General features: G+C 62.3%; 42 protein-coding genes and 1 tRNA gene (1 of these 43 running past the window's edge). 16 read left to right on the top strand and 27 right to left on the bottom strand.

The genetic code is table 11. The features are described 5' to 3' along the window. From QRN45_RS04410 to QRN45_RS04395, 4 genes are all read right to left on the bottom strand, one after another. Window positions 1-403: the start of an ABC transporter permease gene (locus tag QRN45_RS04410; protein ID WP_241708054.1), read on the bottom strand. 659 nt of this gene lie to the left of the window's left edge; 403 of the gene's 1,062 nt are visible here — the first part of the coding sequence; it begins with the start codon at window positions 401-403; its stop codon lies off the left edge, out of view. Further along, window positions 400-1,146, bottom strand: a complete 747-nt coding sequence (locus QRN45_RS04405; protein WP_264637439.1) for an ATP-binding cassette domain-containing protein — start codon at window positions 1,144-1,146, stop codon at window positions 400-402. The genes QRN45_RS04410 and QRN45_RS04405 overlap by 4 nt, the downstream gene beginning before the upstream one ends. A gap of 67 nt (window positions 1,147-1,213) precedes the next feature. Beyond that, the gene (locus QRN45_RS04400; RefSeq protein ID WP_241708052.1) at window positions 1,214-2,104 is read right to left on the bottom strand and encodes an ABC transporter ATP-binding protein; all 891 of its coding nucleotides are present in this window, start codon (window positions 2,102-2,104) and stop codon (window positions 1,214-1,216) included. Further along, entirely contained in the window at window positions 2,101-3,003 is a 903-nt protein-coding gene (locus QRN45_RS04395; protein WP_241708051.1) for an ABC transporter permease, read from the bottom strand. The genes QRN45_RS04400 and QRN45_RS04395 overlap by 4 nt, the downstream gene beginning before the upstream one ends. A gap of 273 nt (window positions 3,004-3,276) precedes the next feature. Here QRN45_RS04395 and QRN45_RS04390 point away from each other — a divergent pair, with 273 nt between their 5' ends. The 5 genes from QRN45_RS04390 to QRN45_RS04370 all read left to right on the top strand — a co-directional run bounded on the left by QRN45_RS04390 (window position 3,277) and on the right by QRN45_RS04370 (window position 8,602). Beyond that, window positions 3,277-4,254: a branched-chain amino acid transaminase gene (locus tag QRN45_RS04390; RefSeq protein WP_284762513.1), complete on the top strand. Its 978-nt coding sequence runs from the start codon at window positions 3,277-3,279 to the stop codon at window positions 4,252-4,254. Window positions 4,255-4,286: 32 nt separating this feature from the next. Continuing rightward, window positions 4,287-5,192 carry an acetamidase/formamidase family protein gene (locus QRN45_RS04385; RefSeq protein ID WP_241708049.1) on the top strand — a complete coding sequence of 302 codons (906 nt, stop codon included), beginning with the start codon at window positions 4,287-4,289 and terminating at the stop codon, window positions 5,190-5,192. Between the two features lie 33 nt (window positions 5,193-5,225). Beyond that, window positions 5,226-6,650 carry an amidohydrolase family protein gene (locus QRN45_RS04380; RefSeq protein ID WP_241708048.1) on the top strand — a complete coding sequence of 475 codons (1,425 nt, stop codon included), beginning with the start codon at window positions 5,226-5,228 and terminating at the stop codon, window positions 6,648-6,650. A 185-nt stretch (window positions 6,651-6,835) separates the two neighbouring features. Further along, a complete protein-coding gene (locus tag QRN45_RS04375) occupies window positions 6,836-7,834 on the top strand; it encodes an aldo/keto reductase (protein WP_241708047.1) in 999 nt (332 codons plus the stop codon). Window positions 7,835-7,987: 153 nt separating this feature from the next. Further along, window positions 7,988-8,602, top strand: coding sequence for a PepSY domain-containing protein (locus QRN45_RS04370; RefSeq protein ID WP_241708046.1), 615 nt, complete (start codon window positions 7,988-7,990; stop codon window positions 8,600-8,602). A 547-nt stretch (window positions 8,603-9,149) separates the two neighbouring features. Here the strand turns inward: QRN45_RS04370 and QRN45_RS04365 are convergent. Genes QRN45_RS04365 through QRN45_RS04355 form a run of 3 tightly spaced genes read right to left on the bottom strand, consistent with a single transcriptional unit; the run spans window position 9,150 to window position 11,535 of the window. Then, a complete protein-coding gene (locus tag QRN45_RS04365) occupies window positions 9,150-9,437 on the bottom strand; it encodes a YciI family protein (RefSeq protein ID WP_241708045.1) in 288 nt (95 codons plus the stop codon). Between the two features lie 8 nt (window positions 9,438-9,445). Then, window positions 9,446-9,910, bottom strand: coding sequence for an SRPBCC family protein (locus QRN45_RS04360; protein ID WP_241708044.1), 465 nt, complete (start codon window positions 9,908-9,910; stop codon window positions 9,446-9,448). Next, window positions 9,910-11,535, bottom strand: coding sequence for a putative bifunctional diguanylate cyclase/phosphodiesterase (locus QRN45_RS04355; RefSeq protein ID WP_241708043.1), 1,626 nt, complete (start codon window positions 11,533-11,535; stop codon window positions 9,910-9,912). The genes QRN45_RS04360 and QRN45_RS04355 overlap by 1 nt, the downstream gene beginning before the upstream one ends. Before the next feature lie 262 nt (window positions 11,536-11,797). On the opposite strand from QRN45_RS04355, the gene QRN45_RS04350 reads away from it, so the two are divergent. Then, window positions 11,798-12,421 (top strand): PadR family transcriptional regulator, encoded by a 624-nt coding sequence (locus QRN45_RS04350; RefSeq protein WP_241708042.1) that lies wholly within the window; start codon window positions 11,798-11,800, stop codon window positions 12,419-12,421. A gap of 57 nt (window positions 12,422-12,478) precedes the next feature. Here QRN45_RS04350 and QRN45_RS04345 read toward each other — a convergent pair whose 3' ends face one another. Genes QRN45_RS04345 through QRN45_RS04315 form a run of 7 tightly spaced genes read right to left on the bottom strand, consistent with a single transcriptional unit; the run spans window position 12,479 to window position 21,483 of the window. Continuing rightward, window positions 12,479-13,018: a hypothetical protein gene (locus QRN45_RS04345; protein WP_241708041.1), complete on the bottom strand. Its 540-nt coding sequence runs from the start codon at window positions 13,016-13,018 to the stop codon at window positions 12,479-12,481. Between the two features lie 28 nt (window positions 13,019-13,046). Then, window positions 13,047-14,927: a glycoside hydrolase family 3 protein gene (locus QRN45_RS04340; RefSeq protein ID WP_241708040.1), complete on the bottom strand. Its 1,881-nt coding sequence runs from the start codon at window positions 14,925-14,927 to the stop codon at window positions 13,047-13,049. A 31-nt stretch (window positions 14,928-14,958) separates the two neighbouring features. Further along, the gene (locus QRN45_RS04335; RefSeq protein WP_284762512.1) at window positions 14,959-16,875 is read right to left on the bottom strand and encodes an ABC transporter ATP-binding protein; all 1,917 of its coding nucleotides are present in this window, start codon (window positions 16,873-16,875) and stop codon (window positions 14,959-14,961) included. A 1-nt stretch (window position 16,876) separates the two neighbouring features. After that, on the bottom strand, window positions 16,877-17,782 hold the full coding sequence (locus QRN45_RS04330) for an ABC transporter permease (protein ID WP_241708038.1): 906 nt from the start codon (window positions 17,780-17,782) through the stop codon (window positions 16,877-16,879). Beyond that, window positions 17,782-18,774, bottom strand: a complete 993-nt coding sequence (locus QRN45_RS04325) for an ABC transporter permease (protein WP_241708037.1) — start codon at window positions 18,772-18,774, stop codon at window positions 17,782-17,784. Before QRN45_RS04325 ends, QRN45_RS04330 begins: the two co-directional genes overlap by 1 nt. 15 nt (window positions 18,775-18,789) lie before the next feature. Continuing rightward, window positions 18,790-20,448 (bottom strand): ABC transporter substrate-binding protein, encoded by a 1,659-nt coding sequence (locus tag QRN45_RS04320; protein WP_241708036.1) that lies wholly within the window; start codon window positions 20,446-20,448, stop codon window positions 18,790-18,792. A 36-nt stretch (window positions 20,449-20,484) separates the two neighbouring features. Continuing rightward, window positions 20,485-21,483 (bottom strand): LacI family DNA-binding transcriptional regulator, encoded by a 999-nt coding sequence (locus QRN45_RS04315; RefSeq protein WP_241708035.1) that lies wholly within the window; start codon window positions 21,481-21,483, stop codon window positions 20,485-20,487. A 118-nt stretch (window positions 21,484-21,601) separates the two neighbouring features. On the opposite strand from QRN45_RS04315, the gene QRN45_RS04310 reads away from it, so the two are divergent. The 3 genes from QRN45_RS04310 (at window position 21,602) to QRN45_RS04300 (ending at window position 26,500) form a co-directional block, all read left to right on the top strand. Next, on the top strand, window positions 21,602-24,094 hold the full coding sequence (locus QRN45_RS04310; RefSeq protein ID WP_241708034.1) for a beta-galactosidase: 2,493 nt from the start codon (window positions 21,602-21,604) through the stop codon (window positions 24,092-24,094). Window positions 24,095-24,097: 3 nt separating this feature from the next. Then, window positions 24,098-25,141 (top strand): L-glyceraldehyde 3-phosphate reductase, encoded by a 1,044-nt coding sequence (mgrA, locus tag QRN45_RS04305; protein ID WP_284762511.1) that lies wholly within the window; start codon window positions 24,098-24,100, stop codon window positions 25,139-25,141. Between the two features lie 135 nt (window positions 25,142-25,276). After that, the gene (locus tag QRN45_RS04300; RefSeq protein ID WP_241708033.1) at window positions 25,277-26,500 is read left to right on the top strand and encodes an amidohydrolase; all 1,224 of its coding nucleotides are present in this window, start codon (window positions 25,277-25,279) and stop codon (window positions 26,498-26,500) included. A gap of 384 nt (window positions 26,501-26,884) precedes the next feature. Here the strand turns inward: QRN45_RS04300 and QRN45_RS04295 are convergent, their stop codons facing one another. Further along, complete coding sequence (locus tag QRN45_RS04295; protein ID WP_241708032.1) at window positions 26,885-28,498, bottom strand: phospholipase D family protein; 1,614 nt, start codon at window positions 28,496-28,498, stop codon at window positions 26,885-26,887. Window positions 28,499-28,608: 110 nt separating this feature from the next. Between QRN45_RS04295 and QRN45_RS04290 the strand changes: the two genes are divergently transcribed. Next, the gene (locus QRN45_RS04290; RefSeq protein ID WP_284762510.1) at window positions 28,609-29,466 is read left to right on the top strand and encodes a phosphatase PAP2 family protein; all 858 of its coding nucleotides are present in this window, start codon (window positions 28,609-28,611) and stop codon (window positions 29,464-29,466) included. A gap of 36 nt (window positions 29,467-29,502) precedes the next feature. On the opposite strand, the gene QRN45_RS04285 is transcribed toward QRN45_RS04290, so the two are convergent. Further along, window positions 29,503-29,694: a hypothetical protein gene (locus QRN45_RS04285; protein WP_241708030.1), complete on the bottom strand. Its 192-nt coding sequence runs from the start codon at window positions 29,692-29,694 to the stop codon at window positions 29,503-29,505. 63 nt (window positions 29,695-29,757) lie between these two features. On the opposite strand from QRN45_RS04285, the gene QRN45_RS04280 reads away from it, so the two are divergent. Continuing rightward, entirely contained in the window at window positions 29,758-29,880 is a 123-nt protein-coding gene (locus QRN45_RS04280) for a hypothetical protein (RefSeq protein WP_264637437.1), read from the top strand. On the opposite strand, the gene QRN45_RS04275 is transcribed toward QRN45_RS04280, so the two are convergent. The 6 genes from QRN45_RS04275 to QRN45_RS04250 form a co-directional block, all read right to left on the bottom strand. Further along, window positions 29,877-30,854 carry an NAD-dependent epimerase/dehydratase family protein gene (locus QRN45_RS04275; protein WP_241708029.1) on the bottom strand — a complete coding sequence of 326 codons (978 nt, stop codon included), beginning with the start codon at window positions 30,852-30,854 and terminating at the stop codon, window positions 29,877-29,879. The genes QRN45_RS04280 and QRN45_RS04275 overlap by 4 nt on opposite strands. Then, a complete protein-coding gene (locus tag QRN45_RS04270) occupies window positions 30,851-33,547 on the bottom strand; it encodes an alpha/beta fold hydrolase (RefSeq protein ID WP_241708028.1) in 2,697 nt (898 codons plus the stop codon). The genes QRN45_RS04275 and QRN45_RS04270 overlap by 4 nt, the downstream gene beginning before the upstream one ends. Further along, window positions 33,541-34,593, bottom strand: coding sequence for a 3-oxoacyl-ACP synthase III (locus QRN45_RS04265; protein ID WP_241708135.1), 1,053 nt, complete (start codon window positions 34,591-34,593; stop codon window positions 33,541-33,543). The genes QRN45_RS04270 and QRN45_RS04265 overlap by 7 nt, the downstream gene beginning before the upstream one ends. An 85-nt stretch (window positions 34,594-34,678) precedes the next feature. Next, complete coding sequence (locus tag QRN45_RS04260) at window positions 34,679-35,971, bottom strand: MFS transporter (RefSeq protein WP_241708027.1); 1,293 nt, start codon at window positions 35,969-35,971, stop codon at window positions 34,679-34,681. After that, window positions 35,968-36,426: a MarR family winged helix-turn-helix transcriptional regulator gene (locus QRN45_RS04255; RefSeq protein ID WP_241708026.1), complete on the bottom strand. Its 459-nt coding sequence runs from the start codon at window positions 36,424-36,426 to the stop codon at window positions 35,968-35,970. Before QRN45_RS04255 ends, QRN45_RS04260 begins: the two co-directional genes overlap by 4 nt. Window positions 36,427-36,519: 93 nt before the next feature. Beyond that, on the bottom strand, window positions 36,520-37,404 hold the full coding sequence (locus tag QRN45_RS04250) for an SDR family oxidoreductase (protein ID WP_241708025.1): 885 nt from the start codon (window positions 37,402-37,404) through the stop codon (window positions 36,520-36,522). A gap of 84 nt (window positions 37,405-37,488) precedes the next feature. Between QRN45_RS04250 and QRN45_RS04245 the strand changes: the two genes are divergently transcribed. Continuing rightward, window positions 37,489-38,061, top strand: coding sequence for a TetR/AcrR family transcriptional regulator (locus tag QRN45_RS04245; protein WP_241708024.1), 573 nt, complete (start codon window positions 37,489-37,491; stop codon window positions 38,059-38,061). A 308-nt stretch (window positions 38,062-38,369) separates the two neighbouring features. After that, window positions 38,370-38,897 (top strand): hypothetical protein, encoded by a 528-nt coding sequence (locus QRN45_RS04240; RefSeq protein WP_241708023.1) that lies wholly within the window; start codon window positions 38,370-38,372, stop codon window positions 38,895-38,897. 80 nt (window positions 38,898-38,977) lie between these two features. Here the strand turns inward: QRN45_RS04240 and QRN45_RS04235 are convergent. Next, window positions 38,978-39,060 (bottom strand) — tRNA-OTHER (locus QRN45_RS04235). Between the two features lie 305 nt (window positions 39,061-39,365). Continuing rightward, a complete protein-coding gene (locus tag QRN45_RS04230) occupies window positions 39,366-40,049 on the bottom strand; it encodes a DUF6308 family protein (protein ID WP_284762509.1) in 684 nt (227 codons plus the stop codon). A 189-nt stretch (window positions 40,050-40,238) separates the two neighbouring features. Here QRN45_RS04230 and QRN45_RS04225 point away from each other — a divergent pair, with 189 nt between their 5' ends. Beyond that, window positions 40,239-43,244, top strand: coding sequence for a DEAD/DEAH box helicase (locus QRN45_RS04225; RefSeq protein ID WP_284762508.1), 3,006 nt, complete (start codon window positions 40,239-40,241; stop codon window positions 43,242-43,244). A 203-nt stretch (window positions 43,245-43,447) separates the two neighbouring features. After that, window positions 43,448-48,610, top strand: a complete 5,163-nt coding sequence (locus QRN45_RS04220; RefSeq protein ID WP_284762507.1) for a P-loop NTPase family protein — start codon at window positions 43,448-43,450, stop codon at window positions 48,608-48,610. Window positions 48,611-49,058: 448 nt separating this feature from the next. On the opposite strand, the gene QRN45_RS04215 is transcribed toward QRN45_RS04220, so the two are convergent. Then, window positions 49,059-51,881, bottom strand: coding sequence for an NACHT domain-containing protein (locus QRN45_RS04215; protein ID WP_284762506.1), 2,823 nt, complete (start codon window positions 51,879-51,881; stop codon window positions 49,059-49,061). Between the two features lie 691 nt (window positions 51,882-52,572). On the opposite strand from QRN45_RS04215, the gene QRN45_RS04210 reads away from it, so the two are divergent. Further along, window positions 52,573-53,154: a recombinase family protein gene (locus QRN45_RS04210; RefSeq protein WP_284762505.1), complete on the top strand. Its 582-nt coding sequence runs from the start codon at window positions 52,573-52,575 to the stop codon at window positions 53,152-53,154. A 95-nt stretch (window positions 53,155-53,249) separates the two neighbouring features. Here the strand turns inward: QRN45_RS04210 and QRN45_RS04205 are convergent, their stop codons facing one another. Continuing rightward, a complete protein-coding gene (locus tag QRN45_RS04205) occupies window positions 53,250-56,420 on the bottom strand; it encodes a toprim domain-containing protein (protein ID WP_284762504.1) in 3,171 nt (1,056 codons plus the stop codon). 1,012 nt (window positions 56,421-57,432) lie between these two features. After that, complete coding sequence (locus tag QRN45_RS04200; protein ID WP_284762503.1) at window positions 57,433-57,582, bottom strand: hypothetical protein; 150 nt, start codon at window positions 57,580-57,582, stop codon at window positions 57,433-57,435. Between the last annotated feature and the right edge of the window lie 89 nt (window positions 57,583-57,671).

The following is a 57,671-nucleotide window of genomic DNA, read 5'->3' as shown; positions in this document are numbered from 1 at the left end:
AGAAGGTGAAGGCCTTGTCGGCAAAGCGCCGGTAGCGATAGGCCGCGAACGTTCCACTCGCCATGCCGATGATCAGGGCCAGGACGAGTCCCGGGACCAAATAGACCAAGGTATTGGGGAGCCGGGTCAGGATTTCACTGGATACCGAACTGCCCGTGAAGAGGGAATGGCCAAGGTCGCCGCTCAGGGTCCTGGACATATAGCCGAGATAGCGGTCCCAGAAGGGCAGGTCCAGTCCAAGTTCCGCGTGGATGCGTGCGACGTCTGCCGGAGTTGCGTATTCACCCAAAAGGGCCACCGCCGGGTCTCCGGGAAGAAGGGATACGAGGCCAAAACTGAGGGTGATGAGGCCACACAGCAGTAAGGCCGCAAGCAGGAGCCTTGAAATGATGTAGCGGATCATGAAGTCTGTCCCTGGGAATTCGTAGTGCCAACGGCGGCGGAATAGGGAACCACAGGCAACGCGGCGGAAATGAGCGATTGCGTGTAGGGGTGCTGCGGGGCGATCAAGACGTCCCGGGTGGGGCCGACTTCGACGATTTTCCCGCGATGCATGACAGCCACCGTGGAACAGAAATGCCGCACGGTTTCGATGTCATGCGAAATGAATACATAGGTGAGGCCCCGGGAAGCCCTGAGTCGCGCGAGGGTACGCAGGATCGAGGCCCGGATGGTCAGGTCCAGCGAGGACGTTGGCTCGTCAAGGACCACCAGACTGGGATTCGTGACCAAGGCGCGTGCGATTCCTACGCGCTGTTGCTGCCCTCCGCTCAGGTTCGCCGGGCGCCGGTCCATGAAATCGGCCGAGAGTCCGACTTCTTCCAAGGTCGCCAGGACCCGCAAGCGCCGCTCGGCACGATCGCCCATCCGGGCGACAATGAGCGGCTCCTCGACGATTTGCCGGATCGTCAGGCGCGGATTCAATGAGGCGAAGGGTTCCTGGAAGACGATCTGCCAATGGCGCCGCTTCCGGCGGAGTTCGCCCCGGCCGAGGGCCAACACGTCCTGCCCCTCGATGACGACCGATCCGGAATCCGGTTCGGTCAGTCTCAGGATGAGTCGGCCAAGCGTCGACTTGCCGGAACCACTTTCGCCGATGATGCCGAGCGTCTCGCCGGCTTCCACGGACAGGGTAATTCCATCCACGGCACGGGCTTCTCCATGGGGAGTGCGGAAAATTTTCGTAAGTTCCACGAGTTCAAGGAGCGGCATCTCACGACCTCCGGGCTTCGGACAATTGGGCCTCCGAGGGGTCCGGCGTTTCCGGTTCGGCCGAGTCCGGGCCACCGGCGCTCTCCGGAACGTATTGCATCTCGTCTTCGGGGCGCACCACGGAGTTGAGCAGGGAGATCGTGTAAGGATGCTGCGGACGGACGAAAACGTCGTCAACGAGTCCTTGTTCCACGATGTTTCCTCGATACATGACAAGGACGCGGTTGCAGTAGGAGGCCACCACCCCGAGGTCATGGGTCACGATCAGCATCGAGCGGCCGCTCCCGACCGTCAGGCGGCGAAGGGTATCCAGGACCTGGCGCTGGACGGTGAGGTCGAGCGCCGTCGTCGGCTCGTCGGCGATCACGAGCTGCGGGTTGAGGTAGAGGGCCATGGCGATGACGACGCGCTGCGCCATGCCGCCGCTCAGTTCGTGCGCGTAGCCGCGCATGACGCGTTCCGGATCGCGGACGCCGGTCGATTCCAACAGCTGCAATGCGCGGCTGCGCTCGGAGGCATCCACCTTCACTCCGTGCGCCTTGGCGATATGGGCAAACTGCTTTTCGATGCGGGTCACCGGGTTGAGGGCGCTGAACGGATTCTGGGCGATGAATCCGATCTCCTTGCCCCTGATTCGACGCATTTCCCTTTCGGGCAGGTCCAGCAGGCTGCGTCCGGAGAAGTCAATGTTGCCCGCAGACACCTTGCCCGGCGGCATCAACAGCTTCGTGATGGAACGGACCACAGTCGATTTGCCAGAGCCGGATTCGCCGACGATCCCGACAATCTCGTTGTCCTGCACCTCAAAGGAAACGCCATGCAACGCCCGGACCACACCCCGGGGAGTATGGAACTCGGCTTCGAGTTCCCGGACTTGGAGGGTCTTGTTCATCGGGTGTGCTCCACTCGTTCCATCTTGTCCTCAATGGCACCGGCGATGATGTTGAGCGAGCCGATGACCAGGAGGAGGGCCAGCGCCGGAAAGGCGACTGCCCACCACTGACCCCGGATGAGCATGCTCACGCCGTCTTCGATCATCGCGCCCCAACTTGGCTGGGGCGGCTTGACCCCGACGCCGAGGAAGTTCAAGGCGGCAATCGTGCTCAGGGCGCCGGCCGTGGTCAGCGTGGCCTGCACGAGGATCACACCGTAGGCGTTCCTGAAGATGTGGTTGAAGGCAACGCGGATGGGCGAGCACCCGATGGCCACCGCTGCCTCTACGTACCGTGACGAGCGGAGCGAAATCGCCGCAGCGCGGGACAAGCGGACAAAGCGCGGAGCCGCAACAAGGGCGATGGCGAGGATGACGTCGGTGGCTCCGCCGCCCATGAGCTGGATGGACACCACGGCAATCACGATGATGGGGAGGGCTGCGAAGGCGTCGACTACGCGCATTATCGCCTCGCCCGCCACGCCGGTAGTAGCGAAGAGGCCCAATGGAACGCCGATGACAAGGGCAATGGCCGTCGCCGCCAGCGAAATGGGAAGGTCGAGCCTCGCCGATTCAATCGTCCGGGAGAACACATCCATGCCGTTGCCGTCCGTGCCGAACCAATGAACGGAGTTGGGAGCCAGGGCCATGGATTCCACGTCCGGTTGCAGCGGGTTTTGGGGAAGGTGGAGAAAAATCGCCGCAAGCGGGAGCGCCACAATGATCCCCGCGGCGACGACGGCGAGGACCATCCCTGATCGCTTGTACGCCCAGGCCCTGCCTTGCTTGGCCCAGCTCGACGCACGTCCGCCCAGGGACGTCACCGGAGTCCGGGACTCGGCTGTCGTAGTTTCACTCAATTGGCACTCGATCCGGTTGACGGGTGTAGGTGAAGGCCTTCTTTTGACTGGCGCATCCAGGGCTCCAGCCACTCGACATCATGCCGAGAATTTGCATATCGAAGTTTCATCACTTTATTGAAGTCTTTGATTGTGTGTCAATGGTCACTGTTGACAGGATCATCAAGCGTCTTCATTATGGTGACAACGCCAACAGTAAGATGAAGACGGATGGCAAACTTGGTGTGAAGCCGAGCCACTGATCTGTTTTCCGAACACGTTTTGGAGACAACAATGACCAATCTGAGCGAATCCGCAACTGTGACCGACACCAAGGAACCCGCCTTCGAGCCCAGCGTTCGCTACCTGCTCCGTGACGGCGAACTGGTGGAATACGCAGATGCCAAGCTCCATGTCCTGAGCACCACGTTGAAGTACGGCGTCGGCGTCTTCGAAGGGTTCCGCGCCTATTGGAGTGATGAGGACCAGCAGCTCTACGCCTTCCGGGTGGCCGACCACATGCGCCGCTTGATTGACTCGATGCGGGTAGTGGAAATCGACGGGCCGCGCGACATTGGCGTCTTGAGTGAACAATTGCTCGGTCTGGTGCGTGCGAACGGGCTGCGCGGGAACCTCCACATGCGCGCACAAGTATTCGTCGACTCGAGCGATGGCAAGCCGGAGGACACCGGTCCCGTTAGCGTCTTCATGGCGGCCATCCCCATGGGCAACTATTTCGGGGCCAGCGGACTGGATGTTCAGATCAGCAGTTGGGCCCGTTTGTCCGATCGCTCCATGCCGCCCCGGGTCAAATCGATCGCCAATTACCAAAACGGACGCCTTGCCATGCTGGAGGCCCGGCGCAACGGGTACGACGCAGCCCTTCTGTTGACCGAGGACGGCCACGTTGCCGAAGGTGCCGGCTACAACGTGTTCATGGTCCGCCAAGGCCGGTTGTGCACTCCCCCGGCAACGGACAGCATCCTGGAGGGGATCACCCGGGACAGCGTCCTGCATCTGGCACGCAACGTCCTCGGCGTCGAGGTCGACATCCGGGCGATCGACCGGACGGAACTCTACTCGGCCGACGAAATCTTCGTGTGCGGCAGCGCCGCCGAAATCAACCATGTCTCGTCCGTGGACCGCACGCCGATCGGCGACGGTAGTGCCGGCGAACTCACCCGGAAACTGCAGCACGCCTACCGGCAGGCCGTCGTCGGACGCGCAGCCGCCGATCAAAAGTGGGCACAGCCCGTCTACCCCACCGCATAGCTTCATCCACCGCCTCAAACGAAAGGGGCACCATGCTGAACATGCTCCACGCAAGCCATGAATCGGCGGCGGGATCCTTTGACCGCGACGCCGCCCCCGTGATTGAAGTCGGCCAGGGCGAGCAGTTCTCCCTCGGGGCCAGGAGCCTGCTGACCGGCGGCCTTTTCGAGAGCACCGGGGAGTACGAGAAATTGTCCATCCCCGTGACCGGGCCGGTCGCGGTGCGAGGCGTCAACCCCGGGGACACGCTCCGCATTGACGTCCACGAGATCCGGATAGCGGACCGGGGTGCCATGGTCACGCTTCCCGGGCGCGGCGGTTTCACCGGCGGACTGGGGCGGTCCGGCCGGGTTGTCGACATTGCGGACGGGAGTGTCCGGTTCGACGACGACATCCGGATTCCCATCCGCCCGATGATCGGCAAGATCGGTGTTGCACCTGCGGAGGATAATCCCAACTCCAGCACCGTCGGATCGCACGGCGGCAACATGGACTGCAAGGACGTCACCGCCGGTTCCGCCGTGATCCTGCCCGTGCAGAGCGCCAACGCTTTGCTCTATGCCGGCGACCTTCATGCGGTACAGGGCGACGGCGAGTGCTCCCTTACCGCCGTCGAGGTCGAGGGCAGCGTTGTCCTCTCCTGCCACGTCTTGCCCGGGGTCGCCGTCAAACGGCCGGTGGTCTTGTCCGGGGGTTCCGTCATCACGATCGGCGACGGGGAGACGCTCGACGACGCCGCGCGGCTGGCGCTCGACGACATGCTCGAACTCCTGCAGGCGGACCGGAAGTGGACGCGTGAGAAGACAGCGATGCTGATGAGCGCAGCCGCAGATGTTTCCGTGTCCCAGCTCGTCAATGCACGCGCCTCGGTCAAAGTCTCCCTCGCCGCCAGCTACTTCACGTCCGCTCCGTTTTCCCTGAACGCTCACCACTCCTGAACCGTTACCAACTTTGAAAGGCGCGACCCCCTGATGCTTGATCTCGTTCTCTCCAACGGCCTGGTCGTTACCCCGTCCGGCGCCAAAACCCTGGACATCGGCATTGCGGGGGGAAAGATTGTGTCCCTCCGCGAGACCGGCCTCGGCCCCACCGAGGTAGGAATACGTACAGTCGATCTCCGGGGCCAATTGGTTGTCCCCGGCGGCGTGGATCCGCATGTCCACACCAACTCCGTCCTCCCGACGGCGGCCGAAAGTGGAATCAAGTGTTTTGGCCCCGACCGGGTGAGCGAAGGTGCCATCTACGGCGGCACCACCACCCTGGTGGACTTCGCGCACTGGCAGCCCGGCGATGAGCTCTCGGAGTCCTTCGCCCGCAAATCGGCGGAGTGGGCCGGGTCGAGCTACACCGATTACGCCCTGCACGGCACGTTCAAGGAGCCGGAAATTCCGTTCGAAGTACTTGAACAGATTCCCGACGCCGTCGCGGCCGGCCATGGAAGCTACAAGGTCTGGATGACCAACACCACCCCGACGCGCCCCAAGCAGAAGACGGACCTCGGCAATATGTGGGGGCTCATGCAACAAACCGCCCAGGCCGGGGCGATGCTGGCGGTGCACGCCGAGGACGACGACATCGTCATGTACGCCTACAAGCAATTGCAGCGCGAAGGCAGGATCGGGCTGGAGAACATGCACCACGCCCATAACAACCTCTCGGAAAAGTTGTCCTTCCAGCGGGTCATCACGCTCGCCGAGCACGTCGGAGCGCCCATCTACCTCATGCACGTCAGCGCCCGCGAGGGCGTGGACGCCATCCGCGAGGCACGCGGCCGGGGTCAGGCGGTCTACGGCGAGATCCTCCCGCACTACGCGTACTTCACGGCCGAGGACTACAAACAGAAGAACGGCGCGATCTATCACACCTACCCGTCGTTGAAATCGGAGACCGACCGCGATTCCATGTGGGAATCGCTGCTCGAGGGCTCGCTCAGCACCCTGGCGACAGACGGAGTGTGCACCGACCTCGAAGTGAAGACCCGCGGCAAGACCATTCTTGACGCCACCGGCGGCCATGCCGGCGTCGAGATGCGCATGGCTGTCGCGTACACCGAAGGGGTGGCCAAACGCGGGCTTGATCTGAACCGCTTTGTTGACATCACCTCCGCCAACGCGGCGAAGATCCTCGGACTGTACCCGCAGAAGGGCGTGATCGCGGTGGGCAGTGATGCCGACTTGGCGGTCCTGGACACCACAGTGAAGCGGGCCATCCACGCCGAAGACCTGCACGAGGCCGACTACACGCCGTGGGACGGTTACGAAGTGGCGGCTTGGCCCAGCATGACGGTCCTCCGAGGGCAGGTCATGGTTGAAAACCGGGAACTGAAGGCGGAAGCCGGCGGCTCGCTGCTCAAGCAGCATGTCTCGAGCGACGTCCGGAACCGGCCGGCCTGCTGACATCCAGCGCCCGACGGCGGCAGCTCACCCGAGCGCCCGACGGCGGCGGCCCGCCGTCGTCGGGAACTCACCTCCGAGAGAGGTACTGGCAGGGACTCCCTGCCGTGCCGAGCTATCCCTAGTGTTGACGGCAAAGCTGGATCTTGTTTCACGACGCAGGGATTCACAACTCGGAGGGACGAACGATGGAAAAGCGCACCTTGGGCACCCATGGCTTGGAGGTCTCCGCCGTCGGGCTGGGCTGCATGAGCATGACCGGTGGGTACAGCGACAAGCCGGACCGGCAGGAAATGATCTCGCTGATCCGCGCCGCAGTGGATCGGGGCGTGACCTTCTTCGACACTGCCGAAATTTATGGCCCGTACGCCAACGAAGAGCTCGTCGGCGAAGCCCTCGCCCCGTACAAGGGCCAAGTAGTTATCGCTACCAAGTTCGGTTGGGACATCGATGCCGCCGAACGCAAGCCGAGCGGGCGCGTGAGCAGCCGCCCCGAGGTCATCAAGGACGTCGTGGACGGTTCATTGCGCCGTCTCGGCGTCGACGCGATCGACCTTTACTACCAGCACCGGGTGGATCCCGACGTTCCCATCGAAGACGTCGCGGGTGCGGTCAAGGAGCTGATCGAGGCCGGCAAGGTGAAGCACTTCGGTATGTCCGAAGCGTCTGCGGGAACAATCCGACGGGCGCATGCCGTCCAGCCCGTCAGCGCCGTCCAAAGCGAATACTCCCTCTGGTGGCGCCGGCCCGAGGAGGAAGTGCTGGCCGCGTGCGAGGAACTGGGCATTGGTTTTGTCCCCTATAGCCCTCTCGGCAAGGGCTTCCTGACCGGAACCATTACTGCGGACACCAGCTTCGATGCGGGCAACGACATCCGCAGCACCATCCCCCGGTTCGCGCCGGAAGCGCTGCAGCACAATGCCGCCGTCGTCGAACTGCTTGCGAACATCGCGGAACGCAAGGGGGCCACGCCCGGCCAGATCGCCTTGGCCTGGCTCCTGGCCCAGAAGCCCTGGATCGTCCCGATTCCCGGCACCCGAAAACTGCACCGCCTGGAGGAAAACATCGGTGCCGCCGCCGTCGAACTGTCCGCTGCGGAACTGGGCGAGATCGAGGACGCTGCCTCCAAGATCCAGGTGCAGGGCGGCCGCTACAGCGACGCGGCAGAACGGATGACCAACCTTTAGGTGTTCGCGCGGTGCCACGCTCCCGGATCCTGTGAGCCAGGCGGAATTGTCACAGTTCAGGCACAGCACAGGTAAAGAGGCGCCAAAGTGTGGGGTTCGAGGATGGGATACAGCTTCGAACCCCTCGGAGTTGAACCTCTAAGGAGCAACATCGTGAACAAAGTCCGGAAAATCGCAGTGGGCGCCGCACTCATTGGCGCGGTCGCAGGCGGCGGAGCCCTCACCGCCATGGCCCTGCCCGCGAACGCAGCAACCACCGACACGTCGACCGCCAGCCCGTCTGCGCCCGCCACGAACGGCGGCAACCACGGAAACGAAACGGACCTGACGGGTGACACCGCCACCAAGGTGAAGGCCGCTGTCCTGGCCGCCAACTCCGGCGCCACGGTGGAGAACATGACCACCGAAGACGACGGCAGCGCCGCCTACGAAGCCCACATCACCAAGTCCGACGGCACGCACGCCACCGTCAAACTCGACGCCAGCTTCAAGGTCACCGCAACCGAAACCGGCGGCCCGGGCGGCGGGAAGGGCGGCCACGGCAACCACGGAAACGAAACCGACCTCACGGGTGACACCGCCACCAAGGTGAAGACCGCTGTCCTGGCCGCCAACTCCGGCGCCACGGTGGAGAACATGACCACCGAAGACGACGGCAGCGCCGCCTACGAAGCCCACATCACCAAGTCCGACGGCACGCATGCCACCGTCAAACTCGACGCCAGCTTCAAGGTCACCGCCACCGAAACCGGCGGCCCCGGCCACTAACCCCAAACCGACCGAGGACTGTGGGCGGATACGGTACCCTGCCGCATCCGCCCACTTGTTCGTTCCCGCTCCGGCCGCGCAGCCCGGGTCCGCTCGCCGGCGTCGATCTCCGACTGAGCGCGGTGAGGGTAGGACCGCCAGTCCTAGGAAAAGCAGGGAGCGGCTCAGCTGCTGACATCGTCTTCCGGAGCGTTTAGCGTCTTTAACAGAACCTTGAACGACGGCGGTTCCGCCTTTGAGTATTCGGGTTTCTTCCAGCCGCTAACTGATTCACCAGTTCAGGGCTCCGCGCTTAGATGAGAAGAAGATGACAATGGAATTTTCGTTGATGATGGCTTGCGCAGTCATCAGCATCGTGAACAACGACAGCCGCAGTGCTTTGCCTGGGGCGCCTGTTGTGCCGGCACGCCCGGCCGGACGCCTGAGGCTGACCCGGCTGCGGGGTTGGATCGCGACCGCTTTACACCGTGCCGCATGGTGCATCGAGCCCCGGGTGCAGCCTGTCTTGGAGACGTGCCGGTGAGGTGCGCGGAAGGGTGTCCGAATGTCAGGCAGAGTCCTGCGGTCCGAACGTTAGCGCGTTCCACTCCCGGATCTCGCTGGGAACCGCAAGTCCTTCAAGAACGAAGGGATCGCCTGCAATGAACTCCTCCGCCCTTTCCCTGCTGGTGAAGATGCCCATCGAACCGTTCACGGCGGGATTGTCGAAGGTCCCGATACCGATCAGGCCGCCCTCAGCGGCGAAGGCCTGAAAGTATGCGGCGTGACGGGGGTAGACGGCTTGGAGCCCCGGAAACGCCGAAGGATCCGAGCTGTAGAAAACGACGAATTGCATTGTTTGCCTTAGCTGTTGGATTCGGTGCTGTCGAGTTCGGCGAGGGTCTGGCCCAGGCGCGGGAGCACGTGGTTGCGCCATCCGCCGCTCATGATGCGGTGCGATGCCACGTGCGTCGGTTCGCTGGGATCGAAGCCGTCGTGGACGAGGGACAGGCGAGTGCCCGTGTCCTCAGCGGCAATTGACCAGGTCACTGTGCTGTCGAGGTTGTTTCCGGAGTGTGCGTCCCGCCATGAAATCCGCAGCACCTTCTCCGTTTCCACGTCAAGGACTTCGCTGGCCACCAAGCCGCTGAAACCCACTGCCGGAACGGGAATCCCGCGCATGTGGAACTTGTGCCCCACGATCGCCTGGAAGTCATTTTCCATCAACCAGCGGGCGATCAGCTCCGGTTCCGTCAGGGCCCGCCAAATCGTGGCAGGCGCATGCGGCAGGAATTCTTCGACCTCGATGGTTGTCAGTTGTTCACTCATCAGTTGTCCTCTATCTTGTTCGTGACCATGCTAAATTCCGCGGGAGCCATCGGCCGGGCGATCAAATAACCCTGCGCAGTGTCGCAGCCCAGGTCCCGCAGAATGTTCAATTGCTCCTGGCGTTCCACTCCTTCGGCGGTGACCCGGACCCCCATGGCGTTGACCGTTTGAATCAGCCCTCGGACAATGATCGCAGTGTGCGGATCGCTATCTATGTCCCTGATGAACGCTTTGTCGATTTTCAGCGTAGTCAGCGGAAGGACCCGAAGCATGGCCAAGGACGAATAGGCGCTCCCGTAATCGTCCAAGGCGACGCCAAGGCCCATATCCATCAGTTCACGCAGCTGCGATGCCACCGAGGGGACGTCCACTATCGCTGTCCCCTCGGTGATCTCGATTTCCAGCATTCGGGCAGGAATTCCGTGCCGGTTCACGGCTGCCTGGATCTCGGACGGAAGCGTCCCGCCCGCGAACTGGACCGGGGAGACGTTCACGGCGATGTTCCGTGGTGTGCCCGCGTCAATCCAGGAGCGGGACTGGGCGCAGGCCTCGTCCAGTACCCAAGCCCCGATCCTATGGATATCCCCGGTGTGTTCTGCGAGCGGGATGAACTCATCCGGAGCGATCGGACCGATCTCCGGATCGTTCCAACGCAAGAGCGCTTCGACGCCGGCGTCCTCCCCGGTCGCAAGATCCAGGACTGGCTGGTAGTGGAGAGTCAGGGCCGAATCCTCAACGGCAGAGGAAAGCCGACGCCGGATGTGCGCCTGGCGCGCGAATGGAGCCGGTTCCTGGCACGGGCCGATGCGGCCGATGCGCCGCTTGCCCTCTTGCTTGGCCCGGAGCATCGCACCGTCGGCGTGCCGGAGCAGGACTTCGGGACCGGCGAGCATGTCCTCCGCGATGATGTCGACTCCGAGCGCCAGGCCGATGGTCGCACTGATATGCAGTTCGCACCCATCGAGCAGGAAAGACCCTTCGAGGCTGTCCAGGATGCGGGTCGCGACCGCAAAAGCGGCGTCCTCGTCGACGTCGGCGAGGAGGACAGCGAACTCGTCGCCGCCCAGGCGCATCAGGGATCCGCGGCTTCCGACGCTGCGTGCCAGGCGCCGGGCGAACTCGGTGAGCGCGGCGTCACCGGTGCGGTGGCCGTAGGTGTCGTTGACGGACTTGAAGTCGTCAAGGTCGATGAACAGCATGCCGACGCCGGGCAGTCCCGCGCTAGCACCGATGTCAGGGCAATGCTCTTCGAGCATCCTCCGGTTGGGCAACCCTGTCAGCGGGTCGTGAAGCGAGGCGTGGCGGAACTGCGCGGAAACGGCGGCGAAGATGTCCGATACCGTGACAATCCGGGGGCCCGTGGCGCTCAGAACCAACAGATCCTGGTACCGCTCGTACTCCGGCCGCTCCAGGACGGCTTGCGCGGCGGACTGCAGGTCAAGCTCGGCAGCCATGGACGAGCCCGCTGCAGGCAAGAGTTCCGAAGCCGTCCGTCTCGTATTCAGTGCCCGCCCGTAACCGAGCCGGCCGGTCAGCTTGAACTCCAGGTGGTCCCGGGTGAGCAGACCGAACGATTCTCCCTGTTCCACCACGACTGCCCTCAATCCGCGGTCATTCCGGAACATGGCGTCAATCTCCGTGGCCGACACGGTAGATGGCACAACGAGGGCCGCCACCCCCAGGTCCCCTAAACAGGACGGGAGCGGACGCAAGAGGGAAGGTACGGGGCTACCGCCTTTCGAACACACGATCTTCTTCTTACCACCCGGACATGAACCTGCTTGACGGACTCTTGTTTAACGACAGTCAGCGATATATCGTTAAGTATCGCAGAACAAACTGCGGCCCTCCGGGGCACCTGCACAACACCGAAAGGACGATGCCGTTATGAAAGGCATTCACGACAACAAGCACACAGATTGCGGTCCGGACATGGAACGCTTCGGACGCGGCCGGAGCCGTCGCGGACCCCACGGTCACGGAGGATTCGGACCCGGCCGCGGGTTTGGGCCGGGGCGCGGTTTCGGACCGGGATTCGGGCCGGGGATTGGACCAGGCTTTGGTCCCGGCGGCCCGCGCCGGGCCAATAAGGGCGACGTTCGTTTCGCGATCCTCTCCCTGCTGGCCGAAGCGCCATCCAATGGATATGGCCTCATCAAGACAATTGCCGAGAAGACATCCGGATCGTGGCGCCCCAGCCCGGGTTCGGTCTATCCGACGCTGCAGCAGCTCGTTGACGAGGAGCTCATTGCACCCGTCGGCGAAGGCCGGCGGACAGAGTTCACACTGACCGATGCCGGTAAGGCATATGTAGCGGAGCATTCCGAGGAGCTGGAAAATGCGTGGAACACCGATCCGGAGGGATCAGGACCCGCGTTTCACCAGAGCGTCGCAAAGCTCATGGGGGTCATCCACCAATTCCGCTTCGCCGCAACAGACGAGCAGCGCACGGCGGCCATGGAAAAGATCGACGAAGCCCGGCGAGCGCTCTACCACATCCTCGCCGACTAGCACCGATTGGGCTGCCAGGATGGCAGATCACGGCAGTGTCCGGACTGCGGACTGCCGTCAGATGCCCTCTCGGCGCCCAGCCGCGGTGGATGTGACGCCGTGCCGTGTCCAGGACCAGACCTGCGGGCCGGCAGTCAGGCTCCCGGAGAAGTATCCGATATTGAGGCAACTCGGACTGCTTCCCGCGGTCCACCGTTGAAAGATTGCCGTGTAGCGGGCCTCGCTTCCTTCGACGTGGATTTGAAGATTGTGAAAAACATGGACACTTCGAAGGTGGACAGGCGGCGCCAGAACCCGGTAGAGCTCCTTGAGGTCAGCTGGCGCATCGGACGGAAAGGCGCCGTTGAGCGAGGTTGGAGTCCCCCCGAGGAGCTCCAAAAATGCGTCCTCGTCTCCTCCATCGAGTGCGGCGCAGAACGACGCAAGGCAGTTCTCGACGTGGTGTCGGACCGTCGCTTCGTGATGTGCACCCAACTCCATGCCGTACATCCGGCCGCGCGCGGGAGGCGCGAAAATGCCGAGGTCCGTCGAAACGGGACTTGACTGGGCGGCCTTGCGGACCGGATGCGCCGACAGGCCGCTTACGCTCGTGTGCATCGTACGGCGAGACCCACGGGCCGGGCCATCATGCCTTCACCTGGAGGTCGCGAACCGGCAGGGCCAGTCCGTGGTCGAAGGCAAACAGCGGTACGCCGGTGTCTCCGGGAACGTCCGGTCGCGACGTCCTGACACCGTCCATGGAAGCGGGGATCTCGAAGGGAAGCCTCCCCCGGGCCGGGATGACGCCGGTGATTGCATCAACGAATGCCTTGTCCGAGACTCCGAAGGTGCCGGTCAGGGCGGCTGCGATGTCGACGAGGGGGGTCAGGATCGCGGGGCGGTCCAGCGCGACATCGATGATCAGGGGGACCTTTTGGGCGAGTGTGCGCAGGCGGTGGATGAGTCCTGGGGGAAATTCCAGCGATCCGGCATGGAACCACGCTTCGAGGAAAAGATCATCGCGATGATCCCAGGGAGCGTGGAGCCGGACGATGGCCACATCGGCTGATTCTGGATCAGTGACAGGGGTGGCGAATCCCTCCAGACTGGCAGGGTTCATCCCTTCCAGATAGATGTTCAGTCCCGGGCGCATGGGGAGGGACTGGCCGTTCCCGGTGGATTGATTGGTCAGGATTGTCACCGACTGGGCCTGTGCGTTGTGCCCTTCCTGCTGGAACCGCGGGTTCCCGACTGTTTCGGCGGCGGCATCCTCGTCCACGTAGGGGTTGTCGAAGAGTCCCAATCGGAACTTCACCAGCAAGAGCCTTCGGACCGACTCGTCGAGACGCCCTTCATCGACGAGCCCTTCCCGGACAAGATCGATGAGCAGCCCGGTGCATTCCTCCCCGCCGAACTGGTCGACGCCGGCGTTGAGGATCTTGAGCATGCGTTGCGGTGCCGTGAGGTGCTCCACGCCCCAGGCACGCGCGGGCAGTACCTGATCCCCCACGATGTTGTCGTTGACGAGTTCCCAGTCGCTGAGGACCACGCCGTCGTAGCCGAGCTTTTCCCTGAGGAGGCCCGTGATGATTTGCTTGTTGTATCCGAAGCCCACTTCTTCGACGGGTTCGCCGTCGATTTCGAGGCCCACCGGCATGCCGTAATAGGGCATGATCGCGCTGGTGTTGTGGGCGATCGCGGTCTTGAACGGTTCCAGGTGTTCCCCGAAACGGCCGCCGGTGTATGTCTGTTCGCGGCCGTAGGGGAAGTGAGCGTCCTCGCCGTCTTTCTGCGGTCCTCCGCCGGGAAAGTGCTTGGTGGTGCATGCAACAGAGTCCGCGGAAAGTTTTCCGCCTTGGAGCCCTTCGAGATAGGCCGTCGCGAAGTCCGAAGTCCGTTGCCAGTCCTGTCCAAAGGTTCCGGCCTGCCGCGCCCATCGCGGTTCCGTGGAGAGGTCGACGGTCGGGTGCAGCGCGGCCCGAATGCCGACGGCGGTGTATTCCTGCCGCGCTATGTCGGCGAAGCGCCGGATTAGCGCCCGGTCACCCGTGGCGGCCAGTCCGATTGGTTCGGGCCATTGCGAGAAATGGTTGGCTTTGAAGGACACGCCGGAGTTTTCGATGAAGGCGTGGCGGGGGTCCGTGGAGATGGTGACCGGGATACCGTGGGGGTTTCCTTCCGCGAGCTTCTGGAGAGCGTTGCTCCAGCGCGCGGCTTCCCTCGGAGTTCCGAGGGCATGAACGTTGAAGTGGTTCATTTTCTTGTCGAGGATCACGACGCTCGTGGCGGATTTGCTGATGTTGCCTGGCCGTTCAAGGAGTGTGCCTTCGGGGCCGGTCTCGATCACTGTGTGGAACATGAGGCCGGCCTTCTCTTCGAGGCTGAGCCTTGGTATCAGGTCCGCCACGCGCTCTTCAGCGCTGAGGTGCGGGTTCTCGAAGGGGTCCATGACCCCGTTGCCGTTCAGGTCCCGGAACTTTGTTCCGTCAGGGGCGGTGAGGGTCTGCAGGCCGGTGGTGGGAATCATAAGTTGATGGCTTTCTGTTGAATTTCAGGCGCTAGGCCCGGGCAGAAGTACTTGAGGCTGCGGGAATCGAAGGGACGTTTCGACGGGATTGCCAGGGATTCGGGATCGAGGACAGGAGCAATTTGGTGTAGTCATGGCGGGTCTGGGTGAGCACTTGGTTCGTGCTGCCCGTCTCGACGATCTTCCCTTCGTGGAGGACGAGTATTTCGTCCGCGATCAATCGTGCGCTGAGCAGGTCATGGGTGATGTAGAGCATGGCGATGCCGTTGGAACGTGTGAGTTCGTTGAGGACCTGGAGGATCTCGGCACGAATGGACACATCGAGCATGGAAATGGGTTCGTCGGCGACGATAATCTCAGGCTGCGCGGCCAGGGCTCGTGCGATGACCACCCGCTGTCTTTGGCCGCCGGAGAGCTCGTGGGGCAGCCGGTCACGATATTCGCTAGGCGGTGTCAGTCCGACTTGGCCCAGAATCCTGTCCACCTCCTCACGCACTTCGCTCCCCCGAAGTTTTCTGTGATTCACGAGGGGCCGGGAGATGGCGTAGCCAACGGAGGAAGCCGGGTTGAGCGCCTGGAACGGGTCCTGGAAAATCAGCTGGACTTTGCTCCGGTAGTTCCGGAGGGTCCGACGCTTCAGCGACCCGACATCCACGCCGGCAACGGTGACCGCTCCCGAACTGGGCTTTTCAACGCCAGTGAGAATCCGCCCGATAGTGGTCTTGCCCGATCCGCTTTGTCCAACAAGGGCCGTCACCGAGCCTTTCCTGAGCTCGAAACCGACGCCTATTACAGCGTGGTTCTCGGTGTGTTTCAGGCCCTTGCGCGTCGAGTAGGTCTTGTTCAGGTCCTCGACCCTGCAGACCACTTCGCCGGCGCCAAGAGCTGCGTGATGGACGTCGATCTGTTGGCCGACCTCGTCGAAGATCGTCGGTGCGGGCAATGGATCACTGGTTTCGGATCCGAAGAGCACGCATTTGATGGAGCGGTGTCCCGCCGGGGAGTCGATTTCCGCCGTCGGAATCTTTGGTTCCCGGCACTCCTGCGTGGCCAGGCCGCACCGGTCCGCAAAAGCACAACCGACCGGAACCGAGTCAAGGCTCGGCGGGCGGCCCGGTATGTATCGGATATTGATCTCCGCGTCGCGAGGGTCGGCGTAGGAACCGAGCAGCCCGATCGTGTAGGGATGGGCCACTCCGGACAACGCATCGGCTGCCGGGGAATTTTCGACAACCTCCCCGGCATACATGATCATCACCCGGTCGGCCATTTCCATAACCGTGCCCAGGTCGTGGCTGATGAAGAGCACAGCAAATTTCATGCTCTCCTGCAAGGTCTTCAGCCTGGACAAGATTGACTTCTGGACCACGACGTCCAGCCCCGTGGTGGGTTCGTCGAAGACGATAAGGTCCGGGGACAGGAGCACGGACATCGCCAAAGCGACGCGTTGCTTCATTCCGCCGGAGAGCTGGTGGGGATAGAAGTCGAGGTATTTGTGGTCGATGCTCACCAAGTCGAGGGATTTTTCAACCGTCATCTCCCGTTTCGCGCCAGAGGCACCACGGTGGGCGGCAAAGACGTCCTCCATCTGGGCACGCACAGTCATCACCGGGTTCAAAGACGCCATGGAGGACTGGAAGACGGTCGAGATTTCAGACCACCGCAGGATCCGCAGGTCTTCCGCCGGAATGGTGAAAAGGTTCCTGCCTCTGTACAGCAGCTCTCCGGAAGTAACCCTCGCTGTGGGAGTGAGGAGATTCAGAATGGCGTTGCCAAGGGTGGATTTGCCTGATCCGGATTCGCCAAGGAGACCAACGAATTCGCCAGGACGGATCTCGAACCCGACATTGCGGATGACCTGGCGGTCATCCCGGTACTTGGAGACAAAGGAAATATTCAGATCCTTGACGGTCAGGATCGGTTCATCAATGCTGTTCGCGGCGGGCATCTTATTCCTCACGCAATTGCGGGTTCGATAGCGCGTCAATGCCGAAGTTGATCAGCGTGAGCGCGGTGATGAGCAAGGACAGGGCAAGGCCGGGGGCAAGGAGCCAGGCCCATTGCCCGGTCAACATGGCCCCGTTCGAGTTTGCCCAGTAGGACATGCTCCCCCAGCTCACCGTGGACGGGTCGCCCAAGCCAAGGAAGGACAACCCCGCCTCGGCGCCAATCGCCCCGATGGCAGCGCCCATGAATCCAGCCACCACCAGCGAGACCATGTTGGGCACGAGTTCGCGGAAGACGATGCGCCACAGCCCGTCGCCGGAAAACCGTGCCGCTGTCACGAAGTCCTGGCTTCGCAACAGCAGGACCTGGGCGCGCTTCATCCGGGCGCCCCAGGCCCAACCTGTCAGGGCGATCACGAAGATGATCAGGGACAGGCCGTGAACCGGTGAATAGGCTGCGATGGTCACCATGAGCGGCAGGGCAGGGACCACGAGCGCCAGGTTGATGGAGAAGCTCAGGATCTCATCCACGACCCCTTGGAGCAGGCCTGCGACCAGGCCGATGACCAACGCGATCAGTGTGACCACGACGCCTGCCAACAACCCGACAATCAAGGAAACTTGGGCGCCGTACACCAGTTGGGAAAAGATGTCCTGGCCCAGGTTGGTGGTACCCAGGAGGTAGGCGCCACCTGGCTGCAAACCAGGGGGCAGAGTCGAGTCTTTAGGGTTGAACGGGGCTATCACGGGAGCACAGACGGCCACCGCCACGAACAGCGCCAGAATGACGATTCCGGTTCGCGCTTTGCCGTTTGACCAGACGACCTGCCAGCCGTTGCGGCGTTTGACGGTTTTCGCCGGCCGGTCGGGGGGAGTTTCCCTGGGGACCAGGGTTTCTACTTCGGTCATTATGAACTCTGCCTCCTAACGCGGGGGTCAAGGACACCGACGAGCACGTCAGCCAGGAAGTTGGCCAGCAGGACCGCCACTGTAGTGATGAGGAAAATCGCCTGAAGCAACGGGAAATCCCTGTTGCCTATGGCGTCGTACATGAGTTTTCCCATCCCGGGATAGGAGAAGATCTGCTCAACGATCAAGGTGCCGCCGAAGACGCCGCCGAGGGAAATGGCAAAGCCGGTGAAGTTGGGCAGCAGGGCGATCCTGGCCGCGTAGGTCCAGGCGACGCGCCGTTCCTTGAGGCCTTTCGCGACGGCGAGGCGGGTGTAGTCGCTTCCGAGCGATTGCACCATGTTGTTGCGCATACCCAGGATCCATCCGATGGAGCCGGTGATCAGCAGTGCAAGCGCCGGCAGTACCGCGTGGTAAGCAAGGTCGGCAACGAAGCCACTGGAGAATGCGGGGACGATTTCTCCGCTGTAGGCGCCGCCTTCGGGGAACCAGTGAAGCGTGTTCGCCAAGACGTAAATCAGCATCAGCGCGATCCAGAAGAACGGCAGGGTGCTCAGGAACGTGGACCCCAAGGAAATGAATGAGTCGATTTTGGTATTGCGCCGCCAGGCGGCCCAGGCCCCAAGGCCTGTGCCCGCAACGAACGCGATGATTTGGGTGACTCCCACCAGGGTCAAGGTATAGGGAAGCGCCTCGGCAATCATGTGTGTCACCGAGTATGGAAAGTATCCGTAGCTCAGGCCGAAATTTCCGTGCACCAGCGCGTTCAGATAGTCCCAGTATTGGTTCCAGAGCGAGGTGTCGGGCACGCCAAGCATGAGGCGGATGGCGCGGATCTGTTCCGGATCGACTTGTTGGGCCTGGCCGGCAAGTTTCTGGACGATTGCTTCGGCCGGATCTCCGGGCTGCAGGCGCGGAATCAGAAAATTCAGCGTCACTGCAGCCCAGAGGGTCAGCACAAACAATCCCGTCTTACGCAGGAAGTAAAGCATCTGGATCCGATACCGCTATTTGGCCGGCGTCAGGTGCGTCAGCCAGAGCAGCTGATCTCCTGGATAGGCGTAGGGATCATCCTTGCTGGGCCAGCCCACGGCGTTGGCCGTCCGGTACTCGAACCACACGGCGCCGTACCACAGCGGGATCATCGGAACCTGGTTAACCATGATCTGTTGGATCTGGCTGACGATCTTGTGCTGGCTATCGGCATCCGGGGCGGCGGCGAGCTCGCCGAGGAGCTTGTCGGTCTGCGGGTCCTGCCAGCGGGCAAAGTTGCTGGACGCCTTCTGTCCCACGGGTGCGCTGAAGCTGCTTCCCAGCGGGAAGGCGAAATTGCGGTACATGTTGCATTCCCCGCCCTGCACGCCGAACACCATGTCATAGTTGCCGGTGGCCCGGGCATCCTCAACCACTGATGGAGCCGGAGTCTGGACGTCCACCGAGATACCAAGGTTCTTCATGTCGTTCTGCAGCAATCCGGCCGCCTGGACCCAGTCGTTCCAGCCCTGCGGGACTTTGAAGGACATGGTCAACGGTTTCCCGTCCAGGCCGAGACGGGTTCCCGAGGAATCCTTGGTGTAGCCCGCAGCGGTGAGTGCCGCGTCGGCCTTGGAAGCGTCGAAAGCGACCATACCCTTGTCTGCGACCGAAGGATCAAGCCAAGAATCCTGGATTGGAAGCTTCAGCCCCGTTTGGCTGGCCTGGGTCACATATCCCAGCTCGGCCTTGTCAATCATGGCCTTGCGGTCGATCCCGCCCGAGATCGCCTTGCGGAAGTTCACGTCGTTGAACGGCTTCTTCGTCAGGTTCATGTCCAGGGTGATCGATGATCCGGCAGGGAACCAGTACTTGTTGTGGGCCGGATCTTTCTGTACGTAAGCCTGCTCGACCTGGGGAATGAACATCGCGTTCGTGTCGTAGCCGCCGTTGGCGAGCTTGAGCTGGTCGACCTGGCCGCCGCCGTCGGCCTTGGTGTACTGGATCTGTTCGACCTTGATCTTGTCCGCCTGCCAGTAGTCGGCGTTGCGCTTCATGGTCAGCTGGCGCGGGTTGAATGTGCCCAGAACGTACGGGCCGGTTCCGATAGCGGTCCCGTTGACAAAGGTCTTCGGATCGCCGGCGGTTTCGAATATATGCTGCGGAACGATCATCTGTTCGGTGATCTGCTGCTGGAAGGGGATGCCTGAAGTGTTGAAGCTCATCACGAGGGTGTTCCCAGTGGCTTTGACGTCGGTGAGGACTTTCCAGAGCCCGAAGCTGTCGATGGCCGGGTATTTCTTCATGAGGTTGAACGTGAAGGCGGCGTCGTCCGCGGTGAAAGCCTTGCCGTCGCTCCATTTGACGTTGTCGCGGATGTCGAAAGTGAGTGTCTTGGAGTCCTGGGACCAGGTCATTTTGGTTGCCAGATCCGGTACGCTGTCGCAGTTTGCGTGGTTTGTGGTCATCAGCGATTCGAAGATGAGGTTGGTGCCGGAGAGTTTGTTGGGAGAAAAGGGATTGAAGTTGACCTGAGGGTTGGAGCCTCCCCCGAAGTCACCGAAATTCAACTGGGATATCATCCCGGCGTTGCCCGACGACGTCCCGCTGTTCACGGTCTGGGTGGGGCTGCACCCCGTCAGAACCATGGCAAAACCCGTGCACATCAGGACAATCTTGGTGGTTTTTTTCATATTCTTCCTTGAATAGTCTGGCCGAACCCGTGGACGTCAACATCCACAGCTTTGGCGAATGATCAGTTCCGTAGGGAGGCACATGGATTCCATGCCGGTGCCCTGCAGGGCCGGCCGGGCGCGCTCCAACAGGATTTCCGCCGACCGCGCGCCGATGTCATGGAAAGGCTGCCGGGCCGTGGTGAGTGAAGGGGTGATCAGTGAAGCAAGCTCGATGTCATCGAACCCTGTCATCTTGAGGTCGCCAGGCACCGAGATGCCTGCAGCCGAGCAGGCCAGAAGGGCTCCGAGGGCAACTTCATCCGTGGCGCAGACGAGGCCTTCGGGGCGCCCGCCGCGATCCAGAATTGCCCGCATGGCCTTGAAGCCGCCCGCCTCGGTGAGACTGCACGGTTCAGCGGGGCGCCGAACCTCCACCTGGGCCTCGGCAAGGGCATCCTGGAACCCTTGGAGTCGCTGTTGGACATCCGGCGATTGGGCCGCTTCGCCCAGGAAGAGCAGGTCACGCAGGCCGTGCTCCCCGAGCAGATGCCTCGTCAGGCCCCGGGCTGCTTCGAAGTTGGTGACGTTGACGCTGTGAGTGGCTGCGTCGGGGTTTCCGGCAACGCGAACAATCGGCATCCGGTCCGCGATGGTCGACACGATGCCATCTCCGGCGAATGAGCCGAAGACGCACATGCCATCCACCCTTGTTGACAGATCCTTCAGCTGCGTCTGGAAGCGGTCTGGGTCCTGGGCGACGAGGACGTGGAACGTTATCCCGGTCCCAGCAAGTGTGGCTTCGAAGCCCTTGAGCAGGCCGGCGAACAAGGCGCCGCCCAGGCCCGGAAGCACCAGCGCGAAGGCGTTGTGACGCTTCAGCGCCAAGGCCTGGCCCAGCCGGCTGGGCTCGTAGCCCAAGCTCGTCAGGGCGGCGTTGACCCGGTTGAGTGTGTCCTCGGAAACCTTGGCATTTCCGGAAGTTACCCGTGACACTGTGGCCACTGACACCCCGGCCCTGCGTGCTACGTCACGGATCGTGATCGACGGCGTCATGACAACCCCCTTTCAAAATGTGATCTGCGTCTCTAGTATGTAACCGGTTACATGACTATAAAGCGAACTTGGCATCCTGCCAAGGGGCAATCCGGCAACGTGAGGAACCAGTGATTTGATGACTGTTGAATTTGTTCGCCAACAGGTGGTGATCGACGGCAGGCCCACGCTGGTCATCGCCGGGGAAGTCCACTACTTCCGGCTGGAGCGGAGTGAATGGCGTAGACGGCTGGAGCAGCTGGCGGCAGCCGGCGCCAACGCGGTCGCCACGTACATTCCCTGGCTTGTCCATGAACTTCCCGATGGAACCATCGATGTCGAAGGCACTTCGGCGGAGTGGCGAGATGTCGGGGCTTTCCTGGACACGGCCCGGGAAGTGGGTTTGTATGCCATTCCCCGGCCCGGCCCGTTCATCATGGCAGAGCTGAAAAACGAAGGCATTCCCTACAGGCTCTACGGCATCGAGGGAACCCGTGCCCGCAGCTGGGGAGGGGCGGAAAATCCGACCCGGACCCTGGACTATTCCTCGCCGGAATTCCTGGCCGAAGTGGAGGGCTGGTTCGCTGCCATCGTCCCGGTACTGTCCGCAAGGCATATCGACCGGGGCGGCAATGTCATCGCCGTCCAGCTGGACAACGAAATCGGCATGCTCAGCTGGGTGTCCAACTCCCCGGATCTTTCCCCCGCCGTGGCACGCGAATTCGCGGCATGGCTGGCATCGCAATACGGGACCGCCGAGTTGGCCGAACGGTACCCCCTGCTTCCCTTGGACCCTGCTGCCGCCGCAGCACATCTGCAGAGAGGCGGGGGCGGGGCAGGAGGCGCCTCGGACCCGGCCTCGGAGCATCGGCTGGCGCTTGACCTGGCGCGGTTTTCGCGGCATCGCTTTCGAGCCTACTCCCGGGTTCTCGTCGGCCTCGCGGAGAAGCACGGCTGCACCGGCTTGCCCTTCCTGATCAACATCCACGGCACATCAGCGGGCCGTGGCCGCACCTACCCCATCGGTATTTCCCAGCTCCTGGGGACCTGGGCCGGCGAGGAGTCCATCCTGGCGGGCTCGGACATGTACCTGGGTGAGCTGACCACGGGAAACCTTCCGGACTTCGTCACCGGAAACCTCTTTGCGCACGCCACCCAGCCCGCCAACCAGCCCTTGGCGGCGCTTGAATTCGAAACCGGGAGCAGCGACTACGGAGAGGACCTGGCCAACCAGACCTCCCCGAACGCCACCGATCTCAAGACCCGTCTTGCTGTGGCCCTCGGCAACCGGATGCTGAACTACTACTTGTTCGCGGGCGGCCGCAACAAGCCTCTGGAAGCGCCGGTCGGTGACGGCAACAACCGGGTCGCCTTCACCGGAGAACGGCACGGCTTCGCCGCGCCCCTCACGCCTGAAGGCGAAACGACGCCCCACTACTTCGCCATCCAGGATGCCGCGCGGACGCTCCGGGCCTACGAGCGCTGGATCTGCACCAGCCGACCCAGGCGCACAGGGCTAAGCCTGGGATTCATTCCAGACCAGTACCTCACCGAATATCTTGTCCCAGGAGACGACTACGGCAAGAAGATCCGGGAGGACCACGAACGCTACCGGGGCATGGGGCCTCGGGACATCCTCGCCCGTGCCATGTCGCTGTCCTCACTGGATTTCAATGCGGTGAACCTCTCGTCGCTTTCCGAACTCGGCGCGGCGAATCCTGCAGGCGAAATACCGGAATCGACCACCACCCTGATGGTCGCGAGCGGTCACTATATGGCCGCCGATGTCCAGTCCAGGCTTGGAGAGTTTGTCCTTAGTGGAGGGAAATTGCTTGTCGCCGGGGTGCTGCCGACCCACGACCTGGACGGCGCCCCCTGCACTGCCCTCTCCGATGCCTTGGGCATCGGGATCAGCGGCGAGGTGGGGGCCCACCGGATCGATGGTTTCGGGATGACCACCGACTATTACCCGTCCGTCAAGATCGTCGACGGCACGGGACTGCCCTCCCGGGCGGAAGTCCGGGTGGGTTCGGCGCAGCTCTACGATGCCGAGGGGTCCACAACCCTATTGAGGGAGGTCCAGACCGGAGAACCTTGCGCCGTCGAGGTCGCCGTCGGACGGGGACGGGCAATTGTGTGGGGAGCGGACTATCCCTGCGACCTTGAGGTCCATCGGGAACTTTTCCGGCGCCTGGACGCCACGGCAAGGGTGCACTTTTCAGAGTCCGCCCCGGGCCTGATCGCCTACACACAGGTGTCGGACGCGGATCAGTCCGAATTGCTGAACATTTTCAACCTTGCAAGCTATCCGGTCACCACCACCGTGGCCGTGGACGAGCAGCCGGCGTTTGGCGGCGCGAAGATCCGCCTCCCTGCCCGGAGCGGCTTGCTCCTCGGCCGCAACCTGGACCTCGGCAACGGCCGCAGGCTTTTGTGGTCCAGCGCCGAGCTCGTCGGCACGTCCGCCGCTGAACTCACCTTCCGCCTGCACGACGGCGACAACCTTGCGTGCTTGGAACAAGACGGTGTCCGTTCGATCGTCGAACTCGACGCACAGGCGGGGTCGCGGCCGCTGGAGGACCGGAGCCGGTTCGCCACCATTCAACTCCCCGTGCAAGAAAGGAAACACTGACCCGTGTCGTACCAACCTTCCGAGAACCGATACCCATCAGCCGGACAGACTGCCATGCCCTATCGCAGGATCGGCCGCAGCGGATTGCGCCTGCCGGCCGTATCGTTGGGGCTTTGGCACAACTTCGGAGACGAAAAGCCCTTCGAAACGCAGCGGGCGATCCTGCGCCGTGCCTTCGATCTCGGGATAACCCACTTCGACCTCGCCAACAACTACGGAACGCCGGACGGTTCGGCCGAAACCAACTTCGGGCGGCACGTGAAAGAAGACTTCGCTCCCTTCCGGGATGAATTGATCATCTCCACGAAAGCCGGCTACCGCATGTGGCCCGGACCGTACGGGGATGGCGGTTCCCGCAAGTACCTGCTCTCAAGCCTGGATCAGTCGCTCAAACGGATGGGGCTGGAATACGTCGATATCTTCTACAGCCACCGATTCGATCCCGACACCCCGCTCGAGGAAACCATGGCTGCGCTGGACACCGCAGTGCGATCGGGACGTGCCCTCTATGCGGGTATTTCCAGCTACTCGGCGGAATACACTGTCAAAGCCGCCAGAATCCTCCGGGAACTCGGTACTCCCATGGTGATCCACCAGCCGAACTACAACATTGTTGACCGCTGGATCGAAAAGGGCGAACCAAGCCTTTTGGACGTCCTGGAAGACGAAGGCGCGGGGACAATCGCGTTCGCACCCCTTGCAGGGGGCCTGCTCACTGAGCGGTACACGCAAGGCATCCCCCAGGATTCCCGCGCAGCCACGGGGTTCTTTTCCGAAACGTCGTTCACCCAGCAGAAAAAGAAGCTCGTCCACGACCTCGCCGGCATCGCCGCCGGGCGCGGCCAGACGCTTGCACAGATGGCCATTGCCTGGGTATTGCGCGAGCAGCACAAGGGCGCGACTGTGGCGTCTGCCTTGGTCGGTGCCTCGAGCGTGAAGCAGCTGGAGGACAACGTGGGCGCCGTGGCCACGCTTGATTTCCAGGCAGAGGAATTGGCGGCCATCGACTCCCTCCTCACAGGAGACAGGGTCCCCGCTCACAGCTGACGGACGCCTCGCGACCCGGCAGAAACCTGTGGGGCCGAAGAGCACTCCCCTGCTTCGGTTTCCGGGTCTATGCTGGGTTTCCTGGTTGCGCCGCCTCGCCCAGGCGCTCCGAACTTCTACCGGGAGCGATGATCCATGAACAGCTGCGAAACAGTCCTGGCAGGCCTTGAAGCAGAATTAGGCTGGATCCGGGACACGTACATCGATCTTCATAGGCACCCCGAGCTGAGCCTTGAGGAGCAGGGGACTTCAAAGCTCGTCGAGGGCAAACTCGCGGCATTCGGCTATGACGTAACCCGCGTCGGGGGCACCGGCGTCGTCGGAATCCTTGCAAACGGGGACGGCCCAACAGTGCTTGCCCGCGCGGACACGGACGCGTTGCCCGTCGCCGAGGCGACCGGGCTGCCTTATGCCTCGGCCGTGGACGGGGTCATGCACGCGTGCGGGCACGACCTTCACGTCGCCGCACTGCTCGGCGCGGCCAAGCTCATGGCGGACGCCCGCACAGCCTGGTCCGGGACGTACATCGCGCTGTTCCAACCCGGGGAGGAGATCGGAGCCGGATCCCAAGCAATGCTCGACGACGGACTCGTCGCCAAAGTGCCGCGGCCCGACGTCGCCTTCGCCCAGCATGTGATGCCGCTCCCGGCGGGGATGGTCGCCACCACGGCCGGGCCTGTCCTCTCCGCCGCCGATTCGCTCAGGATCACCGTGTACGGGAAGGGCGCGCACGGCTCGATGCCGCATATGTCCGTTGACCCCGTGGTGCTGGCTTCCTCTATCGTGCTACGGCTGCAGTCCATCGTCTCGCGGGAGACCAAGCCGGGCGATTTCGCGGTTGTCACGGTGGGGGCGCTCAACGCCGGAGCGACGGCGAACATCATCCCCGACCGCGCCACCCTCCTGCTCAACATCCGCACGTACGATACCCAGGTCCGCGCGTCCGTGCTCGCGGCCATCGAGCGGATAGTCAAGGGCGAGTGCTCCGCCGCCGGATCGCCGCACGACCCCGATTTCGAGTACTACGACCAGTTCCCGCTCACCAGCAATGACCCTGCGGTAACGGAGAAGGTCCGGGCCGCATTCCTGGACCGCTTCGGGGCGGACTCCGTGCGCCAGGCCATACCGCAGACAGCGTCGGAGGACTTCAGCCGCATTCCCGACGCATTCGGCGTGCCATACACGTTCTGGCTCCTGGGCGGCGTGGACCCCGGAAGCTACCGGGCCGCCGTCGAACGCGGGACAGTGGCCCGGGACATACCGGCCAACCACTCGCCGCTCTTCGCACCGGTGATCGACCCGACCCTGTCCCTAGGCGTCCAAACCCAGGTGGCTGCAGCGCTGTCGTATCTGGCTTAGGAGTACCACTGCCACTCGGGAGGGGCCCAGCCCGCCGGAACCTGATGGCTGTCCTTCGTACCGCACCGTGCGCAGCTGTAGCTTGCCGACGGGGGCCGCAATCCGCTGCCATCGACGGCGTAGACCGCCGGAACATACTCATGGAATGTCAGGGGAAACCCCGGGCCGCACCGCCCGCATGCCGGCACCCTGGGGGGCGCGGCGGGGACACAGGCACGATGAGCGGCCATTCGATGTACAGCACGAGCAAGCGGCATGGTTCTCCCTCACCTCATCCAGCGGGTAGTGGGTCAAACCTTATGCCAGGATTCGCCGAAGGGCCATGGGCACGTCGAAAGAGATGGTTCGCAATCAGTTATGGTGTGGCGCTGTGGTGCTTCCTTGCTAGAACCGGGTAGTGCCGCGCAGCCGGCGGGGACGGCCGTCCGGGTCCACGACGAAGCGGCTGAGCGGATCCGCCCACAGACGTTGGAGGGACGGCACGGGTTCCGGGGTGTGGTGCCGCACGTTTCCGGTGGGGCGGGGCGAGCGGCGCCCGGATTCATGCCAGTGGTCCAGAATGTCGGCGGCGGCGTTCCATAGCTTGAGCCCGGCCGCCGGGTCGTGGAGCACGGGATCGTCCTGGTCCAAGCCCAGGTGTTCGGCCCAGAGCTGGCGCCGGAGCCCGCTGGCCAACGGGCGGGAAGCGTCGCGGCCGTTATCGGATCGAGGCAGTTCCCCCTCGTCGGTAGTCGTGTCGACTACGGCACAGGTGAGCTCGCTGTCAGTGGTCCAGGAACGGCGGTTGAAATTGTCTGAACCGCAGGTGAACCAGATGTCGTCGATGATGCAGATCTTGGCGTGGACGTAGATCGGCGTTCCGGAACTGTTCTCCAGGTCGAACACGCCGACCCTGTCTGGTGCCGTCCGACGCAACATCCTGAGGGCGCGAATTTGCCCGATCCGGCTCGCCGGCCCCATCAGCGAACCGTCGGAGTCGGGGTAGCGGGGCACGACGGCGATCACCCTCAGCTCGGGGTTCCGTTCGAGGGCCGCTGCGATTCCGGCCGCCACCTCTGCGGACCACAAATACTGGTCCTCGATGTAGATCAGCGAGCGGGCGCGGGCGAAGGCTTTCGCGTAGCCGCGGGCAATGCTGCGTTCCCCTTCGGGCGCGAACGGGAACGGCGGACGTTTCACCCCGTAGGTGCGCAGGAGCTGGACGGAATGGGGGCCGGCCGCCGGTGGCGGCGGTGCAGCCGCAGGGAGCGGCTCGGGGTGCCGGGGCATGCGGGCCAGGCACTGCAGCAGCATCCGGTACGGGGTGCGCCGGTCCAATGGATGGGGGTCGTTCCACCGTTCAGCGAACACTGCCAGCACATCCGCCACCACGGGTCCACGCAGTTCGAGCGCGGCATCATGCCACGGGGGACGTTTCCCGTACCACGGATCCATGGTCACCGCCTGCGGGTCCCCCGTATGGCCGGCGTCGTCCCGGCGGCTGTGCGAAAGGTCGAGACCGCCAATAAACGCGACGTCCCGCGACGGATCGTCACGACGCCGGATGACGAACATCTTCTGGTGGTGGGAGCCGAACAGGCGCACACGCTGATCCAACAGCACCTCTCCGCCGGCGTCGTTGATCTTGCGACTCAGGAGTTCGTTGGATCGCCCGCTCATCGGGGCCGATACCCGTTCTCCGTGGGATCTCCAGACAAGGCCCCGCACTTCCACCCCGGAGCGGGCCAGCCCGGCCAGCAAGTCACCGATCGTCGGCCCGTCTTCCAGAAGCCGCTCGTCCGCGTCGCCGCGCCAGTCGGTGAACCACACGCGGTCTCCCGCCCGCAAGGCAGTCAGCTCTTCATGCAATCGGGCAAAGTAGCTCGATCCGTGAATCAAGGGCCGCACGAGGTTGCCGTCGGACCACGATGGAGAACCCGCACCGCCTGAGTGCACCTCCGTGGCCAGATTCCCCCGCTCAGCGCGGCTCAGGAACCAGCTACCAGCGTCGTTGTCCACTCAGTGCTCCTTCCGGGGGCCCGGAGGCCAATCCTCGAATGTCCCGTCTGCAAACAGCATAGAAGGTAACCTTACTGATCAAGTCCATGCGCATTGGAAGGCGGAAGACGATGGGTGTTCACCCCGAAGGCACGTCGGACAACGAGTCAGCCGGAGGCACGGGCGAACTCACTGACGACCGGTTCGTCGGTGACGCCGACCTTGCCCGGTGGAAGACCCCTGCCGGCAGGTGGCTTGCCTCCCGCGCGCAACGCGTCAGCGCCCGGCTCGGCCCCTATGGCGTGCTGATCCTGATCCTGGCTGCCGGAGCCGTGGTCGCATCACTGCTGGCCTTCACGACAGGCCTTGTATATGAGGCGGTAACAGAAGCAGATGGCGTCGCCGCCCTGGACCACCCGGTCCTTGAAGCAGCGATGACCCTGCGCAGCCCCGCACTGGACGCGGCAGCCACTGCATACACCGATCTGGGTGGAGAAATCGGGATGCCGATCCTTGCGGTGATCGCGACGGCCGTTCTGGTTCTGCGGCGCCGTTCCTGGACCCCCGCGATCCTCATCGTGACAGCCGCGGCCGGTTCCCTGCTCATGACAGTCGCCGGCAAGCAGCTCATCGGCCGGGCCCGGCCGCCGCTCAGTGACGCTGTGCCGCCCTACGAGTATTCGCCGTCGTTTCCCAGCGGGCATTCGCTCAACTCGTTCGTGATCGCCGGAATTGTCGCCTATCTGATCATCCTGCGCTGCCGCTCCCGCCGGGCCCGCGCCTGGACGGTGACCGGGGCTGCCCTCTTCGCCCTGACCATTGGGCTGAGCCGCGTGTTCCTGGGTCATCACTGGCTCACGGATGTCCTGGCGGCGTGGACCCTTGGCGCCGCCTGGCTGGTCCTGGTCATCACCGCGCATCGCCTTTACCTCACCGCCCGAAAGACTGAGAAGCAGGGCCATTCCCTGGGCGGGACCGCAGGCGGTTGAAAGCCGGACCCGCTGCGGCCGGGCGACAGGAACACATCATGGGTGCTGTTGGTCCTTCATGGCAGGGTCCGCCTCGTCGAGGGCGGTGATCATCCGTTCCAGGCGGGCCACGCCGGCAAAGCCGCCGGCGTTGTCCGTGACCAGCAGCGGACTGAACCGGGTGTCCTGGGTCCGGGTCATGGAACGCGCCAGCGCCTCGCTGAGCGGTGTGTCGAGATTGACCTTCATTCCCGGAGTGGCGCCGGATCGCAGAAGCTCGCGCTCAACCCGGGCCAGGCCAAGACTGTTGTGATGCAGACTCAGGGCGGCTGGTACGACCTCAAGCTCACCGCTGCGGCGGATCCGAAGCTCCTTCGGATCCTGGCAGGACGGCTCGACGACGGCCGGGCGCTCACGTCCGACCCCCGGCTTTAGCCCCCGGCGCCCCGATAGTGCTCGGCCAGCCGTGCCAGTCCCTCATCAAGGGAGACCGCGGGCGTCCAGTCGAGGAGTTCCCGGGTCTCGCGCTGGTCGAACCAGTGGGCGGTGGAGAGCTGCTCGGCGAGGAATCTGGTCATCGGCGGCTCTTCTTGGCGCCCTGTCCAGGTCCAGAGCCTTTCCACCACGGCTCCCGCCGCCCGCGCCACAGCACCCGGCACGGTCCACGACGGCACGGCGACGCCCCCTGCTGCGCATATGCCTGCGAGCAGTTCGCCGACCGGGCGCGGCTCGCCGTTGCTCACGACGACGGATCGGCCATGGACATGTTCCATGCGGTGCAGCGCGGCGACGATGGCCGAGGCGGCGTTGTCCACGTAGGTGGTGTCGATGAGGGCCGCACCGGCGTCGAGCAGCGGGAGGCGGTTGCGGCTGGCCCGGGCCAGGACCCGTTCCACGAGCTGGGTGTCGCCGGGGCCCCAAACGATATGGGGGCGCACCGCGGCGACCCGGAAGTCCGGAGCGTCCGCTGCTAGCGCCAGCAACTCAGCTTCGGCCTTGGTGCGGGAGTAGTTGCCGTGCGCATGCTGCGGATCGGCTGGCTCCGCCCCCAGCCCGACGATCGAGGTGCCGGAGTTGGCCACCGACGGGGAGGAGACGAAGACTACGTCCCGTACCCCGGCCGCGCGGGCGGAATGGAGCACCTTGCGGGTCCCCTCGACATTCACCTCGTCGAACTCCGCTGCACGGCCCGTGAAGGATACTTTCGCGGCCAGGTGGATGATTCCCTCCGAGCCTTCGACTGCTCTCCGGAGTGCCGCAGCGTCCGTCAGGGAACCGCGGAAGTCCGTCGCGCCGTCGACTCCTGAGGGACGGCGCTGAAACGTGGCCACGACGTGGCCTTGGCGGACCAGTAGCCGGGCAACTTCCCGTCCGAGCAGCCCGCTCGCGCCGGTGACGAGGACCCTCACGGCTCTCCAGGCCGGCCGCCGGCCAACACCCGTGAAGCCCAGCGGGACAGCCGGGTCCTGTCGATCTTGGCGTTGTGTCGGATATCGGTGGGCTGCGCGGGGACCGCGAGCACAGCGGAGACCATGACGCCAGCCTCAAGGGCTGCCTCGCGGACACGTGCGGCGAGCGCCGGCGCAGCAAGGCCGGCTTTGCGGGAGGGAGGGACAGTCTCGACGACGGCGACGACGGCCTGGGTCCCCGCCGGTCCGACGCCGGTGATGGCGGCCAGCCGGACGCAGTTGAGGCTTTCGATCGCCCGTTCGGCACCCACGGGCGTCACCACCGCCCCGGGCGCCGTCACGACATGGGCGAGACGTCCTTCCACCCAGAGCCGTCCGGCGTCGTCGAAGTGGCCCACGTCGCCGGTGCGGTGCCATCCGGGCGGGCTGATGCTCCCCCGCTGGGTCAACCACAGCCTGTCGTAGGCTTCCTTGACGTGTGCGGCGCTGACGAGGATTTCCCCGGTCACGCCAGCTTCCGTCACTGCATGGGATCCAGGTGCGGTCCCATCCGCAGCCAGTGGGACGACGGCCACTCTGGCGCCATGCACGGGCTTCCCGACGCACACGCCGTTGCCTGCTCCCGCAACCGTACCGGCGGCGGCTTCGGCGTCGGCGGCCTGGATTTGTTCGAGGCTGATATCGGTGACAGGCAGCGCCTCGGTCATCCCGTACGGGGTATGCAGCGAAGCCCGGGGCAGCAGCTGCTGCACCTGCGCCAAGAGCCGTTCCGGGACGGGCGCGCCGGCAGAGAGAAGCAACCCGACACCTTCCAGGGCTGGATGCCCTGCCCCGCTCACGTCATCCCGGGTGGCAAGGACGTTGCGCAGCGCAGCCGGAGAAGCGAAGACGACGGTAGCGTCGATGGCCGCTGCTGCGTCCGCCAGCGCGCGGGCCGTCAAGGTGCGGGGCGCAGTAACGTCCATGTCTGGCGTCACCGAAACAGCTCCGAGCGCGGGCCCCAGCAGGGCGAACGGGGCGAAACCCGCCACGAGCCGGGCACCGGGACCGATCCCGAAAGTTTCGGCCAGCGTATCGCGCATCGCGGCCAGCTGCCTGTGCGTATAGAGCACGCCTTTCGCCGGACCGGTGGAGCCTGAGGTGAAGAGCACGGCGGCCGGCGCATCCGGGTCCACAATGTGCACGGGCAACCCTGAACCATGCTTGGCACCGAGCCCGGCCAGGGCGGTGAGAGAGGTTTCGACACCCAGGATCCGGCGGCGGGCAGCCGGTAGGTCCCGGACGCTGATCCGCCGTCCCGGCCAGCCGAGCACCGAGGCGGCTGCCAGCGCTTTGTCGATTCCGATGAGGAAATCGGCGGTGGCGCCCTTCAGCGCCCGGCTCAGGCCTCTGGTTCCCAATCCGGCGTCGGCCACGACCACTACCGCGCCGATCCGCAAGCACGCGTAGAGGGCTACGGTCAGGTCCACTCCGGGCGGAACCATCAGGCTCACCCTGCTGCCGTTCCCTACCCCGGCTTCCCGCAACCCCGACGCAAGGTCAAGGATGTTCCGGTCCAGCTGCTGCCAGCTGAGGGAACGGCCGACGCTGCCGTCCGGAGCCATTTCCGCAACGGCGATATCTTCATTCGCCGGTCCCGTCGCGAGCTCGCCGAGCGATTCCCAAAGCGCCCGGAAACCCGCCTGCGAGCGCTCGGCCGCACCGTTCCGCCCGTGACCGCCGCTCGTTGGCTCTTCGACTGTGTCAGGCTGGCTTGCACTCACACCCCCGTGCTCGGCAAGCCACTGGAAGACAGGTGTGGCAATGTCCCGGTCTTCCGCCACGAGGTGTCCCGCGCCTTCGAAGCGGTGCACGTCGGCGTGCGGAAGCCGCGTGATGAGGTCTTTGAGGTACCGGTCGGAAAAGATGGGATCCCGGGGGCCCCAGAGCATCAGGGCCGGGACCTTCAGCCCGCGCAACCCTTCCGCGACGCATGTGAGCGCAGGGAAGCTCGGATGGGAAGCATCCGCGGGAATATCCGCCACAAAGTTCCCTACCCCGGCCCGGCGGGAGGCTCCGCGGTAGGGGGCCATGTAGGCGTCTCGAATGTCGGCGGGCAGCGGCGGGTTCGCCAGCGAGTGTGTCACCCGCAGAAAGGCGTCCGACGTCGTCGTGCCCCACCGGTGAACGAGCGGGTGCAAGGCAAGCCGGAGGGCTGGCGGGATTGCCGAATCGGAGGGGTGATGCACGGCGGTGTTGGTCAGCACCACGCCCTTGACCTGCCGCGGGTGCGCCAGTGCCCAGCCCAGGCTGATGACGCCGCCCCAGTCGTGACCCACCGTCACCACCGGGCCGTCCAGGTCCAGTGCGTCCGTGAGGTCGCCCAGGTCGTTGATCCGGTCCGCCAGGCGCCGGAAGGTGCCGCTGCGCTCGGAGTAGCCCATGTCCAGTTGGTCTACCGCCACAACCCGCCACGGATGGGCCGCGTCCGATCCGGCGGCCAGCAGGGTCCGCCACAGATAAGACCATGTGGGGTTGCCGTGCACGCACAGCAGGGTGCCGGCGGGAGCCAGGCCGCGGCGGGAGAGCTGGGCGCCGTTGTCCAACACGTGCCAGCGGCGCACGGTGCCTGGCGCATCGACGGCGGAAGTGGACGGGACGCCGATTGTCCGGGACCACTCCGGATCGACCCCGGGCCAGAGGGTGGCTACCAAACGATTTCCACCATTCCCGCGTTCAGCCCTGAACCAACACCCATGCACAACACACGGTCTCCGGAGCTCAGCGACTGCGCCTCGGCTGCCAGGGTCATCGGGAGCGAGGCCGGGCCAACGTTGCCCCAGTGCGGGAACGTGATCGGAACCTTGTCCGCGTCCAGATCAATGGCATTGATGATCGCTTGGGTGTAGGCATTGCTGACTTGATGCGTGACGTAGCGGTCCATGGCGGCCCAGTCCCACTCCGGCTGGGCTTCCTGCCAGGCGTCGACGACCAGCTGGAGGCCGCCATCGAGCAGCCCTTTCGTGTCGGTGGTCATTCCGTCGATGCCTCCCACGCACAATTCGTGGTGTTCCGTGCCGGCACGCATCACGCCGCCAATAAGCCGATGCGCCCCGGGGTGCTCGTCCGCGGGGCCCAAGACTGCTGCGGCAGCTCCGGAACCGAGCGTGAGGGTGGCGAACTCCCGGCCGAAGTCTTCACGGGTGGTCTCAGGCCGCTGCAATCGGGCCAGTGTGGCTTCCTGGGTCACCTGGGCGTCCTCGCCGTTGACGATGACCGCGTACTTGATCTGTCCGGAGTCGATCATGTTGGCCGCCAGGATCAAGGCGTTCACGAATCCAAGGCAGGCGTTGGCCAGGTCGAAGTTCATGGCCGACGACGGCAGGCCGAGTTCGTGGTGGATCTTCACCGCCACGGATGGTTCGAGATTGCGCCGCGTGACCGAAGTATTGATCAGCAGGCCGATTTCGGACGCTTCGACGCCGGCCTCTGCCAAGGCCTTCGCGCCGGCTTCGACCGCTGCGTCATCGAATGATGTCCCGGCGGCCCACCAGCGGCGGTGCGTGATGCCGGCCACGCGCTCAAGCAGCCGCGGCGGGAACTTCAACCGCTGCAGCGTTGAAGCCAACCTGCGGTCGAAATCCGTGGAACTCACGATCCTCGGAGCCTCGATACAGCTCACCGAGAGGAGCGCGGTGTTACTGTGCCTGAAGGTTGCATTCCCTGCCAAGTCAAGCCCCTGTTCGTATCCGTGCTGCATCCATGCGGTGACTGTACCCATAAGTGCAAGCCCAAGAGCTTAACTATGCCCGTCCAACCGCGGATCCCGCGCATTTTGTGTGGAATTACGCAGCTTCCTTGGTTTCGGCGTCGTGAATATTTCGATCCCGGTGAGCCATTCGCACGAAGACGGTCCGGACTTGGCTGCGAAAGGTCAGGTCGTTTTTCCGGCTGACCACGATCACTGCGCAGAAGGCGGTCAACAGCACAACAGTACCGGCGACTGCCACCGCCCACCGCGGACCGAATTCAGTGCCGATCCACCCCATGAGTGGGGCGCCCAAGGCAGTCCCACCCTGCATGACAGCCATGTACAGCGCCAGCACGCGCCCCCGGAATTGTGGTTCCGCCGAGAGCTGGATACTCGTATTGCAACTGTTCAGGAAGGTCATGGATCCGATGCCGACCGGAATCAGCGACGCTGCGTAGAGCCAGAATGACGGAGAGATACTCCCGATGAGGGTGAAGATGCCCATGGTGATGGCCCCGAGCAGCAAAAAACGCATCCGCGGACCGGACCTCCTGGCCGCCATGAGCGCCCCGGCCAGCGTCCCCACCGCCATGATGGAACCCAGAAGGCCGAATTCCCCGGGCCCCATGCCGAACGCCGTCGTGGACATGAGCGCATTGGTAACGGGAAAATTCATGCCGAATGCCCCCAGGATCCCGACCATGACAAGAATGAGCACCAGGTCCGGGCGTCGGCTCACGTAGCCAAGGCCCTCCACCACCGGATGCTTCCCGTTGCCTGCCGGTGCCGAGGGGAACAGCGCGGAAGGCTGAATGCGCCACAATGACACGAGGACGGCGGCGAAACTGGCCGCGTTGAGCAGGAAGACGGGTCCCGTGCCGATCCAGGCGATCAGGACCCCGGCGATGGCCGGTCCAGTGAGCCGGGCGGTGTTGAAGGAAGCAGAGTTCAGTGCCACGGCATTTGCAACATGCTCTTGCCCCACGAGTTCGGAAACGAAGGCCTGGCGAGCCGGCCCGTCAATGGCGCTGGCCACTCCAAGGCAAAGCGCGGCCACATACAGTTGCCACAACTGCGCCGAGCCGGTCAGGACCAGAAGCCCGACAAGCAATCCACAAAGGCCCATGGCCGACTGTGTCCACCGCAAGATCCTCAGTTTGCGGTATCGGTCTGCAATCACGCCCCCGTAGGGACCAAGCAACAGCATGGGCAGGAACTGCAGCCCCGTGGTAATACCCACGGCTGTGCCGGAATGATTGGTCAGGACCGTCAGCACGAGCCAATCCTGCGCGACCCGCTGCATCCACGTGCCGATGTTGGACACCATGGCTCCCGAGGCCCATAACCGGTAGTTGCGGTTTTCCAATGCCCGGAACATCGCGCTCATCGTGCGCTCAACTCCTGCAGGATGTGCGCCGCGCGGCTGAGCGTCAGGCGCTCTTCCTCACTGAGTCCGGCAACCCGATGAGCCAGCCACGCCGTCCGCTGGCTCCGGGCCTCGTCCAGGACTTCCTCACCGGCCGGAGTGATTCCCACCTGGACCTGGCGGCCGTCCACCGGATCCGCTGACCGCGACGCAAATCCCTTTTCGGTCAGCGAATTCACGATCCGGGTCATCGACGGCGCCTGAACATGTTCCCGCTCGGCCAGTTGCCGAAGGGTCTGGGAGCCGCTCCGAAGGTGCGCCAAGACGGTGTACTGGCCCGGCGTGAGGACATCGCCGCTCGCCTCGATCCGCAGCCGCCGGGACGTGCGCATCACGGCAGTCCGCAGATCGATCGCAAGCACGTCCGGTTGGATGTCATCCGTCGGGTGCGGGGAATCTTTGTTGGTGTCAGTCATGGTGCCTCCAGGGGTGGCCGCCAGCCACGGTTAGCGACGCTAATTAGCAATGCTAACTATATTCTAGCCCCTTTCGCCACACGGGGCTTCTCCCTAGGCGCCCGGGTAGTCTCCAGCTGCGATATCCGCGAGCAAGCTGGGGTGCGTCGGTTCCCACCCGAAGGTCTCGCGTGTCCAGACGCTTGACGCGGGCTGGTCGACGCTGAAGATGGCCCCGAGCGGCCCGAAGGTCTCGGCCGGCACTTGCCGGAGCGGAAGGCCGAGCTGCTCGCCGATCGCGGACGCCAGCGAGAGCATCGTGTCGCCCTCGTCCGCAACAGCGTTCACTGTCGTTCCGGGCTCACCCCTCTCCAGCATGATGCGGAACAATGCCGCGGCGTCGCGACGGTGCACGGCCGGCCAGCGCTGGCTGCCGTCGCCGACATAGGCGGACACGCCGGAACGCTGCGCCGCGGCAATCAGGATGCCGGCGAAGCCATACGCGACGTAACGCTCGTGCACCGACCGGGGCAGGCGCACGGTCGACGTGCGCACCCCCTGGGAGGCGAGATCGAGGATCCGTTGCGCGTTGATCCCACGGCCCCCGACCGGCCCCGCCGTGATCAGCGGATCCTGCTCGGTTGAAGAGCGGCCTTCCACCGCCGTCGTACCGGAGACGATCACGAAAGGCTTGTCGGTTCCAATGAGAGCGGCACCGATGGTGTCCATCGCCAGGCCTTCCTCGGCGATGCTCCGCTCGAGATCGGAGAAGTCATTGCTGAAGGCCAAATGGATCACGCCATCAGCGTCGGTGGCGGCGGCCGTGAGCACCTCAAGATCGCCGAGGCTCCCGCGCAGCGGCGTGCCGCCCGCGTCGACGACCTTCTGCTCGGATGACTCCGAGCGGGCAAGCCCGACGACTTCGTGACCGTGGGCGACGAGCTCCTGGACGACCGCCGATCCGATTCCCCCGGACGCTCCGGTGACGAAAACACGCATGGGCAAACTCCTTCCTGATGCGACTTGTATCCCATCACTTTAGCATCGTTATGCGACTAAAGTCTCATCACTTACAATGGGAGAATGCCACGCTGGAAACCGGATGCTCGCGAGCGCTTTGTCGTCGCAGCTCTGCACTTGTTTACCGAACAGGGTTACGACGAGACGACGGTGGCCGAGATCGCCGATCGGGCGGGTCTGACCAAGAGCACGTTCTTCCGTCATTTCAGCGACAAGCGCGAGGTGCTGGCCGCCGGCCAGGAGACCCTGTCGCGACTCCTCGCCGGGGGCATTGCCGCCGCTCCGGCCGGGGCGAGCCCGCTATCCGCGGTTGATGCCGGCCTCGCGCACGCCGCCAGCACGATGACCTCGTTCAACCGCGAACTCGGCCCCCGCCTCGAGGCAGTGATCGCAACCAGTTCCGAACTGCAGGAACGCGCCGCGCTCAAGAGAGTCGGCATGGCCGCGGCGATGGCTGATGCGCTCCGCGACCGAGGTATCGAGGAGACGATCGCCATAATGGCGGCGGAGCTCGGCGTGCTGGCCTTCAAAGCCGGATTCGAAGCGTGGACCGCCGAGGGTAACAAGCAGAGCCTCGGCCAGCTCACCTCGGCCGCCCTGCACCGGCTTCGCTCCGCCGTCACGCAGCTCAGCTAAATGCTTGGCCAGATGGAAAGGGCGATCGGCACGAGGGTTGTCTTCGGCGCGTGCGACGTAGCCAACGAGAGACCAGGAGCGTCTTGGAAGACCACGTCGAAATCCGCAGTCCCTCAACGATCCACCAGCCAAGGGCCGGAGGGGTGATTTCCCTCTTCCCGGGCTACGCGACTACCTGAGGCCATAGCCGCCCAAAAATCAGCCGGTCCAGACCGGATGCTTCGATTGTTCACGGAACCTTGGAGAAACCGACAAATAACCCGGGCCGGGATACTTCGCGAACTCGGCGAAGCCGTACACTTTCGGCCATGGGGAGTGAGTCAAAGTCCACCGCATGGTCATGGCCGGTCATCGGACGGGCCGGGGCTGGCCTCTGCGCGGTGGCCAATCTGTCCATTCTTGGTGTGATCATCGCCGACGCGGAGACCAGCAGCACTGCGGCAGTCCTCGCCGCCATGGCGCCCCCGAAAGGGCCGCTCGGGCTGCTGGCTTTCGGGGTACATGCCTCGATCATCCTCGGCGCTGTTGTCGCGGTGAACTCCCTCCCGGGCCCCGGTTACGGGAAGAGTATCTTCAGGCGCAACAATCTCTCCGGGCTGAGAAAAGCGGCCCCCGCACTACCGCTTTTGGCCGTTTCGTCCCTGCTCTACTGGTGTGGCTACATGGGCGTCACATGCTTCGCCTGGAGACGCAACGAGCCCGCGTCGGAGATTGCGGGCGTCAGCGCAGATGGCGCTGTTCTTGGAGCTGCCGCTTTCGCCCTTTGGCTGATCTTCGTCGCTCTCGGAATGAGGTCACAGCACGCTCCGGGAAACGCGTCGCCGGAACAAACGTAGCCTCACCCGCCGTCGCGCATCTTTCAGCGCCGCCGCTGGCCAATTTGGCCGCTATACCTGCAGCTCAAAGCCGCAATCGGAGCCCCCTGTCGGATTCGAACCGACGACCCCCGCTTATCGCGGCGGGGCATCCCGGGTGTTCCCGGTCGCGCCCTGAACTGGCCTCTGACCTGCGATCCTGCATGTATTGATGTTGAAATGATACCCGGGCATTCCCTGCAGTTCCCGTTCAAAGCGTGTCGTAAACGTGTCGTACTGGCGAAGGAGAGCATATCGGCCGCAAGGTCATCATCCTGTTTGCCAAAGGGCAGGAAGAGTCCCCGGTGTACGGCACCTCCTCCCCTCGGACCGTGACCGCATACAAGGAGGCAACACTTCCTCAAGTGACAGGCGCCGTGCACGCTTCGACCAATACAACTTGCGGCAGGCGCGCACATCCGGACGCCCGGCGTTAGGTTCATACGATGCCTACGCCGAGCGGCGCCCTTTCTTCGACGGCCGCACAACTGTCTCGTTGATCAAGCGCCAGGTGACCATATCCATAGCCCGCAATGGAGTGATGGCCGGTCCTGGGGCCATCGCCGCGATAGCCTCCCAATGCCGCAGGCCATCGCACAGATCCGCCTTTACTTCGACCAACCATGAAGCGACCCATGCCCTGTCGGGACGCTTGCCAGGCGGCGGCGGAGCCACCCGCGGCACGTGGCCTCGATAGCTGTAAGCGCGCAAGACGTACTTGTCGAACAGCGGCAGCAGGCCGGGCCTCTTACGGTGCAGCACCTTCGACATCTTCGTCAAGAGGACTTGGGGTTGGGGGTCCTCCATCTGTGTCGTATAAAGGTTCGTTATCGCGGCTAGAGTTCCAGCGGGTGCTTCGTCGAGGGTGCCTTTTATGTCTTTATGGATGAGCCTGGAATTCATGACTTCTAGGAGGTTCAGAAACCCGTAATAGGTCTGCAGAGGCTGCTGTCCGGCATTCAGAAGCCCGGGAGCTAAGAGGTCCTGATGGCCGACGTTTCGAGAGTCCGGCGTACCCGGGTAGCCGTCATAGGCAGGGTAGGACCAGCCCGGTTCGGTCAAGTAGCCTCGAGCAAGTTCATACGCGTGGTCGACCGAGGTGTGCAACGCTCCGACGGTGAGTAGGTCAGTCATGAGCTGAGCATAGGCGTCCCGTTTCCTAAAACACCCGTTGACGCACCAGCGCGGCGCTGAGCCGATGCATCGATGTGCCGACGGTGATCTCTCACCGGCCTTAGGGGCCGACCCGCCCGAATTTCCCGGGATTGGGTTCCGTGGGCCCTAGGTTGGATACATGCAAGAACCGTCTGTGGTCGGTGGCCCGTGACCAGCGCGAAAGCCCTCTCTTCCAGTCTTTGGCCGCATCAAGCGGCGGCCCTCGAGGTGATCGACGAATATCTCAACCAGGAGCAAGTAGGAGGCAAATCTGCATTGATCACTATGCCGACTGGTACTGGGAAGACGGCGGTTGTCGCTGCGGCGATCGAAAATGCAACTACAGGTACAAGTCGTTCAGGTAAGCACTTCCTCGTGATTGCACCGTGGCGAGGAATCGTGGGACAGCTGAAACGAGATCTTGAGTACCGGGTTTGGGAACGGCTCAACGCACGTCGTTCTGGTAATTTCCCGGTCATCTCGGAGTTGCCTACAACGAAGCAAATCAGCAACTTGGCAGACGTCGAGGAGCCAACCGTCTTTGTAGCCACAACCGCGAAGCTACTGAAGATCTACGAAGAATGCGACCGGGACGAAGTCCGAATGGCGGAGTTGTTCGCAGAGATTAGGGCAGTCTTCGTAGATGAGGGCCATTACGAGCCAGCGCCGCGATGGTCAACGGCTATCAGGTCTCTCGGGTGTCCAACGATTCTCATGACAGCCACACCCTACCGAAACGACCAGAAATTCTTCAAAGTCGATCCCTCGCACCGGTTCCGTTATTCGCATCTAAAGGCGGCCAAAGAGGGCTTCCTGAGATCTCCCCACTTTCAAACCGTCCCCACATCCACCTCGGACATTTTCGTAAGCGAACTAGTCGAGTTCGTTAACGAGAAGAAAGCAACTCATCCGGACACGAAGGTGATCATCCGCTGCGGCAGCGCCGAGAGCATCCGCGACATCGTTACTATCCTGCGGACGGCGGGAGGCCAGGCCATCGGCATTCATGAAAGTTTCGAAACGGACGAAAACATCGGGCTCCTACGATCCGTTCCCAACCCGGACAAATCGGATGCCGACTATTGGGTTCACCAATTCAAACTCGTCGAAGGCGTAGACGACCCTAGATTCCGCATCCTCGCCTTCTACGATCGCCTTGGTACCGACCGGGGTACGATCCAACAGATCGGTCGAGTACTCAGGAATCCTACAAAGGACAGTCAGGACAGCACAGCCTGGGTATTCGCACGAGACGGATTTGACGTCGAGGCCGTGTGGCGGAACTACGAGACCTTTGACGAGAAGGCTGGCGAAGCAGCCGCCACCACCCCTAGCCTCGCAAAAGGCATACTTTTCGCTCAGCCGTCAAGTGTCTACTACGACGGAAAGTTCCGATCAATGCTTGACCTTGACTCGGAAGACGCGTGGAAGCAGTTCTCCTACCCACTAGCTACCAGGGTTTTCCGCTTTGCTTCCTTGACAGACCTCCACGAGATCGCCAATGAGGTTTCGGAGGAATGGCAGGCAGAGGATCGCGAGGTGCTGAAGTGGCAATTCCCAGACGACCGGACGATCGTGCTGCCATTCATCGACATAAGCAACTCCAAGTTCCTTCGCACAGCGACGTTCATAGAGGCGCGGTTCGGCTTCACGATCTTTCGCATTCGGAACGAGCATCTCTTCGTGTTCGATTCCGAGGGTCGCACCCCGAAGCTGATGACGGATGCCTTCAGTCGCGAGACGCCGACGCGGATGTCGCGCCTACTTGCCGGTGAATCCCTCCTCACAACCGTCTCTCTGGATAACACCGATCTGAGTAGACGATCGATTCGGGCTCGGACAATACGCGCGGCCGCCATCGGGGACCTCGCGCCGGACCTTGCCGACTACGCGTATGTCTGCTCCGTGGCCGAGGGCTATCCGCAAGTCAAGAGTGAGGATGAGAAATTCCGCCGTTACCTTGGCATCAGCCGATCCCGTGTTCGGGACAGCCGCAGCGCGGAGCGAACCTTTGCTGAGTACGCCGCCTGGCTCGACGAACTGTCGCTAATACTCGAGGATGAGGGTCGCCAGCCCGCTCCCACGTTCCATCGCTACGCCCATTCGTCGGATGACCCGTCCGACAAGTCGCCCGTCCATGTCCTTCTTGACGTCGACGTCGAGCGCTTCGAACGCCACTTAGAGGATGGCTCATGGGAGCAGCTGCGGCTCGACGACTACGCTAACGACGTCACCAACGGTCGGACAACCATTAAGGTCAACGGCACCGCGCTTGCCGCAAGCATCGTCTGGGACGCAGACCGCGGTCGATATGTGTTCGGCTGTCCCGAGCTCGCTCAGATGGGCTTCCGAGACCGTTCTGCCCCCCATCGGGAACTGACCGGGGTCATCAACGCCGAACAACTGCTGCGCGTCGTTCCGGCCGACCTAGGATTCATGTATACAAACGGGAACTTCGTCCGACCCGTACGTCCTGACCAAGACACGAAGCAGTTCTGGCTCCTGGACGTGCTCACTGCCGTTCATCCGCTTGGATCTGCAACCAGCGAGAAGGGGGAACACCGGAATGATGGAAACTGGGACCCCGGCTCTGTGTTCGGACTAATCGATCAACTTTCGTTGAAAACGCTTAGCGGAGAAAGCGCAGAAATGACAAAGCACTTTCCCGACTTGGACATGCTGCTGTGTACCGATCTAGGGCCAGAGATAGCGGACTTCATCGCCGTCCAACCAGATCGGATTGCTTTCTTGCATGCGAAGGCCGGCGACGGTTCCAAGCTCTCGGCGTCTGCCCTGCATGAGGTGGTGTCCCAGGCGGTAAAGAATCTCCTTTGGTTGCAGCCGATCAACGTTGACGTCCCAAAAGTTGGTTACTGGGGCGAGGATTGGTCTTTGAAGAAGAAAAACGGCAATCAACACGTGGTTGAGAGACTCCGGGCTGGCAGCTTCGTTCAGGGGCACGGGATGTGGTCGCACGCACGGTCAGTCATCACAAACCCCAACGCAGACCGGGAAGTCTGGCTGGTGCTCGGAGCGGTGCTGAGCGAGTCAGCACTGCGCGCCGCCGTCGAAAATCCAACACCCCAGCTCATACAGATCTACGCCCTACTACAGACAGCTTGGAGTGCAGTCTCCCAAGTAGGCGGCCGCCTACGTGTCTTTTGCTCGCCTTGACGAAACGGGCTATTCCAGCAACTCGGTGTCCGTTGCCCTATCGAAGTGATAGTTGTTCTGACACCTAACCGGCTTGGACAGAAGCTGCCCGCAAGCGCTGGAATGAGCCGTCAAACCGATTGGCGGTCCTGTGCGCAGGAGATGAAGCCTTCTTTCGCTCCGGTAGGCCCTCCGTGAAGAAGGCGCAAGGTAGGATCTGGCCCATGTCTGAATCGCTACAGGAGGGCGGAGGGCGGCCGGTCATCAAGCCGTCATCCGCTGCGGCCGCTATGAGTCCATACGCCACCGGTGGGGGTGGAGTGACCTTTGAACGCAAGGTTGCGGTCGGCTACCTTGCCCGCATGCTATCTGGCTCGGGATCAACCGAACTGGGCGAAAGCCGATCCGTCGTGAGTGTCGCATTTCAGCAGGCGTCCGAACACTCAGCTGATGATTTGGTAGTACGCGCCCAGCGAGCCAATGAAGACAAGCCATCGTTAGTGCTTGCACTTGCCGCGCGTCGCGCTCCGGACATCATCAGGAGCGATCCGAAGGCGAGGAAGCTCATCGGCTCGCTCCTAGAGGAACTCAGGCATGATCTTGGTGCCGATGTTGATCACCGGGCTGGGCTCGTAGTTGCGGGTCATCAAGATCACGCGTCTCAGCTGGCGAAATTGGCTGATCTCGCTCGCGGCCAATCCGACCCAGCTGCTTTCGTTGCACTGATACAGGAGCCGAGACGTTTTGAACAGGCGCTTCGCGATCGGTTCAGTCACCTTATTGACTTGGTGAAGTCAGCACTCAAAGATACCGACGATGTCACTCCTGACGAAGCTACCGTGGCGCAGCAAACCTGGCATCTGCTGTCTCGTCTTCAGGTTCTCATGCCTCGATTCGAGTCACCTGATGAGTCGGACTGGGCCGACGTCGTCAATGACCTAGCTAACGCTTCCACGACGGGTGACCTAGCCGGTGCAGTGGCAGTACGCGATCGGCTCGGCGTACTCGCTGCTGAGTATGCACCGAATGCAGCCGTCATTGATCTGGACCTACTCCGACGAGACACCTACGATGTCGTCGCTTCGACAACCCGTCGCCATGATGCCGCTTGGCGAATGCTCGACAGCCTCCACGAGCAAGCCGTCGCTGCGGTTCGGAGTCGGGTGACGTCATCCCAGGCAAGTAACGAAGTGCATATCGATCGCAGCACGACGATCACCGAACTTCACACCCTGGCCAAGGCAAACCCCGCGGTGATTGTCCATGGCGAGTCTGGAGTCGGGAAGAGCGCGCTCATAGTTGAGTTTGCATCCGCTGCCAACCGCGACGGCGACGGATCCCAGGCCCTCGTGATTAACTTGCGGCACCTCCCAGCGACGCCGATTGAGTTGGAGCATGCCCTCGGCATTCCCTTGGCAACCGCCCTAGCTGAGATGAGCGCTCCCGAGCGGCTGCTAATCATTGACGGGGCAGATGCCGTGGCTGAGGGCAAGTCCGAGCTGCTGCGATATATGGTGAACGCTGCATTTCACAGCGACGTCCGACTTTTGGCTCTGACGACGGACGATATTAGGAAGCTACTCCACGATGCCGTCGCCTCGCGCTTCGGCGGCGGGGTCGTCAACTACGAGATCCCGATACTTACCGATGTGCAGCTCGATGGGCTTGTCGCAGCTTTCCCTGAGCTCTCCGCACTCGCAGCGGATCTCCACGCGCGAGAACTGCTCCGTCGACTGGTCGTCGTCGATCTTCTCCTCCGCGGCGGCGTGTCGGGGCTCCCGGTTACTGACGGCGACGCTATGGAACAGGTTTGGGCCGGACTCGTCCGATGCCATGAACAGGCCGACCGTGGGACGCCCGATGCACGAGAAGCAGTAATGCTGCGCCTGGCAGATCTGGCACTCACCCGCGCAGATCCGCTGACCGTCGTGGGTACGCTTGACGGGGCGGCGCTTGCGGGCCTTCGGCGAGACGGCCTGCTGCAGACGTCGACCAATCGGCGGTTTAGGATCGGTCCTGAATTCGCACATGACGAAGTGCGCCGTTACGCCGTCGCTCGCCTGCTTCTCGCGGATGAAGATCCCACTATCAGATTGCTTTCGGCAGGGATGCCACGTTGGTCGCTCGGTGCGGCACGGCTCGCCTCTCAGTTGTACCTGGGAGAACCGGACACGGCCGACAATCCAGTTCGTGGTCGATTCGCTGGCCTTCAGCGAGCGTTTGACGCAGTGGTTGGAGCAGGCCATGGGGACCGTTGGCGCGACGTGCCTGGCGAAGCACTTCTCTCGCTGCCGCAGCCTGGCCCTATTCTGGACGACGCGTGGGGCGAGTTGTGCGCCAATAACAAGACTGGGCTACATCGGCTGTGCCGTTTGGTTGATCAGCGACTTCGCGACTCGGCACATCTCGTCCGTATCTCAGCGGTAGAGCCGTTGATTGAACAGCTGTTAAGCGGCTCCACATCGTGGTTCGGTGATAAGACGCTCCAGCAATTAGTGCGCGACTGGCTTCGCTCGCTAATTGTCGCGAACGCGCCAGCTGAGAACGCATTGCGCGCCGAACTTCGGTCGCAATTGGTGGCCCGCTGCGCTGACGTGTACCAGCGACAGCAGGAAGAACGGGCGGCAGCTGAAGCTGCTCGCGCGGCCCGCACTCCTGAGGAGGTCAAACGAGATCGCGAACGTGCCGCACGAAGCAACTTGTTCGGTGAGATCGGGTATCCGCGCAGCCGACGCCACCGGAGAGGGGAGCTTCCCCGTGAGATCACCGACGAAGTGATGGTCGAGTTCTTGGCGCTCCTCGGTCCCGATATGGGGGATGAGGGCGAGGCCATCCTTCGGCGTGTCGCGAGCGATGCGCCGGCGTATCTTGGCCCTGCTGTCGAAGCGCTCTTCGCTGGACGTGCGCTAGCGACTCGCCCTCGAGGCTTCTTGGCGGCCATGACAGAGGCGTACTACTTGGACGACGAGGAAGATGGATCGGGACTTCATGAAGACGGCATTCGCGATCACGATTTTCACGGGATCCGTCTGCCGCTTGCGGCGTGGTACCGCGGACCTTTCAGTTCGTTGTTTCAATCAGACTTTCGTGGCGGCGTCCGGGTTCTCAATAGACTGCTAAACCACGCCGCGCTCGCTCGTGTGCGTACCCTGGCGAGCATCGGTCGTCTCGCTGGTGACATTTCAGAGGAAGACCTCGATCCGTATCACACGGACTTGCAGGTCACTGGCACTGCCCATACTTACGTTGGCGACCCCCACGTCTGGACCTGGTATCGAGGGACTGGAGTTGGACCGTATCCGTGTATGAGCGCCCTTCAAGCCCTGGAGCGGTTTTGTGATCAACTGATCGAGATTGACATTCCGTTAAGTACGATCTTGGGTATTCTGCTTGACGGATGCGAAAGTCTCGCGATGCTTGGCCTCGTTGTCGGGCTTCTCGTCCGCCACCTCGAGAAGAACGACAGGATGCTTGACCCTTACCTTTCGGAGCCGCTGGTCTGGCACCTCGAGTTCGCCAGAGCTGCTAGCGAAACGCGCGGACTTGCAGCATCGCCTGAGGGGCTTGTAGGTGCGGACCGGCGGTCGTGGTCCCTCCGTGAAGCTTCCGCGATGCTTGTGCTGCTTGCCGACGAAGATCGTGCGGAGGAGTTACGTCACCTCGGCCGGGAGCTCATAGAGAGGGCGCGGCAGGAGATAGAGTCCGCCCTTGGCGACGATGACGACGCCATCGAACAAGAACTTCTCACAGTCCGTGGCTGGGCCAGCGGCATGGACCGGGACACTTATAGCGCCCAACCGACCGATGACGGCCAAGTTTTCGTTCAGAGTACGCCACCCGAGGCCCTACTAGATGCGCTCGAGGGCACAGGCGCCGACATTCAGCGCGCACAAGAAGCCTCCCGACTTATCGTGCAGTATTACATCAATGCAAAGAAAGGCACTGCCGAACCGTGGACTTCTAAGACGCTCATTCAAGATTTGAACATCGCAAAGCAACTCATCGATGAACCTCCTGCCTTCAGTGCCGATGGAGTCTGGGACGCCCCTGCGTTGGTCGTTGCGGCCGCACTCGAAGCACACCTGATTGAAGGCGTTGAATTGCCCACCGAGTCGCTTCAATTCGCCGCCGAAACTCTCGTTATGATCGCGGAGCAAGCCGGACAGGGACGCCAATTTGACTCCGAGGAGTCATACTTCGAGCAAGGCGCGGATCGGGTTGCGGCACAATTTCTGCCACTTCTTCTGTTGCCGGCAGCGGCCCATGTGCGCGCTCTCATTGACGAGGCTGACGATGCTGAAGGTTACACACGCGTCGTAGAGGCGACATCCCGACTTGCCTCAGCACTGCCCAATGAGGTCCGGGTCCGCCTGGCCCACGGCCTCGACCTCTTATGGCAAGAGCCATGTTCGAATCAAGGGCAATGCCGTCACGAGGCAGCGCTAGGCCTAGTCATCGCGGCCATGCGTGACTGCGTATTCGGAGACTGGGATCCTGAGGCCGGTCGTCGAGCCTCGATCGTGCTTGAAGACCCCATCGCCGAGTCGCTGGGTGCCGCCTCCGACGACGCTATCTACACCACCAGGCTCGACGCACCACTTCGTGCGCTAGCGCCGGCCTCGGTTGCCGGAATTTGTGTGTCCGGTCATGCCTGGGAATTGTTCCACGTTGTCCTCGCGGCCCAACGTCGGGCACTTCTCGCCAATGAGCGGGACATGGACCATCGCGGAACCCATGCGCTCGTCGCGGCACGTGCGCTGCTCACCATTATTGAGAACAGGGACGAGACACCGCTCTTCGATCACCTCGACGCCTTCGCCGATAGGCCTGACCTGCTCGGTGCCTTCGTTCGCGCTGTTTCGGCCGTCGCCGAGGAGACCTCCAGCCGAGCCGCCACGACAGAGCGGCTCTGGCCGGAAATCATCAGACGCGTCCTCGGATACCAAGACGAGCACAAGCCGTTCGACGGCAGGCACTACGGCAACCACGCCCGTGCGTCGCTCATCCCGAATGCTGCTGGCGAGACTGCGTACCTCTACCGTGAACTTGACGGGGAGCCGATCGTTTGGTGGAACCCAGACAAACTTCGAGACTCTGTCGAAGAATGGTTGCCGGGTGCTCGAGGAGATTCAACATGCGCTGATCAGCTCATCAGCTTTATTCGCCCACTTTCCACTAACGACCAGGCGCGCATTGCCCTGCCGTGGATTGCTGATCTTGTGCTCGCTGCCCCAGAACAAATAGCCCGTGGCAGCTTTCTGCTTTCGACCTGGCTGATCGATGTCAGATCAGGCTTCACCGATAGCGCCTCGCTCGCCACGTGGCAACGGGTGGTCGATTCACTCGTAGTGGCGGGAGACTCCAAGCTTGCCCCCTACTCACAGTAGCCAAGGAATCGCTGATTGTAGAAGCGTCGCCCTTTCGACCAGTGACCTATGCCGAAGAAAAGAACTGCGCGGCAGAATTACAAGGACTTTTTGACGGGATGACCGGTGTCGCCAAAAACACCAATCATATCAGGCCACCTTGCTGGAATTAAAACTTAACCAACAGGGGCGAGAGTGCTTCGGGGCAAATCTGCGCCACCCATCTTGAACCGCTCGGCGGAATAGCTGGGAACCGAAAATACCCCGGTTAAAGAAAAACTTAATGATAACGATTCTCATTTCGATCGAACTGAGGAGATTCGAACTCCTACCCTCTCCGATGGAACTCGGAACAACGCCGATTCACGCCAAATCACGCCGGTAGAAACGGCACGATCGCGCCTTCCACAACATGTCCGAGTTATCGGGTTACATGGTTGGCATCGAAGGAGATGCCGTCGGCTCCCCGTTAGAAGGATGAGACGAAGCTGATTTCATTTCGCGACCAGCGAGAAAACACTTCCGGCAGCCGCTCCAGGCAACGTTCCGCTTCGTCGAGCTTACTTTTCACAGGCCTTCGTTTTCGGCCTGCGTTCCATTCGCGGATGTCTGACAGGGTTGACAGCCTGCCTGGATAAAAGTTAGACATAAACTCCAAGAGACGCACCGAAATCAGCCCAACCTCGCTGCATGCCAGTGCAATAAATATTATGATTTGCTGCAACTCTTCCGCAAAAGAGTTCTGAGAAGCAGATGCGGCACTGAGATCCAGTTTTGACATTTCCTCAAGGCAGCTAAAGGAAACTTGAACAAGATTCTTTGGGAGGCTCCCTCCGCCCCACAGTTCTGATCCGCATGCCTGAATAGCTTGAACTTGACCGTCAGTCAGTTTACCCAGCGAATCTCCGGCGAGCATTTTCTTCATAAGCGACCAAAGGCAGCCTGGGATCTCTAAAACATCTCCACACCACAGGTAAAGCCACGGCGACGTGAGCTGACCATTTGTAAGACCTTCCCGAATCAGCCAGTTAGTAATAATGTCGCTGTCGAAGTCCTCGAAATCCTCACGGAAGGCCGAAGCTAAAGTTTGAACGAAGGGGGCCCAGCTCCGTGTTAGATCGTTATCGTGTCCAACCAGTTGCAGGGTTGACCAGGCCTCGAGAAAGAGGAACCGGGCAGGAGGGGTGCCTTCCATTAAGTGGAAGCCTTGGAAGCGTTCCCTGGCTATAGCATGCATGGACATCAGAGCTTCAAAATAGCGCATATTATCTAAATTCTCATCCGAACCCCACTCGTCGATTGCCTGCTGGAGTCCCATATCCATCGCCTCTGCACTCAAAAGTGCGCCGTCGAGCAATCGCATTAACAGAAGCGTCGGGGATCCCATTCTGCAGAGTTTCTTGTATACCGAGCTCCCTCGGCCATCGGAACGGTCGTCATATGCTTGGAGCGTGAGTTCTGGTATGAGGGAACTCGGATCCTTTAGATGTGCCTCCAAAATTAACTCTGCCATGAGCTGATCGGCTTCTATGCTCTTGCCGCCAAGCGTACTTCTACTGAGCGACTCGGCTGTAAAGTATTCAAAAAACGTCTTGTGGGTGAATCGGTAAATTTTATCGTTGTCCAAATCGGAGCCAAATTTACTGAGAAGCCATAGCCTTTCAGCACAGAAGCCCAAAAATTCGTGCGCCGACTTAACTGCTTGATCCTCCTGATACCCCAAGCTTCCCGACAAGAATCTCGCAATATGTCTTTCGATAACGTAGTCTTTGGCACCTTTGTGCGAGATATTCTCGGTATAGAACCAGCGTGCGACGTCGCGCATGATGCGGTCAGCGACCTTTGGCAGAGCGGATGGATGTTTTATGCGCCTGTCCGCATCCCATTTATAGAAAAGCAGGCGTGCGCAATCGGCGTAGATCCGAAGCCGATTCGTTGGAATCTCACCCAGTCCGCCGTAGACGTTACACAGTAGGGAAAGAAGCAAAGGGTTCCTACGCAGGTCACTAATCTGTTCCGATTCGCGCATAAAGCTTTCGACATGACCCTTTTTATTGGGACCAAACCAGCTCTCGCAGTATTCTTGTACTTGCGGAGTGGAAAACTCCTTAAGCGTCAAATGTCGGAATAGCTTTCGGTCCAATTCAGCCTGTTCATAACCCATTCCCCGCGTTGTAACTAGAACGGACACAGGTGGATATTGACGCGTGAATGCTTGGATGCGCTTAACCATTTCGCCGCGTTGCTTGCGGTCAGTGATCTCATCGAGTCCGTCAAACACCACCATTACCTGACCCGTGAGAAGGAGAGCCTCAACTTCTTTGGCAGAAAGGTCCGTAGATAGGCTTGCAGACATGGTTTCTGCACCGTAAACCGTGAAGGATTTAGTCCATCCGCTTGTCAGATATTCTCTGCAAACGATGAGCACGGATGGAAGGGGCGGATTGCGGAACTCCGGCTGCGCCATGTGGGCCACGAGATGGCTAACGAATGTGCTCTTACCCGAACCCGGTGGGCCCTGGAGTACGATGCGGAATGGGGACAGTGATGAGATGAGTAGCTCCGAGTCGAACGCTTCACTATTCAGCGCGTCGGAAAATTCTCGGTCAATATAGAGCTTGCGGACGTCGACCCTGACAAAGGTGTCAAGGTGGCTTACGATCGGGGCCAGGTCCGCTGCCGCGATGAGCTGGGCCAAAAAGTGTGACCTCGTCGTCACCGCCATGAGGCTGGACAAGTCCGTGGCCATGCCGGCCAACCGCCGAATATACGACAATCCTAGAGTGTTTTCTTCCGGGTCGGCGGATAGAGGCGTGACTAAGAAGCCCGTGTAGGATTCGAGTTCCTCTTGTAGGACTTCCAGAAGCTTCGAGTCTGGGAGGGTGCCGCCGTAGAAAGCAACTAACCTGTCCCAAAGGTGTGGCCAAGAGGATTTCCATTTCAGCGTCGAATCTATGTGCCAGCGGGTAACCTCCGCGCCGAAGAGAGACCGCAATGTACCGGTGATCTCTTCTGTTCCATCCGAGGGCGGGGAGAGCAGCGTCAGCGCCAGGAAGACCAGAATCGGACGGACACGACTTGCGCGCAGGAATTCTTCAATGTCATCCACCTGCTCTGCTGTCAGTGCTTTATCGGAGATATTCGCAAGGCTTAGGTCGATCCACTGCGGGTCGAAAGCGCCGGCCAGACGAAGCCGACGGACTGCGCTTCTGAATGTATCTGCGGCTGCCTTTGCCGTTTTGGCTGTCGCCTTTATGGTTTTTACGGCGTTGTACGCCGTTGCAGGATCCATGTGAGTACTGTACGGAGGACTGACATATATCGCTAGCGGCGGGCTCCTAGCTGTATGTGCAATCGTTGCTCCGTCGCATGTCCAGAAGGACAACGGGTCTTTGTCCAATGAATAGCACACCCTTCTTCGCAACGCTCCGGCCCCGAAGGTCAGGAGTGCGCCAAGAGCGAGTAGCGCCATTCATGCTTGCTGCCGTTCAGCACGACGTCGACAGCCGCACGAACCGCGGGACGAGATCACAAACGTAACGCCTGGTGCGACAATCCAGCCACGAGTGTCTGCAGCTTCGGGTTGCCTCCCGCTGTAGGCCTTGAGGTTCAGCGTCATGCGGTAGCCCGCGACGCCACTCCACCTGTACAAAGAAAAGCCACGCTCAACCTGCAAGATACGGAGCTTCCACTCCACCGCGACGATGACGTCAACCGACCTGGCGGTCATGCTTCAGCCCCTGCGCTGACCTCAATTTCGGCCTCAGACGTTCCATTCTGTTTCGTTGCATCGACCGCGCCTGGCGGCACCAAAGTGATCACTAACAGTGACGATCAGGCCATCGGCGCGGCGTCCGATAACGGTCGTTTGCGGACGCTTCGAGGAAAACGCCCAAGGGATGGGCCTCCAGTGCCACAAAACCCGTAACATAAACAATGTCAATTTAGTTGACGGAGATAACGAGTAGTGTGACACTTGCCGCATGGCACTCATCGGATACGCAAGGGTTAGCACGTTCGAGCAGAATCTGGACCTCCAGGTCGATGCGCTGCGGGAGGCGGGTTGCATCAAGGTATATACGGACAAAGGAATCAGTGGCGCGAAGGCGGAGCGTCCCGGGTTGACCGAAATGCTCAATAATCTTCGCGATGGTGACACGGTGCTTGTCTGGAAGCTCGACAGGATCGCGCGCAACACTTTGAACCTCCTCACTCTCATTGAGGACCTAGAAAAGGGCGGGCACAAGTTCCGGTCTTTGACGGATGGCATCGCCACCGATGGCCCAATGGGCAGGGCCATGCTGACGATTGCTGCGGCCTTCGCGACCCTGGAACGTGACCAAACGATCGCCCGGACGCATGCTGGGCTCGCGGCTGCCCGGGCAAGGGGACGTGTGGGTGGACGCAAGCCCTCCTTGACCCAGGCCCAGGCGCAACAGGTTCGGGCTCTGTACGAAGCAAGCACTTCCGTCACAAGCATCGCCAAGACAATGAACGTGAGCCGTCAGACTATCTACCGGTACCTCGAACAGCCCGAGCCCAATGGAAAAAGCTTTACCGTGTGATCGCACCGCTGGAATGTGTGGCTTCTCTGTATTCGACGAGGCGGCAGGAGTTCCGGGTCACGGATGCTCTGGGCTTGACCCGGAACTCCTCCTAGTTATTGCTCCTCCAGTTCCTCATCGGGTTCGCCTGTGGGCACCTGTCCGTCATCGAGCAGTCGGGAGAGCGCGACGGGGATGCCTGTGACTTTTACGCCACTCTTCTGTGTCCGATCGTAGGTGTAGTAGGGCAGCGGGACTTTGGTCTCGGAGTTGAACGGCCGGCTGACATTCGCGGCCAGCCCTTCGTCCCAGACACCTGCGATTGCGGCCTTTTCACCCTGTCCGAAGTTGATGAGAGAAGGGTAGGCGCTCTGGGCGGTAGTGAACGCGGTGTCTCTGTGGAACACAACAACCCTCTCGTTCTTGACGGTAACAACTGTCCCGATGCACTCCCCTTTGGGACGGAGTGATCCGTCGTTGCCCCCGAGGCCCCAACCGAGGCGGTGATTCGTCCCGGACTCGCCGTCTTCTCTTCCTACGATCGGGGGACGAGAGGGGTCGTCACCGGAGATGACGTGTGCCTTGCCCGAAGAAAGCACTGCAGAGAGCGCCCTGAGGAACGAGCTGCCGGGGGCGTTCTGCTCGTTATCTGCGTGTGCTTCGGTCATGAGTTCGATGACTGCCATGGACATGGGTGCATCGACTGCAAACTGCTCCGTGAAGTCGTCGCCCATGTCTAGCTCACGGGAAAGGTTCTCCAGTACGAAGAAGGTGAGCAGAACGTCCGCTGCCAAGGTCGAGATTCGGTCCCTGGACGCGGATGCCGCCGCTTTTTCCTTCATCAAGTAAATGATCTGGTCCTTCAGCTGGGCGCGGCCAGCCTCCATCGCGGCCACGTATGCGGCCCAACCACCCGGGTGCGTGGTCGCGGCGTACCGGACGTAGTTAAGGACCTGCGCGGTGAAACGAGCAGGGATGCCGTCGATGCGCGAGATGTCTTCGAGGGCGTCGGTCTTTGAGCGGTCCGGGTGCAGCTTCCCTTGACCGAGGTACAGCGGGATGAGCCGTTCCCTGGCAGACGGCGTACTCAGCTCATTCTCACCCGTCAGGATCAGCTGTGTCATGGGCCGGTTGGACTTTCTGACCGTCATGTCCGGGTTCATCCGCAGTTTAGCGGCGTTGTTGAAGATGGCACGGGTGATGTCCGCCATCTTCGCGTCTTCCTGCTCGGCCTGTCTGCGCATTGCCGAAGGCGCCAGGTCGTCGATCACCCAAATGGGGGTGCGGGAGACGGCGTTCTCCATTGCTGCGGCAGTGTCCTTGGCCGAGCCGGGCAACTCTTCGAGCCAGTCGCCGTGGCGCCGCGCCCAAAAACGCATCATGCATTTGGCAGTGAAGGTCTTGCCTTTGTTTTTGGGTCCCCACAGGAAAATGGTTGCCTTAGGGCGGACGGGGACGACAGGGCGGAGGGCGGCGGCGAGGACGATGGTCGACGTGGAAAGGTCGGTCCATGCGTGCGAGTGGATGTAGGTGTCCATCACGGTCCGGAAGTTCTTCCGCGTCTCTTCCCGGAAGAACTCGTCGCCGTAGTCCCCGGAGAGGTCTTCACCGACGCCGTACTTCTGAATTACGTCGATCTCATTTGAGGTTATGCCCGGCAGGACGGTGCTGCCGGTTTCGGGGTCCCCGACGATTTGGTCCCCGATGACGAACACCGGATCGCCGTCCTGGACAGGAACCCAGCCCGTTTGCATCCAACGGGTTTTGCGCGCGATCTCATCGGGTTGGTTGGCTTTGATCGCGGAGAGCCATTTGCGGCCGAGGGGCCCTTCAGGCGGCCATTCCGGGTGCAGCAGCACTTCGGCGGGGATGTTCGCTTTCTTCCGGTCCCATTCATCCGGACGGGTGCCGAGGATGCCTTCCGTGCCGGTGACGGTGGCCGTGTGGTCGCGGCCGTTCAGGTGCCACGACAATTCGATTTCGACCTGGGCGTCGTCGATGTCTTCAAACTTCACGTTCGGGTTGAAGATGCCGGTCTTCAGTTCCTGGTCGGTCGGCTGGCGGCGGGCTTCCATTGCCACAACGCGGCCGCCGATGTCGACGCGCCGCTCCCACCGGTACTCGCCGACGGTGCCGCCGGCGCCGTTGTTGACCGCGACGCATTCCTCGACGAACTGGCCGTTGCCGCCGACACGCCAGTTCCCGGACTTGTCTTCGGCGTTCTTGGCCGGGGCATCGGGCATGATGTCATCGAGCTGGTTGATCAGCGCGGCCCAGTTGCCGTGCTTGGCCAGGAAGTCGTCCACGCCGGCCTTCGCCATTGCGCCGTTGTCTTCGGCGGTGACCTCGGGGTTCAGGTACAGGACCTCGGTCATCTTGGACTTGTCCAGCAGCTGCGTGGAGAGCTTGTTCGCGGCGGCGTGCACGGCCGGGTTGATGGCGATGTCAGCATCGAATGCGATCCACCCGACGCGACCTTTCAGGGCGATTTCGCGCCAGTCCGCCGCGTTTCCGGAGGCATTGTGGACACCGCCGATGGACACGATGAGGACCCGGTCCTTTACTGGGATGGCGTCAAAGAGGGACCGGAGGTTCGCCAGGGGATTATCGATGCCTGCGGATTGGAGCTCGGTGTACGGGATACCGTGGTGGACGAGGTACGCGGAGAGCGCCGCGTCGCCTTTGAGCATCCCCTCGGCGAACATGACGACCGGGGTGGTGTCGATCCAGTCGGTCGGGATTGCCGGGTGCACGTCCAACGGGGTGCCGATGTTGGCGACGAACTCATACTTCATCGGCTTACCGGCGTCGTCGTTTTCCGGGAATTCAGGTCGCACCTGGTAGGTGTGCGGGACCGGGTTCCGGCCTTCCCGCTCGGCCTTCATGCTTCCGGCCAGCGAGTACCACGGCATGAGCATGCCGTCCTTGCCGGGAGCAGACAGGGTCCGCTTGAAGCGCTTACCTTGTTTGGAGTTTCCTTCGACCTGCATGACGCGGGACATCTCGTTGTAGTTGGTTTTGTCGATTCGGACGTAACCGCGGGCCGCGGCGACGAGCGGGGCGACACCGGAATCGGCGAGCTTGAAGGCGCCGGAGCCGGTGATACTGGCTGCGTAGTCGGCGCCCGTCCAGGGCGGGAGCCCTGTCTCTGCGTGGGAAGTGTCTTCCGTTCTTCTCGTTCTTCTGTGATCCTCCGTGTTGGCGGTGACGGGTTCCGGCATGGCCGGTACCGTCTTCGCCGAATCGCGGGGATCCTGGGCAACATGTACTACTTCGGGGCTGTTCACAAAGACCCCTATGCGTCGACTTCTTTGACGGGCAGATCCGAAGGGACCATCGCGCTTGCGCTGCCGCAGATCACCTGCTGACTGCGATGAAACCATCTGGCCAAGGGACCTTCACAGCCAGACCGAACTCCCAGATCGGGCGGCATGCGGGCTGGCCTCGGCGGTCCGTTGAGCGCTGGACACGATATGTTTGTCCCAGGGACGCCTTATCGACCATTTGGATCGCGTTGGAACGAGGAGTCTAGCTCCGGATCCCTGTGACACTAGGGCCGAGGCGGCCATAGAGAGATAGTTAGACTTTTGGACCAAAAAGAAGAAGAGAAGTAGGACCCTTCGTTCTCTCTCGGGCACTGGTCTCCTCGGAAGAGAACATTCTCAGCCATACAGCCGTGTTCCGGACGGTCCAAAAGTTGATTTCCGCGCCAGGGGGTGCCGGATGGTCCGATAGCCCGAGGGTTCCTGCCGGTGTCAGGGTTAGACCACCCGGTCCAACGGCGTCGAAAACAAGTAAGGGCCAGTCCCATGCGCCCATTGCTGATACCTGCGAACGGAGTGGCGCGCGAATACCGTGTCATGGAACCGACAGCCCTCTCTGGCACGATCCGTCAGGTAGGCCGCCACAGTTCGCGGGTCAGCCGCAAGCGGACGAAACCCATGAACCTCTCACCACGAAGCCCAGTGCCTCCACGCAGACGCGTACGCCCGCTGCGTGTTACGGGAACGGGCCGCCTTGCCCGCGGCACCAATGTCCTCCCACTGGACAGTGGTCAGCATTCCCGCTGACGCGCGAAGATCCGTCACGCTGCACAGCCCACGAATGACCACACACCGGGCCGGGATCGACGACCCTTATCGCCGGTTTTCGCAGTCCTTATCAAAACTTTGGAACGCTGTAAACCTTTTGTGTCTACCACGGTCCTCATCTCCTCCTGCGCTGCCCCTCGGTTGTTCGGTTTTCGAGATTCTCCTTGTGGGCTGGAAGGTCGCCGCAGCTTGACCGGTCCCGGCGTGCTCACTCGGCTTGGGCGAGCGCAGCCAGCATCGCCTGCCGCGCGTAAGTCTCGGGCTCAGTCATGAGAAACGCTTGAACGGCAAAAGTCACAGGGATGTCCCTCTGGCGCGAAAGCGAAAGCTCCTCGAGCTCCACCATGTAATCCATCATGGCTGCCTTTGGGTCTTCCTCCCCGGGGCACACCTGTCAGCGCTGGTCGAAAAGTGAGCCATTTCGTGGGTTGAAAAGTGAGCCACGTT

This window comes from Arthrobacter sp. efr-133-R2A-63 (genome assembly GCF_030209795.1).
Classification (GTDB): domain Bacteria; phylum Actinomycetota; class Actinomycetes; order Actinomycetales; family Micrococcaceae; genus Arthrobacter; species Arthrobacter bambusae_A.
This window is presented reverse-complemented; position numbering and strand designations above follow the sequence as displayed.

Bases quoted from the DNA above. Each gene is read 5' to 3' on its own strand.
- QRN45_RS04255 (WP_241708026.1), bottom strand. From the start codon at position 36,426: ATGACTGACACCAACAAAGATTCCCCGCACCCGACGGATGACATCCAA.
- QRN45_RS04310 (WP_241708034.1), top strand. From the start codon at position 21,602: ATGACTGTTGAATTTGTTCGCCAACAGGTGGTGATCGACGGCAGGCCC.
- QRN45_RS04260 (WP_241708027.1), bottom strand. From the start codon at position 35,971: ATGAGCGCGATGTTCCGGGCATTGGAAAACCGCAACTACCGGTTATGG.
- QRN45_RS04300 (WP_241708033.1), top strand. From the start codon at position 25,277: ATGAACAGCTGCGAAACAGTCCTGGCAGGCCTTGAAGCAGAATTAGGC.
- QRN45_RS04245 (WP_241708024.1), top strand. From the start codon at position 37,489: ATGCCACGCTGGAAACCGGATGCTCGCGAGCGCTTTGTCGTCGCAGCT.
- QRN45_RS04335 (WP_284762512.1), bottom strand. From the start codon at position 16,875: ATGCCCGCCGCGAACAGCATTGATGAACCGATCCTGACCGTCAAGGAT.
- QRN45_RS04345 (WP_241708041.1), bottom strand. From the start codon at position 13,018: ATGCACACGAGCGTAAGCGGCCTGTCGGCGCATCCGGTCCGCAAGGCC.
- QRN45_RS04375 (WP_241708047.1), top strand. From the start codon at position 6,836: ATGGAAAAGCGCACCTTGGGCACCCATGGCTTGGAGGTCTCCGCCGTC.
- QRN45_RS04210 (WP_284762505.1), top strand. From the start codon at position 52,573: ATGGCACTCATCGGATACGCAAGGGTTAGCACGTTCGAGCAGAATCTG.
- QRN45_RS04360 (WP_241708044.1), bottom strand. From the start codon at position 9,910: ATGAGTGAACAACTGACAACCATCGAGGTCGAAGAATTCCTGCCGCAT.
- QRN45_RS04365 (WP_241708045.1), bottom strand. From the start codon at position 9,437: ATGCAATTCGTCGTTTTCTACAGCTCGGATCCTTCGGCGTTTCCGGGG.
- QRN45_RS04200 (WP_284762503.1), bottom strand. From the start codon at position 57,582: ATGATGGATTACATGGTGGAGCTCGAGGAGCTTTCGCTTTCGCGCCAG.
- QRN45_RS04215 (WP_284762506.1), bottom strand. From the start codon at position 51,881: ATGGATCCTGCAACGGCGTACAACGCCGTAAAAACCATAAAGGCGACA.
- QRN45_RS04380 (WP_241708048.1), top strand. From the start codon at position 5,226: ATGCTTGATCTCGTTCTCTCCAACGGCCTGGTCGTTACCCCGTCCGGC.
- QRN45_RS04320 (WP_241708036.1), bottom strand. From the start codon at position 20,448: ATGAAAAAAACCACCAAGATTGTCCTGATGTGCACGGGTTTTGCCATG.
- QRN45_RS04285 (WP_241708030.1), bottom strand. From the start codon at position 29,694: ATGAAGGTCAATCTCGACACACCGCTCAGCGAGGCGCTGGCGCGTTCC.
- QRN45_RS04250 (WP_241708025.1), bottom strand. From the start codon at position 37,404: ATGCGTGTTTTCGTCACCGGAGCGTCCGGGGGAATCGGATCGGCGGTC.
- QRN45_RS04400 (WP_241708052.1), bottom strand. From the start codon at position 2,104: ATGAACAAGACCCTCCAAGTCCGGGAACTCGAAGCCGAGTTCCATACT.
- QRN45_RS04230 (WP_284762509.1), bottom strand. From the start codon at position 40,049: ATGACTGACCTACTCACCGTCGGAGCGTTGCACACCTCGGTCGACCAC.
- QRN45_RS04240 (WP_241708023.1), top strand. From the start codon at position 38,370: ATGGGGAGTGAGTCAAAGTCCACCGCATGGTCATGGCCGGTCATCGGA.
- QRN45_RS04290 (WP_284762510.1), top strand. From the start codon at position 28,609: ATGGGTGTTCACCCCGAAGGCACGTCGGACAACGAGTCAGCCGGAGGC.
- QRN45_RS04220 (WP_284762507.1), top strand. From the start codon at position 43,448: ATGTCTGAATCGCTACAGGAGGGCGGAGGGCGGCCGGTCATCAAGCCG.
- QRN45_RS04280 (WP_264637437.1), top strand. From the start codon at position 29,758: ATGCAGACTCAGGGCGGCTGGTACGACCTCAAGCTCACCGCTGCGGCG.
- QRN45_RS04265 (WP_241708135.1), bottom strand. From the start codon at position 34,593: ATGCAGCACGGATACGAACAGGGGCTTGACTTGGCAGGGAATGCAACC.
- QRN45_RS04350 (WP_241708042.1), top strand. From the start codon at position 11,798: ATGAAAGGCATTCACGACAACAAGCACACAGATTGCGGTCCGGACATG.
- QRN45_RS04340 (WP_241708040.1), bottom strand. From the start codon at position 14,927: ATGATTCCCACCACCGGCCTGCAGACCCTCACCGCCCCTGACGGAACA.
- QRN45_RS04385 (WP_241708049.1), top strand. From the start codon at position 4,287: ATGCTGAACATGCTCCACGCAAGCCATGAATCGGCGGCGGGATCCTTT.
- QRN45_RS04330 (WP_241708038.1), bottom strand. From the start codon at position 17,782: ATGACCGAAGTAGAAACCCTGGTCCCCAGGGAAACTCCCCCCGACCGG.
- QRN45_RS04315 (WP_241708035.1), bottom strand. From the start codon at position 21,483: ATGACGCCGTCGATCACGATCCGTGACGTAGCACGCAGGGCCGGGGTG.
- QRN45_RS04355 (WP_241708043.1), bottom strand. From the start codon at position 11,535: ATGTTCCGGAATGACCGCGGATTGAGGGCAGTCGTGGTGGAACAGGGA.
- QRN45_RS04325 (WP_241708037.1), bottom strand. From the start codon at position 18,774: ATGCTTTACTTCCTGCGTAAGACGGGATTGTTTGTGCTGACCCTCTGG.
- QRN45_RS04390 (WP_284762513.1), top strand. From the start codon at position 3,277: ATGACCAATCTGAGCGAATCCGCAACTGTGACCGACACCAAGGAACCC.